The sequence below is a fragment of the Salinivibrio sp. IB643 genome, from assembly GCF_001996105.1.
Lineage (GTDB): Bacteria > Pseudomonadota > Gammaproteobacteria > Enterobacterales > Vibrionaceae > Salinivibrio > Salinivibrio costicola.
Genome location: NZ_MUFF01000006.1, coordinates 230,686 through 278,074 on the forward strand (window position 1 = coordinate 230,686; position 47,389 = coordinate 278,074).

The window sequence follows — 47,389 nt, forward strand, 5'->3', positions numbered from 1 at the left end:
GTAATGATCTGGCATTTGAGCGCGGCACATTCCGAGTTCGCGGTGAAGTGATTGATATTTTCCCCGCCGAATCAGACAAAGACGCGATCCGAGTTGAGCTTTTCGATGACGAAGTTGAAACCATTAGCGTTTTTGACCCATTGACCGGTCAAGTCAGCGTCAAAGATATGCCACGCTGTACCATTTACCCCAAAACGCATTATGTCACCCCGCGAGAGCGTATCTTGGAAGCGGTTGAGCAGATAAAAGTGGAGCTCGCTGATCGAAAAAAAACGCTGCTTGAAAATAACAAGTTGTTGGAAGAGCAGCGGATAACTCAGCGCACGCAGTTTGATATCGAGATGATGAATGAGCTGGGATATTGTTCCGGGATTGAAAACTATTCACGTTATTTGAGTGGCCGGGCTCAAGGCGAGCCGCCGCCGACACTATTTGATTATTTGCCGGCTGATGGCTTGCTGATTATCGACGAATCTCACGTGACTGTGTCTCAGATTGGTGCCATGTACAAAGGCGATCGATCACGTAAAGAAACACTGGTCGATTATGGGTTTCGCTTACCGTCGGCGTTGGATAACCGGCCACTTAAGTTTGATGAGTTTGAAGCACTCGCTCCACAGACAGTTTATGTCTCGGCGACACCAGGCAATTATGAGCAAGAGAAATCAGGGTCAGACATCATCGATCAAGTGGTGAGACCGACGGGGCTTACTGACCCTGAAATTGAAGTGCGCCCGGTCGCGACTCAGGTCGATGATTTACTCTCAGAAGTACGTGCCCGGCGTGAACGGAATGAACGGGTGCTTGTGACCACATTAACCAAGCGTATGGCCGAAGACCTAACCGAATATATGCAAGAGCACGATGTGCGCGTGCGCTATCTGCACTCTGACATTGATACGGTTGAACGCATGGAGATCATTCGCGATTTACGGCTTGGCGAGTTTGATGTCTTGGTGGGGATCAACCTGCTACGAGAGGGGCTAGATATGCCAGAAGTCTCTTTGGTTGCTATTTTGGATGCTGATAAAGAAGGTTTCTTGCGCTCTGAACGCTCGCTGATTCAAACCATAGGTCGTGCTGCGCGTAACCTGCGCGGTAAAGCCATTTTATATGGCGATCGGATCACTAAATCGATGAAGCGTGCGATTGATGAAACCGAGCGGCGTCGCGTCAAGCAAGTGGCTTACAATGAGGAGCATGGCATCACACCGCAGAAATTGAACAAAAAAGTGATGGATGTGATGGAAATCGGTACCGGTAAGCGAAGCAAGGCGAACAAATCGTCCGCGAAGTCGTTACGTGCTGTTGCCGAGCCAGATGCAGATTATGTACTGAAATCCCCGCAAGCGATTGATGCGGAAATTAAAAAGCTTGAAAGCCAAATGTTAGAAGCGGCACAAAACCTTGAGTTTGAAACGGCTGCACAATTGCGCGATCAGCTCCAGGGGCTGCGCGAGCAGTTTATTGCCAACAGTTAGATAAAAAGTTAGATAAAAAAAAGCCAACCTAAGAGTCAGGTTGGCTACAGTGTTTCAGTGAGTAATAACTCACAAACAACGTCAGTTGGCTAGGTGACCCCTAAGGGTCACACAATAGGATGCATTTGGCGTGCCAAAAATTAAAAAGGCGATTACATCGACAAAACGTGTGGTTTTAAGCCACGAGCAAAGATACAATGTGGGAAATTATTGCATAATGCAACGCATTTCGCATACGCTCGTGCAATTAAGCCAATGAATATTATAGGCTCTATGAAGACCACAGGCAGCGATATGATTCTTGGAGGATAAATGCCAGCACTGTCACCCAATAAACGAATATTGATGGTGGAAGATACAGCGTCGGTCGCGGCGTTATACAAATCGTATTTAAATCCCTTGGATGTCGATGTCACCATTGTGGGCAAAGGGCAGGATGCGTTGACTTTGTTTGAACAAGAAGGCGACCAACTCACGTTGATTATTCTGGATCTTCGTCTGCCCGATATGTCAGGGATTGATGTGCTGGCAAAAGTCCGTGCTGTCGCGCCAAGCTTGCCGGTGATCATTATGACCGCTCATGGGTCGATTGACGCGGCAGTCGACGCGATACGCCATGGCGCCAATGATTTCTTAATTAAGCCTTGTGAGGCGGATCAATTACGCGTCACGGTGAATAAGTCGCTCAAGCCTAAATCCAGCCATCAATCCAACACCAGCAGGCACGAAAGCGAATATCATGGCTTCATAGGCAGTAGCTTACCGATGCAAGCGGTTTACCGCGTGATTGAATCCGCCGCCCCCAGCAAAGCGACTGTTTTTATTACCGGTGAAAGTGGCACCGGGAAAGAAGTCTGTGCCGAGGCCATTCATGCGGCCAGCACCCGCAGTAATAAGCCTATTGTTGCATTAAATTGTGCCGCTATTCCCAAAGATCTGATTGAAAGTGAGCTGTTTGGCCATGTCAAAGGCGCGTTTACCGGTGCGGCGGCTGAGCGTGAAGGGGCGGCAGAAATGGCGCATGGCGGTACCCTCTTTTTAGATGAAATTTGCGAAATGGATATGGATTTGCAATCCAAATTACTACGTTTCATTCAAACGGGGAGTTTTCAAAAAGTCGGTTCTTCGCATGTTAAAAACGTGGATGTTCGATTTGTTTGTGCAACCAACCAAGATCCTTGGCTTCAGGTTCAGCAAGGAAAGTTTCGTGAAGACCTCTATTATCGTCTGCACGTGATCCCACTTGAACTGCCGCCTTTAAGTACACGCGGTGACGATGTGCTCGCGATTGCCAATGCCTTGCTCGCTGTATTTTCTGCAGAGGAGGGTAAAGATTTTTGTCGCTTCAGTGATGAGGTAGTCGATCTCCTGCTGCGTTATGACTGGCCGGGTAACGTTCGTCAATTGCAAAATGTAATTCGCAACATCGTCGTGCTGCATAATGGTGAAGAAGTCAGCAAAGAAATGCTTCCTTCTCCTGTGAATCGCATTTCTGGTGCCGAAATTGCATCACCGCAGCATAACGCGGGGTCTGAACTCACGACGAGTACTTTTTCGCCGAATCACCTGGTGGCGCAAGAATCACCAGATTTAACGCCATCGTCGTTGAGTAAAGCGGATGTCGAGCCTTTATGGAAAACCGAAAAGCGCGCCATTGAAGCGGCGATCGATGTGTGCAATGGCAATATCCCGCAAGCGGCCGGGTTACTCGAAGTTAGCCCTTCAACTTTGTACCGAAAACTGCAAGCCTGGCAAAAAACGGCGGCGAATGAATGATAGGAACCGATGTATGGCCACCACAGTAAATACCGAAACATTACGTCGATTGGCGTTAGAAGTGGGAGAGGATACGGTGACCGTTTTGCTCACTGTATTTAGTGATGAATTATCCCAGTATCACTCTCAACTGGTTGGCTCGCCATCAATTGAGCAAATCCGTGAAATCAGCCATGCGATTAAAAGCAGTGCCGCCAGTTTTGGTGCTGATGATTTAGCCGAAATGGCGCGCGAGTGCGAATCGCGTGTTAAGCAAGGCCAGCGCGAGTGGATGTCACATCACTTGGATGAGCTCACCGAAATGCTGCAAGGGACGGCGTCAACTTATCGGGAGATGGCAGTCGAGCAGGACTTCATCAATAGCTTGACGTAGCTTATCCCTGTCGTGACGCCAATGATGATTTGAAGAGGCCAGTTCGGCCTCTTTTTGTTGATAGTCTGGGTCAAGCTGTGTCGCGCTTTTCTCTCCGAGTATAACATCAACCTTTTTGCCTCCCATCGCACGTTCGCACCACGCCAACATGGTATCGAGAGACATCTCGCCCGCCGGACCGATTTCTTTGCCTAAATTACGGATAAAAACAATTTTTGCCTGCGTGTGCTTAAGCGCTCGTCCCAATTCGGGAACCAATAAAGGTGGCATGACACTGGTTAAAAAACTGCCGGGGCCGAGCAGTATCATGTCTGCCTGTGCAATTGCATCCATGGCTTCACGTGTGGCCGGTACGGTTGGTGAGAGAAATAAACGAGTGGGAGGCGTAGAGAGCTCATCAATGTGTGTTTCCCCCGCGACGGTTTCTTCATCGGCCGTTAATGCGGCTAATTCTGCAGGGTGTTCAGACATCGGCAGAAGATGCGGACGTACATCTAATAGATCGCGAATCAGCTGAATCGCTTCTAAGGGGCGAACGGATAAATTATCGAGCGCCGTCAGGATTAAATTGCCTAAATTATGCCCATTCAATTCGCCTTTGCCTTTAAATCGGTATTCGAACAGCATAGAGCCCACTGATGGTTCGGTAATTAATTGATTCAAGCAATTACGAATATCACCCCAGGCTATTCCTCCCTGGCAGGCGCGAATACGGCCCGTTGATCCACCGTTATCTGTCGTGGTGACAATGCCGGTCACGCGATTTCCATGCTCACTTAATGCAGATAATACTCGCCCTAAGCCATGCCCGCCGCCAAGGGCGACAATACGTGTTGAAGACGTCACGTTTGCTTGGTGAGACGATCTTTGCGCTGATCGATCTTGATCAGACACAGTTTGGTGGGAAATCGCTGGATCAGAAAGCGTTGGGTGGCGCATTGCCGAGAGACCTAAACAGACAGAAAAATTACGCTAATGTTACCTKAATCGTCCGAATTAAGAAGAAACGCTTGGTGAGAAAATGTGAGCAAGGGAAGAAAAGTACGATAAAAAGTGAAAAAACGGGATAACGCAGCGCATTATCCCTCACCCTAAAAAAGACAGAAAAATGGGCGCAATTGGCAAAGCAGCACAGAAAGCATCGTCCTCTATCTAGTGAGGATCCTGCATCATACTCAGCAGGTAATCGCGTGTCGCGACACAAGAGTTATTGGCCATTAATGCTTGTTTTTCATCAGTTGGCAGCGGTAACAGCTCTAACCAGCGTTGACATAACCAGGTTAAATTGGAGAACTCTGCCTCACGATGCATGCTTTGTAGCTCTGGGTGGCGCTCAAACATGGATTGTAAGCGCTCGACCAGTGGCTCGCTTTGCTTATCGACGTGACAGTCAGGCCAGCGCGGGAGAGGACTCACCGTGGCGAATAACATCTCATCATGCTGGTAGTTGAACGCTCGAATCGCAAAACGCGCAATGCCGCGGGCAGTGACAACTAAACATCCATCCTCTTGACTGCGGGTGTAATCTTCAATCTCGATAAAGGTACCAATATTAACCTGCTGATGCTGAGCCTGGCTTTCTGCCATACACACCCCCAAAGGCAGACCGTGTTTTAAGGCAAAGACCAGTGTTTGCAACGCTTCTCCGGTTGGGATCCGAAGAGGAATGCGTCCACCCGGTAATATATGGCGATCGTTGAACAGAATGGGTGTTGATTGTCCCATAGTGCACCCCCTGGTGAGCAATGGTTTGGTCTAATAATCTAGATACTGCAAAAGGGATGCCTACTTTTTAAAACTTAACTGTATCGGGGGGTTGGCACGTTTCTAGCGGCTTAAGCCATAACCAACGGTTGAACAAATCGCAATTTGCAATGCAAATCCGCTTCATGACCTGCATTGTGCAATCGCGTATTGTGCAATTAAAAAAATAGCCTCCAACATGGGAGGCTATTAGATTGACGCATCGTCACTTCAACACCGCGTTAGCGATTAACCTGAGGTTTTTTTCCTTTGTATGGATTGTAACCATGGCGAACGCGTGCGCACAGGGGGCGCGAGGTTGAACTTTGTGGTCTCATAGTCTTGCTTGTCACTCTTTTGTCGGAAGAAAAATAAGGTGGTGATAGGGAACGTCTCACCACTTGTACAAGGATGGGGGAGATAGCAATGAATAACAAGATAATCTGGTTAAAAAATGGTCGATATTGGTATTTCGTCTAAAAAGCGAATTATTATCAGTTAATCTTCTTAAATTTGGTTGATAAAACGCCGATAACCGCGTGGGCATTGAGATGACCATCATCAGGCTCGTGTCGATGCAATCGCTAACATGCCTATACAGAGAGAACGACACCGCAAATATCCTCCCGCAGCGATCACCTGAAATACCATCCATTTTGTGACCTTGATACCTGTCTGGCATCACACGTGCGCTTTTATGTTGAGTTTTTTGACAAATAGCGATTATTATCTTCGTTACAATTGATTAACATTGATGTGGTTTGCTAGTTAAAGCCACTAAGGTAAAAGCGTTCGGTAGAGGCTTGTGTGCTTACTAAACGGTAAGCCAGTGAAGTCTTAGCCTCAAAGTCCTCAGATTCAGTATAAACAGCAATTTGTACCGTTTTTTGTTACTGGTGATGAATAAAGCGCTAAATTTGCCTTGTCTTACCAGCTGAACGTTTTTTTTATGTGACTTAAGTGTAGTGAAAGATAAGTTTTTAATCTCATTTTATGGCAAAATACTTCAGTTTTATGGCAAAACATAGTATTGATTGGTATGTTTTGCCTTTAGTCGCGCAGCACGGTGTAGTACAGCTTCTTGAATTGTGCAAATGGATGCTCCCGCCGTCTGCGACGATTGTCACGGATGCAATAGCGATTGTTATGGAGTTACACGATGAAGTTAAACACGATCACCCGAACCCTTTTTATGGGCGCAGGCCTTTCTCTGGCTCTCGCAGGATGCAGTGAACCCGAGCAAAAACAGACCTCCCAAACAGCCCCCGAACAAAAAACTGAAACCGCTGCTGGCGAACCCCAACTTGCTGATGTACAAGAGCTCGTTCGTGGTAATGGGGCGGAAGTCGCTTCACTTGACCCGCACAAGACCCAAGGCACACCCGAATCTCACGTTATTCGTGACTTGCTCGAAGGCCTGGTTAACCAAGACGCCGACGGTAATGTGATTCCTGGTGTGGCTGAGCGCTGGGAAAACAAAGATAACAAAGTCTTTACCTTCTACCTGCGCGATGAAGCCAAGTGGTCAAACGGCGATCCCGTCACTGCACAAGATTTTGAATACAGCTTTAAACGTGTCGCTGACCCAATGACGGCGTCGCCTTACTCATGGTATCTGGGTTATACCCACATGGAGAATGCCAAAGCCATTATCAAAGGTGAAAAAGATAAAGACACCTTAGGGGTTAAAGCACTCGACGATCACACGTTACAGATCACGCTTGACTCAGCGGTTCCGTACTTGGTGAAAATGATGGGTCACACCACCATGAAGCCAGTCCATAAAGAGACTGTAGAAAAGTATGGTGATCAGTGGACCAAACCAGAAAACTTCGTTGGTAATGGCGCGTTTGTGGTCGATAACTGGGTAATCAACGAGCGTATCGAATTAACGCGTAATGAGCAGTACTGGGATAACGACAATACCACACTCGACAAAGTCACTTTCTTGCCGATTGAAAACCAAGTATCGGAAATGAACCGCTACTTGGCCGGCGAAATCGACATGACGTATGAGATCCCTAACGAGCATTTCCGTCGTCTTAAAAAGGAACATCCTGAGGATCTTTCAATCGTGGGTAACCTGTGTAGCTATTACTACATCTTCAATACCAAGCGTGAACCTTTTAATGACGTGCGTGTACGTAAGGCGCTGTCTTACGCGATTGACCGTAACGTGATCACTGATGCCTTGCTGGGTCAGGGCCAAAAACCGGCGTACTTCTTAACACCAGAGATCACTGCTGGATTTGAGCCTGAATTGCCAGAATACGCCAAAATGAGCCAAGAAGAGCGTGATGCGGAAGCGAAGCGTTTGCTTAAAGAGGCAGGATTTAGTGAAAATAATCCGCTTGATTTCTCACTGCTGTATAACACCAGTGAAAACCACAAAAAACTGGCCGTTGCGATTGGTCAAATGTGGAAAGACAAGCTCGGCGTGTCTGTCGATCTGAACAATCAAGAGTGGAAAACCTACCTAAGCACCAAAGACGAGGGTAACTTTGACGTGGCCCGTGCCGGCTGGTGTGGTGATTACAACGAGGCGTCGACCTTCTTAAGCTTGATGCGAAGCTCTAATTCAGCTGGTGGTGTGCACTACGATAGCCAAGCTTATGACGCTATCATGCAAAAAGCGATGACTACCACAGACGAGGCGGAACGTAGCAAACTATACCTTGATGCAGAAGCCCAAATGGCAAAAGACATGCCGCTTGCGCCTATTTATCAATATGTAAAAGCGCGTCTGCTTAGCCCCCAAGTCGGTGGCTTCCCTGCCAATAACGCGGAAGAGAAGATCTTCTCCAAAGATCTTTACATCAAAGCGGAGTAATCCCTGATTCACGGCTAAGTAAGGGAGTCGTTTATTACGACTCCCCTGATGGTTTCGCTGTTTGTGGAAATGCCCAAGGCAGCGTTTGCTGTGATGCTTAACTAACATGGAACAGCTCGTATTTATGCAAGAGCTAATGTTGACGGTAGAGCTATGTTGAAATTTATCGCGAAGCGAATATTGGAAGCGATTCCAACGCTGTTGGTCTTAATCACTATTTCCTTCTTCTTGATGCGGTTTGCGCCTGGCAACCCTTTTTCAAGTGAACGTCCATTACCCCCGGCGGTGATGGAAAATATTAATGCCAAATACGGCTTAGATAAGCCCGTGCTTGAGCAATACACCACCTATTTAGGCAATATCTTACAAGGGGATTTTGGTCCCTCGTTTAAATATATTGACTATAGCGTTAATGAATTGATTGCTGACTCTCTCCCTGTTTCGGCGCAAATCGGCGCGATAGCATTTGTGTTCACCCTACTGTTTGGGGTCACGATCGGTACTATTGCCGCGCTGAAACAAAACACCTGGATTGACTACACCATTATGTCGACCGCGATGCTCGGGGTGGTCATGCCATCGTTCGTGCTCGCGCCTGTGCTTATTTATATTTTCGCCATTAATTTGGGCTGGTTACCGGCGGGTGGCTGGCAAGGGGGAGGTTGGCACTTTATGGTGCTTCCCGTGATTGGCATGTCGTTACTCTACGTTGCCACGTTTGCGCGTGTGACCCGTGGCAGCATGATTGAAACCCTGAACAGTAATTTTATTCGTACTGCACGCGCCAAAGGGTTGAGTTACCCGACCATTATTGTCAAGCATGCGCTTAAGCCAGCGATGTTGCCGGTGGTGTCTTATATGGGGCCAGCCTTTGTTGGGATTATTACCGGCTCGGTGGTGATCGAGACTATCTTTGGCCTACCAGGCATCGGTAAGCTATTTGTTAACGCTGCGTTTAACCGTGACTACTCACTGGTACTGGGTTGTACGATTTTAATCGGGACGCTGACCATTCTTTTCAACGCCATTGTCGATATCCTACTTGCGTATATCGATCCTAAGATCCGTTACTAGGGGTGACATGATGCTGACGAAAAAAGAAAACATTGACGCCCTAGAAAACTTCGCAGAAGAAGTGGATGTAAAAGGGCGAAGCCTTTGGCAGGACGCAGCGATACGCTTTAAACGTAACCGAGCCGCGATGGCCAGCTTGGTGATCCTTGTCATTATAGGTTTGAGTGTTCTATTGGGGCCGTCCCTGAGTGCTTATGCTTATGATGCGACCGACTGGTACGCCATCCATGCGGCCCCGACATTGGGTCTTGATGGCCACTGGTTTGGCACTGACGCCCTTGGGCGTGATCTGTTTACGCGTACCATGATGGGCGGGCGTATATCGATCATGGTTGGTGTCATGGGGGCCTTTGTCGCCGTCCTGATTGGTACACTATATGGTGCAACTTCTGGCTTTATTGGTGGCCGTACCGATGCGGTGATGATGCGCTTGGTTGAGATCTTACAATCGATTCCATTCATGTTCTTCGTGATTGTGTTGGTGACCTTCTTTGGTCGGAATATCGTACTGATCTTTGTGGCGATTGGTTGTATTGCCTGGTTGGATATGGCCCGTATCGTTCGTGGTCAAACGCTCAGCTTACGCAGTAAAGAATTTGTTGAGGCGGCGCATGTTTCAGGGGTGAGCACACGTCATATTATTACCCGCCACATCGTGCCGAACGTATTAGGGATTGTCGCTGTGTATTCGACCTTGTTGGTGCCGAACATGATTTTGTTCGAGTCCTTCCTCAGTTTCTTGGGTCTGGGCGTGCAAGAGCCAATGACCAGCTGGGGTGCTTTGCTACAAGAAGGGGCTCAAACGATGGAAATAGCAATCTGGCAGCTGCTGTTCCCAGCGACCTTTATGGTGCTGACTCTATTCTGTTTTAACTATGTCGGTGATGGTTTGCGTGATGCGCTGGATCCAAAAGATAGATAATCGACAGCTTTTAGCGTCGTAAAAAACGTAATAAGAAAAAAGCGCAGGTTTGTTTCCTGCGCTTTTTTATCAATCATCGAGCGCGATTTTTTGCTAAAAATCGCGGTTATTCTGGCGCCTCGTCTAAAGGATACCAGTAGCCGCGATTGACCCACAGCGTGAGCATCGGCCAAAACAGGCTATTTTCAGCGGCTTCACCGAGCATTTCCCAATCGATAAAACGCTGATTGCACAGCTTAGGCGTCAGTGACTCACAGCCTTCCGGTAAGTCAAAGCTTTCACCGAGCATAAAAATCATCTCTGGCTGATCAGCATGATAAAAAGCACGTAAGCCACTGAGTTTTTCTAAACACAGACCCTCTTGCATGGCGGCTTTGAGGCTATCAGGCTGCCACTGCGGATCGGGGCTGAGCAAATCGAGTTCGTGTCGAGCCTGAGAGAGAAACTCGCCAACCCAGCGTTTTTTACGGGTTTCGTCCTGCATTAATGCCATCATCATCTCATCCATTTGGGCGAGATGTTGTGGGTTGAGTGCCGCTGGCGCATCGGGTTGCGCTGGCATAGCTGGCCAATGGAAATGGTTATCGCCCGCTTCATCAACAATCACTTGATCCGCGTAGCTACTGAGTAGCTCGCGCGCTTTTGGCGATCGATAACCAATCGAGTAACTGAGCGAAGGTTCTAGGGTATCGCCCTCGTGCGGGAAACCGGGTGGAATATAAAGAATATCGCCAGGGGCTAGCTCGACATCGATAATGGCATCAAAGCCAGTAATTTGCTTGAGACCGGTCTCGAGATTGGCATCTTGATAATCGCCTTTCGGCCCAACGCGCCAGCGACGACGCCCTTGACCTTGAACAATAAAAACATCGTATTGATCGATATGGGGTCCCACGCCACCTTGCGGTTGGGAATAGCACACCATAAGATCGTCGAATAACCACTGAGGCAGTGTCGAAAAGGCACTGGCTAACTCGCGGGCGCCTGGGTGCCAGTGGTTGGCTGCCTGAACAATCAGTTGCGCGTGAGTATCAGGAAAGTTGCTAAAATCCGCAAACGGTCCGTGGGCAACCTGCCATTGACCATTCGCGTGTGTCACCATGCGAGAATCAATATCGGCTTCCATCGCCAAGCCTGCGACTTCCTCTGGGTCGATGGGATCCTCGAAGTCTATAAAGCCTTGACGGATAACGGTAGGCGCTTGGTGCCAATAGGTGGACATAAAGTCGGCAATGGAAAATTGAAACTGATACATAGCATCACAGGTTAAGAAATTTGCGGCAGTATAACGCGCTGAGCGGGGCGGTGCGAGGGGGATAAAAAACGGCCCCCAATGGAGGCCGTGAGGTATGAGAACGTTTTGCTTAAAGTTTGTCAGTAAGCTTGACCGCATCACCAATGTAGTTAGCCGGTGTCATTTGCTTCAAGCGCGCTTTTTCATGCTCAGGTAAGTCGAGGCCATCAACAAAAGCACGCATGCCTTCACCATCTACCCGTTTACCGCGCGTGAGCTCTTTCAACTTCTCGTACGGCTTTTCAATGCCGTAGCGACGCATTACGGTTTGAATCGGTTCGGCAAGCACTTCCCAGTTCTTATCCAGCTCGGCTTCTAGCGCGGCTTGGTTGACTTCTAGCTTGCTGATCCCTTTAAGGGTCGAGGTATAAGCAATCAAGGTGTAGCCTACACCCACGCCCAAGTTACGCAGCACGGTGGAGTCGGTCAGATCACGCTGCCAACGAGAAATCGGTAGTTTTTGGCCCAGATGAGAGAAAATCGCGTTCGCCAACCCTAGGTTACCTTCCGAGTTTTCGAAATCAATCGGATTGACTTTATGTGGCATGGTCGACGAGCCAATTTCACCTTCAACCGTTTTTTGCTTGAAGTGACCCAGCGCGATATAGCCCCAGATATCACGATCAAAATCGATCAAAATGGTGTTAAAACGCGCCACGGCATCAAAGAGCTCAGCAATGTAGTCATGTGGCTCAATTTGAGTGGTGTACGGGTTCCAGTCGATACCGAGCGAGGTGACAAAGGCTTCGCTGTAGGCGTGCCAATCAATCTCTGGGTAGGCCGACAAATGGGCGTTGTAGTTACCCACTGCACCGTTGATTTTGCCGAGGATTTCAGTGCTTTCGACTTGCTTAATCTGACGCGCCATGCGGTAGGCAACGTTCGCCATTTCTTTACCCATGGTCGACGGCGAAGCCGGTTGGCCGTGGGTGCGAGAGAGCATCGGCACATCGCGGAATTGTTGTGACAAGTCTTTAACTGCATCGGCAAGCTGCTGCATTTCCGGTAAGATCACCGTATCACGCGCGTCTTTAAGCATCAGTGCGTGAGATAGGTTATTGATATCTTCCGAGGTACAGGCAAAGTGAATAAACTCGCTAACCGCATGAATCTCTGGGTGTTGAGCAATTTTTTCTTTTAAAAAGTACTCAACCGCTTTGACGTCGTGATTAGTGGTGCGCTCAATCTCTTTGATTCGGGCGGCGTCTTGCTCATCAAATTCAGCGGCAATCCGATCGAGGAGAGCGTTGGCGTCATCGCTAAATGCAGGCACTTCTTTGATGCTGTCAGTGGCTGCCAAGCTTTGCAGCCAGCGGATTTCAACGATGGTGCGATACTTTAGCAATCCAAATTCACTGAAAATCGATCGTAACGCAATCGTTTTCGTACCATATCGGCCATCGACCGGGGAAACAGCAGTCAGCGCTGACAGTTCCATTTTATGTCTCCTGAGTTCAATCTGATTAGCTACGGGCTAGAATAGTTTTGGCCTGCTCAACCATTTGTTTACGACCAAAAATGAGATGTCGGCGTTTACCGCCTACTTGGCGCCATAGTACGGTACTACGGATACCAGATAACAAGAGGGCACGCACACGATGCTGCACGCCGGTTTGTTGTAGGTGTTGCGGGTCGCCAGAAACCTGAATACGCGGGCCCAGTGGGCTGATGACGTCGAGATAAATACTGGCAAGATTACTGATCATTTGCTCATCAAGCAGATCAAAGTGGCTCGATTGGCGCTCGATGGTTTCGATCCGATCGCCCAATTGCGCCATGGCATCACGACGGCTGGCAAGCTTGCGCTCTAAGGCGAGCAAATTGATCAGATAACGCATTAGCTCGCTACCGTTGCTGCTATTATCCAGCTGGCTGATCAGCGCTTCCAAGCCTAAATGGAGCCCTGACTCACCGCCGCCAGTGACATTACCGACCTCACCGCGAAACACATCTAGCGTCGAGGACGGGTTCGTCATCACGATGCTGCTTAAGCTGGTACTGAGCGCGTCTTGGTCACAATAGCCCTGACGGGACACATCTTGCACCAGTTTCGCTGCCTGACAAATGCTCGCAAAAGCGAGGGTGCGATCATAAATCGTCTCTGCCACTGATCACGGCTCCTTAAATACGTTGCTCGATAATACCACCACCTAAGCACACGTCGCCGTCATAAAAAACGGCGGATTGGCCAGGGGTGACCGCAATTTGCGGCTCGTCGAATGTCACTTTTATGGTGTCATTATCAACAGGCGTGATAGTACATGATATATCGTGTTGACGATATCGGGTTTTGACTGTGCAACGGCGTGTCTCGGTCACATTCTCGCGATCGACCCAGTGTAATTGGGCAGCCATTAAGCCTGCAGAGAATAAGCGTGGATGATCATGGCCTTGACCTACAATCAGTACATTGCGTTCAACGTCTTTATCGACCACATACCAGGGCGCTTCGCTACCGTTACCGCCTTTTAATCCGCCAATCCCTAAGCCTTTACGTTGGCCCAGGGTATGATACATCAGGCCTTGGTGCTCACCGATGTTCTCGCCATCGGTCGTTTCGATGGGCCCCGGTTGCGCGGGTAAGTACTGCGATAAAAAGTCAGTAAATTTGCGCTCACCAATAAAGCAGATCCCAGTGGAGTCTTTTTTCTTTGCGGTCACCAAGCCTTGTTCTTCGGCAATTTGGCGCACTTGTGGCTTTTCGAGATCGCCAACTGGGAATAAGCTACGTGCGATCTGATCGTGGCTGAGTGTATATAAGAAGTAGCTTTGGTCTTTATTGCTATCAAGGCCACGCAGCATCTGTGCTTTTTCACCATTGTCGGGGAAAGATCGACGCACATAATGGCCCATAGCAATATAATCGGCGTCTAGCACTTCGTCAGCAAACTCGAGAAATGCCTTAAATTTAATTTCTTTATTGCACAGAATATCTGGATTCGGCGTACGGCCTGCTTTGTACTCGGTCAAAAAATGCTCGAACACATTGTCCCAATACTCAGCGGCAAAATTAATGGTATGTAGCTCAATGCCCAACTTATCGCAGACATCTTGCGCATCGGCCAAGTCTTCTGCAGCAGAGCAGTATTCTTCGTTGTCATCTTCTTCCCAGTTTTTCATAAACAGGCCTTCGACCTGATAACCCTGTTGTTTCAACAAGTAGGCAGAAACGGACGAATCAACACCGCCGGACATTCCGACAATCACTTTTTTGCTGCTGTTATCTGACATGGTGATCACAAATGCTGCTATCAATAAACGGACGCTGAGTTTAACAGAATCAAATCGCCGGATACAGATGTGATAGGGCTCACACGTTAACCGTTATCCAAAGTGAGTAGATGGGTGGGTAGAGGGTCGCGTGGCCTGTGACCGAGGCGGTATATGTTAATACTATTAATAGCAATGAGGGTTAATACTTGGGATTGGATGCAGCGCAAAGACCCTCCGCGCCATGGATGGCGCGGCGGAGCCTCCAGGGATGGATTCACGGCGTGTCTATGCGTGGTATCCAATCTCAGAGCGGTGACGACAATTGCTGTGAAGCTTGGCTTTATCGAGCCTTCTTCAACGGTGCGCGCTTGGACGATCGAGTGCGCCCACGCGGTGCTTTCCCTTTTGGCCCTTTGGGTTTAGGGGTGAACTGCTCAAAGCCTTTCGGCGGATCAACCTCACACCACTGGCCTGGCTGCAAATCATCCAGCTGCCAGGCGCCGAGTTGGGCGCGAATCAAGCGCAGCGTCGGGTGGCCAATATGGGCAGTCATCCGACGTACTTGTCGATTTCGCCCCTCGTGCAGCACCACCTTTAACCAGGTAGTGGGAATGTTGGCGCGATAGCGTACCGGAGGATGGCGTTCCCACACGGCGGGTGACGCCATTTTTGATACCTCAGCGGGTAGCGTTAGACCATCTTTTAGCTCCACACCGTCGCAAAGCGCTTGAATCGCTTCATCGCTGGGCTCACCTTCCACTTGGACCCAATAGGTTTTGGGAGATTTAGATGAAGGCTGGGTTAATCTGGCTTGTAAGGCACCGTTATTGGTGAGTACCAGTAAGCCTTCGCTGTCCTTGTCGAGTCGACCGGCCGGGTACACGTCTTTTACGGAGACGATGTCGGCTAATGTGCTGTCACCGGGCTCACCGCTAAACTGGGTCAACATGTTATAAGGTTTGTTAACAAGTATCACTTTAGTGGTCATCGCCGTCGCGCGTGAATCCTGTGCGTGTTGAGATGATTTGGCAGTGGTGTTTGAAACAGCCTTTGACGCTGGCTGAGAGCGGGATTTATATGGCATACGGGCTGTCAAATAGATTAAACGGCAAATGAGACTTTGGTATTATACACGTAATAATCTGTTTGGCGTGTTGTATGAATTCGAGTATCCTCGTTGCGCATCTTACACAAAGATAACAAATGGACGCTAGGAGATTAAAATGGAAAGTAAAGTAGTTGTACCGGCGGAAGGTGAAAAAATTACACTCGACGGCACAAAACTGGTAGTCCCTAACCACCCTGTGATCCCTTACATTGAAGGGGATGGCATCGGGATGGATGTTAGCCCTGCAATGATCAAAGTTGTTGATGCCGCAGTTGCTAAAGCCTACAACGGTGAGCGTAAGATTTCATGGATGGAAATCTACACCGGTGAAAAATCCACCAAGGTATACGGTGATGATCAATGGCTACCGGCTGAAACACTCGACTTTATTCGTGAATACAAAGTGGCGATTAAAGGCCCACTGACAACGCCTGTTGGCGGTGGTATTCGTTCTCTGAATGTGGCCCTTCGCCAAGAGCTCGATCTCTACATTTGTGCGCGTCCGGTACGTTACTTCACTGGCGTTCCTAGCCCTCTGAAAAAGCCAGAAGATACCGATATGGTGATCTTCCGTGAAAACTCAGAAGACATCTACGCGGGTGTCGAGTTTAAAGCGGGCACCGCAGAAGCCGATAAAGTGATTAAATTCCTGCGCGAAGAAATGGGTGCCAACAAAATCCGTTTCCCAGAGCAGTGTGGTATCGGTATCAAGCCGATTTCTGAAGAAGGTACCAAGCGTCTGGTTCGTGCGGCTATCGAGTACACCATCGATAACGATCGCGACTCACTGACTATCGTCCACAAAGGTAACATCATGAAGTTTACCGAAGGGGCGTTTAAAGATTGGGCATACGAAGTAGCCAATAAAGAGTTTGGTGCCGAGTTGCTTGATGGCGGTCCGTGGATGACGATGAAAAATCCAAAAACCGGTAAAGAAATCATTATTAAAGATTCCATCGCAGATGCTTTCTTGCAGCAAATCCTGTTGCGCCCTGCAGAGTATGATGTGATTGCCACCATGAACTTGAATGGTGATTACGTATCTGATGCTTTGGCAGCCCAGGTTGGTGGTATTGGTATCGCCCCAGGTGCCAACATTGGTGACGGTGTGGCACTGTTTGAAGCCACCCACGGCACGGCGCCAAAATACGCGGGCCAAGACAAGGTAAACCCAGGGTCGCTTATCCTGTCAGCAGAAATGATGCTGCGTCACATGGGCTGGTTTGAAGCCGCTGATCTGGTGATCAAATCAATGGAAAAAACCATCGCCAACAAAACTGTGACCTATGACTTTGAGCGTCAAATGGAAGGTGCGAGCCTACGTAAGTGCTCTGAGTTTGCAGACGATATGATCGCGCAAATGTAATAATAGTATTATCGCACGATGATAAAACCCGGCTCGCTAGCCGGGTTTTTTGTTTGTGGTCTTGGGAATAACAATAACCTACTCAGGCTATTAGTCTATATCTTCCCACGACAACGGAGTGCCTTTGGTTAACGCGCGTGTCGCGCGTTTTCCGATCACGACATCATAGTGTTTCGGCGCCAGCCCAAAGCCAGGACGAATACTGCGCACATTATCGGGCGTCAGTGGCTCACCGGGCGCGATATCCTCACAGACATACAAAGAGCGCCTAAATTGACGGTTGCTCGACTCGGCCTCTCGTGTGGTGAGGGCGCTTTGTCCTAACGCTCGCCACGCCGCGTGGGTCTGCTCACAAAGCGCACTGAGTGCAGGTGGCGTAAGCGAGAAAGCAGCATCCGGACCTCCCGAATTTTCAGAGAGCATCACATGTTTTTCAATCACGCACGCGCCGAGTGCCACAGCAGCGATCGCGGCGGTGTTGGTCAGCGAATGATCGGATAAGCCCGCCAAGGTTTGATAGCGGGTGGCTAAGGTTGGAATAGTTCGCAGATGGCTTTGCTCAATCGGCGCGGGGTAGGCGCTGATACAATGAAGCAACACCAGCTCACGACAGCCGTTATCACGGGCAGTCGCCACTGCCTCGTCAATCTCTGTCTCGTCAGCCATGCCGGTTGAGATGATCATCGGTTTACCGGTTTGCGCGGCATAGCGAATCAAGGGCAAATCAATCGCCTCGAACGAGGCAATTTTATAGGCGGGGGCGTTAAGATCTTCGAGCAAGTCAATCGCTGAGCAATCAAAAGGAGAAGAGAATAGGGTGATGCCTTCTTTTCTCGCGTGATCAAATAACGGCTTGTGCCACTCAAACGGGGTTTGTGCCCAGCGATATAGTTGGTGGAGACTATAACCATCCCACAGTCCGCCTTTGATCTGAAATTCATCGTGGTCGCAATCAAGGGTAATGGTATCGGCGGTATAGCTTTGCATTTTGACGGCATCGGCACCGCAGGCTTTGGCCATGGAGATAGTTTGCTTGGCAAGCTCAAGGCTACCATTATGGTTGGCCGACATTTCGGCAATGATATAGGGAGGATGCTGGGGGCCGATCAAACGGCCTGCAATTTTAATGTCGTTGTTCATAAACCGCATCGATATTCAGTTTGGTTTGAAGGGCGCTGGCGCCTTGCTGCCACTTATCAGCGGACAAAGACAGGCACACAATCTCGACTGTTTTTCCCTCAGGCAGGGAAAAGGTGCGTTGCCGACTTTGCGGCGTTTCACGAAAGCCAAAGCGTTGATGTAGCCGAACCACTCCCTGATTATGACTGAGCACTTCACAGTTCAACTGGGTCACGCCCAAGGTCTCAAACGCTAAGCTTAATGCGCCAAACTCCATGAGCGCGCCGCTCCCACGCGGTGCATCCGGCGCGGCATAAAAAGCCCAGGTCGCACTTTTACTATTATTGCTATCGAGGTCAAGATTGACCACGCCAAGTGGCTTGTCCGGTTGGCCGTCTACGCGCTTGTAGACGATATAGAAATAACGGTGCGTGCTGGCGAGCATATGGCTGAACCATGCCTTGTGCTCATCATGGCTAATTTCATGCTGAGTGTACATAAACTGGCGAACAGCGGGACGATTGCGCCAATGCCATAAGGTATCACTGTCCGCGTGACTCACCGCTTTAAAAATCAGTTGCATAAGTCATGCTCCAAGGCCGCGACCACGCGCTCTGCGCCTTTTCCATCGGTGATCGCTGGCAGAGTAGGAAGCTGATACCAGTTTGCCGCAAGGTGCTGCAGTGCAGACGCGTAATCTTGCCAGCGGGTGTGCTCACCGCGTCCTAAGTATTGATAGCCCGGTTGTCCGGCGAGATACTCGGCCATGGCGTGTTGGTTTTCCGCCACACACACCAAGGTGCTCGGGACCCCCAAGCAGCTGCGCTCAATGGCGGTCACACCGGCCGCCCCAAACGCATAGCGTGCCCGTGCCATGTGGGCATCAAAGTCCGACAGTGCTTCCACCACGCTAACCCCATCGGGGACAGGCTCTTTACACAATGCATCGCGGTCTGGGTTACGCCGGCCGGTGACAATTAATAGCGAGAAAGGCAATCTCTCGAGCTTTTGCTCTTCTTCTAGGTGTTGAACGGCTTCTAGGTGTTTGACCGCGTCCACGAGCTTGCGGCTTTCACCGGTCGGGTCCGTGCCGGAGAAAAAGGCGATTACCTTATCTTCCCGCGGCGGCGGAGACTGATGTAAGGCGGCAAATGCTGGACGCAATAGTGCATAGTCTGGCCCCAATAAGCATCGGGTCTGTGGATTTACAAGCTGTGATGCGTAGCGCGTGGTGAGATCAGGCCAAGGATTTTGATCGAGCAAAAACGCGCAATCGTGGGGCCGATTGGCTAAATCATCGACCACCATCACCGGACAGCACAATTGGATGTGAATTGATTGCTCCCAGCGGGCATCGAGGGCGTAATGATCCACCACCATCAAATCCACCGGCTGGTTAGCGACGTGTGCGGTTGTTTCTTCGGCATCTTGCCGCTGGCTCACACCAAGCCAATCGGTGTTGCTAAGCGAGTGTTTGGGGGCAGGCAACACCGCCACCGTTAAGCCTTGCTCTTGGCTGACCGCTATCAAATTGCCGGATAAATCGCGACAGACCAAGGTTACTTGATGACCCGACGCTTGTAGCATGCTGGCCAACACGTGCATGCGGCTGACGTGCCCGGTGCCTATTGCTTGGGAGGCATCGACTCGAATGGCAATATGGCTCATAGCAAGGCTTGTTGCTCCAACAGTTGATACATTAGCTCAGCGCGTAGCCAGTCATCCGGCTCATCAATGTCTTGCACGCGGTAATGAGGGATCAACACGGCTTTTGAGTGGGGGGCAAAAACCGGCTCCCGCGCCAAAAAAGCGCTCGGCGTGCCCCAGTAAAACATCCCCGCATCGTGGTACGCGGGTTGTAAGTCTTGTGAACGAGTGGTGAAGTGCTCGGGCCACAACATGCTGACGCTGCCATCGGCATCGACATGAATACTGCGCTGAATTGGAAAGGCGTAGCGGGTGGCGGCAAAACTGTATTTGACGGTGTCGCCGTTCAGTAACGCTAAGCCTTGGCGCAAGTCATCCGTGGTGACAAAGGGAGTGGTCGCATACAGGCAGCATACCGCGTGCAAAGGCGTTTGCTGTGGCGACTGGTTCAGCCACTGGATCGCATGCTCAAGCACATCCAAGGTCGTAGCGTGATCGCCGGCAATCTCGGCGGGACGCACAAAAGGCACTTCAGCCCCGGCATCGCGCGCCACACTGGCAATGTCGTCGCAATCGGTGGAAACCAAGACGCGATCGAATAGCCCACTTTGACGTGCTGTCGCAATAGCATAAGTGATAATGGGCGCACCGTTAAACAGTTTGAGGTTCTTGCCCGGAATGCGTTTGCTGCCACCACGGGCGGGAATAATACATACATTCATCGGTCACGCGTCCTCAATGACTTTTTGTAGCGCAGCAATCACTGTGTCTTGCTGTTGCTCGGTTAAATCGGGGTAAAGCGGCAAAGTGAGTGCGCCCGCGTAATACTGTTCGGCGAGCGGGAAGTCTCCGAGTTGGAAGCCCAGTGCCTGATAGTAAGGTTGCGTATGCACAGGAATATAGTGCACGTTCACGCCAATGCCTTGCGCACGCATTGCCTCAAAAACGGCGCGGCGTGTATCGGCGTGCTCAAGCTCAATCAAATACAAATGCCATGCCGACTCAGGATCTAAAACGGGCCGCTTGACGGGCAAATCCGCCAGCGCTTGATGGTAACGCTCGGCGAGTGCAAACCGTCTGGCGATAAAGGAACCAAGCTGGGTTAATTGTGAACGGCCAAGCGCGGCATGAATATCCGAGAGGCGATAGTTCATCCCCAATGCATGCTGCTCATAACCCCAAGGCGGCAAGGCTGCGTGGCTGTCTTCTGCGTCACGGGTGATCCCGTGGCTACGCAATTGACGCAGCGCTTTCGCCAATGTGGCATTTTGGGTAGTGGCAACCCCTGCCTCTCCCGCGGTGACCACTTTGACTGGATGAAAACTAAACACGCTAATATCGCTGTACTGGCATCCACCCACCGGCGCTTGTTGATAGTAGGCGCCCATCGCATGTGATGCATCCTCAATAATGGCTACCTGATAACGTTTGGCGAGCGCGGCAATCTCGGCCATTGGCGCACTGGCACCGGCCATATGCACCACCACCAGCACTTTGGGTAGGGTGTGAGTAGCGGCTGCTTGCGCCAGTTTTTTCGCGAGCTGCTGGGAGCATAGGTTACGTGTGTGCGGGTCGATATCGACAAAGTCCACCTCAGCACCACAGTATCGGCCACAATTGGCTGACGCGACAAAGGTGATGGGAGAGGTCCATAAACGATCGCCTGGGCCCAGTCCTAACGCCAGACAAGCCAGATGCAGGGCAGATGTGGCGCTATTAACGGCGACCGCATGCGCAGCCTCGGTGAGTTCGGCGACGGCGGCTTCAAAAGCCGGAACTTGCGGGCCTTGCGTCAGATAATCACTTTTTAGCACCTCAAGCACAGCGGCATAGTCTTGCTCGCTAAGATGCTGCTTTCCGTATGGGATCAACGCCATACTCCTTTACTGCTCGGTGTCGAGTTGCAAAATAGCCTCGACGGTTAACACATCCGGGTTAGTGCCTGATTGATACTCAAAGCCTTCTGGCACGGGCTGTCCTTTCTCACCCAACGCATTTTCTCGATAGTCATCATCGGCATCGTAGAACTTAATGGTGGGGCAAATCACGTAATGATCGGCAAATTCGAGCGTCAGATGCGCATCGTCAGCCGGACACATCACTTCATGCATTTTTTCACCGGGGCGAATGCCTATCACCTTGACGGGTGTGTTTGGGGCATAGGCGCTGGCGAGATCCGTCAGACGAACCGATGGGATCTTAGGAACAAATATTTCTCCGCCATACATGCGCGAAAAGTTTTTCAGCACAAAATCCACCCCTTGCTGCAAGGTAATCCAAAAGCGGGTCATTTCAGGATGGGTAATGGGCAAATGATCCGCGCCTTCCGCTGCCTTTTTCTTAAACAAAGGCACCACAGAGCCGCGCGAGCCGACCACATTGCCATAGCGCACCACCGAAAAACGTGTCTTTTGGCCCCCGGTCATATTGTTAGCGGCGACAAACAATTTATCTGAACACAGTTTGGTGGCGCCATAGAGATTATTGGGGCTGGCGGCTTTATCGGTCGAGAGCGCAATCACTTTTTCGACCCCGTTGGCAATCGCGGCTCGAATCACATTTTCTGCACCGTGAATGTTGGTTTTGATACACTCCATCGGGTTGTATTCGGCGGCAGGTACCTGCTTAAGTGCAGCGGCATGAATCACATAGTCAATGCCTTGCATCGCTTGCATTAAACGATCGCCATCACGCACATCGCCGATAAAATAGCGCATGCAAGGGGCGTTAAAGGTTTGCTGCATTTCATATTGCTTGAGTTCATCGCGAGAGAGCACCACGAGACGGCGTGGTTGATAGCGTTCAAGCAGGGTGCGGACGTACTTTTTACCAAAAGAACCAGTACCGCCGGTGATCAGAATGGATTTGCCGTTAAACATAGGACGCCTTGTCACTAACTGTCGGGAATACAGGCAGTTTAACTGATCTGAGCAGGATTTGGCGATCTGCTACGGCGTTCTGATGTGTGATTGGCAAAATCGAATTCCAAAAGAGTGGTACCAAACTAAGAGAATCGGAAAAGTCCTCTAAATAGCTATCTATAAACTTCACAGCCAGTTATATAGGTTAACAAGGTGACCCATTGCAATGTCGACAGCTTCTATACTTAGCAGGGCGACCACGCGAACGTTTTTGACCAAAACAGGTTCGGTTTGACGATCACCTCTGGCTGTTATCATATAGGCCGACTCTATAATAGTTCGAGATAGATACCGTGGATCGATACATTTAAACACTACTTCAGTGCCGTTGATGATAACCGTCAAAGTACCAAGATAATATATCCACTTTCGACCTTCTCTTTGCTTCATGTGCGCAGTCAAACATTACAAAAATGTATAGTTCGCGAAAAGTTGACGAAATCCCGATCGCTTAGAGTATCTACGTCGAGAGGGAAGTCCCTATCAAATCATACGAACAATGAGGATTACATCATGAAAAAAAATTTAGTGTTTTCGTCTACCGCCACTCTTACTGCTGTGCTGGGTCTAGGTGCTATGTTGGTTGTTGGTGCTGCCAACGCAGGTGAGAAGCCCAAGACTCTCCATAGCGATGCGGTAACATTGATCCAGGCAGTTGAGACAGCAAAGAAAACTGCTGACGGTATCGTGATAGAGGCTGAACGTGATGTGGTAATGAGCCAAGCGGTCTATGAGATTGAGATCATAAGCGATACGGGTGAAGAAATTAATACAGTAGTGAGCGCAGCAACAGGTGAAGTGATTCTAACTAATACTCATCGCAATCATGACAATGATGTTGAGGATGCTATCTGGTTAGCAGGTATTAGAAACGGAACGTTTCTTTCTCTTGAACAGGCATTGATGCAAGCAGAGACGCAAGTAGATGGAAAAGCGTGGCGAGTTGAACAGGATGATCATCTTGATCGGCCATACTACGAAGTAGACCTGCTAAATACTAGCGGCAATCATGTTGAAATTAAAATTGATGCGAGAGTATTAAAGTAAGACAGTAACAAACCAACCTGAATCGGATAATTTTATGGGCTAGTGCCCATGATTGGAGGTTTATATGAATGTAGAAAACAGAAACGCATCAAAATGGCAACGTAGAAAAGAACAGGTTAAAAGTCTTGTTCAAAAGGCTCCTATGGCAATTTTGGGCGTATTGAGCTTCTCACTGTTTTTCATGTTTGGGCTGGTTATACTTGGGATGAGTTTGATGGCGGGTATTGTCGCTATTATCATGGCGAAATACCAACAACGCCAAGTTGTTAAAGATATTCCTCATCCACAAAGTACGACAAATCAAGGTGAATCGGTTGTAACGGCAGCTGAAATACAACCTTAATGCCTAAATAGAGGGGTGCCCAAATGCGCGTACTGTTGGTGGAAGACGATAATAGCCTCAGTCGTTTCGTAGAAAAAGGCCTGCGAGAAGCAGGCCATCAAGTTGAGGTGATTGATAACGGCAAGCATGCCCTCACGCTTTGCATGACAGAAAGTTACGATGTGGCGATTGTCGATCGCATGTTACCGGGCCTAGATGGTCTTTCTCTCGTTAAGGCCCTTCGTGCTGCGCAAGTTGGTATTCCTATCCTGTTTCTTACCACGCTGGGTGGTGTGGACGATCGAGTGGAAGGTTTAGAAGCAGGCGGTGATGACTATCTTACCAAGCCGTTTGCTTTCTCTGAACTTTTGGCACGCATCACTGCGCTCTCCCGTCGTACAATGTTGAAGAAAACCGAATCCAGCCATGAACTTAGTTCTGGCGATTTAATACTGAATCTGTTTGCGCACTCAGCAACTCGCCAGGGCAAGGCATTGGATTTACAGCCAAAAGAATTTCGGATTCTTGAGCTTTTCTTACGCCATCCTGGACGCGTCATTACTCGGACCATGCTGCTTGAGCATGTGTGGGATATACACTTCGATCCGCAGACGAGTGTTGTAGAAACCCATATTAGTCGTCTTCGAAACAAGATCGAGAAACCCTTTGGCGATACACTCATTCATACGCTTCGTGGTGTTGGCTATAAGTTTGAACAGAAAAGCGGAAAACTAAAATGAGAGGGAGACTGGTGGACGTTATCCCTCGCTATTTTTCTAAGCGAAAATTGCTAGATATACTTCCTGCATGGATGAAAAGCTCTGCGACTCACCAAGGTTTAATGTTCGGTGGAGTGGCTCTAATCAGCTTAGTACTAATGGCCTTGGTAACCTTTTTCTATGTCGACCATGAACTGAAAGAACAAAACTACGATATCGTTAAAGCGTCCCTTGACCGCGCTAAGGGATTAGAAAGCGAACTCGATGACGAACCTATTGAAGACGAAGAAATTCTCGCTATGCTCGCGTCCGGCTTTGTGCTTGCGGGCATACTAGTGTCAGTGTTTTCAGTGGTACTAGTGACAGTAATGACTCGCATTAGCCAGAAGCGAATTAAACGGATTGAAACCGTCTTGAATGCAGTCGCCGAAGGAGATCTCTCAGCGCGAACCAATGTAAAATACACGTATAACGATCTGGCACGTATTTCGGTTTCACTTGATGATATGTTGTCACGGCTGGAAGGAACAGTAGCAGCAATGAGTGATATCTCCGTTAATATTGCTCATGAGCTTAAAACTCCAATCAGTCGTCTGCGCCATAATTTATTGGCATTGCGACAAGATGCTGTGAGTATTTCATCAACCCCCAATAACGCCTTTTTTGTTGAATTGGATAGAGCATTAGAAGATTCACAGCGGCTAGCGTCAATATTTGATGCTTTACTTCGTATTGCACAAATTGAATCCGGTGCGCGCCGAAGCCGCTTTGTGATGCTTGATCTGAATAACGTGGTCGATACAGTTTCGGAGATATACGCTGATGTCGCCGAAGATGCACAGATGTCATTGATATCAGAAAAGCACTTTTTGCCACTGATGATTCAGGGGGATCGTGAGCTTTTGATTCAGCAAGTGGCTAACTTGATAGAAAATGCGTTGCGTTATTGTCCGCCAGGTAGCCAGATTCATCTCCGTTGCGGAGAAAATCTGAAAACGTCTCAAGCCTGGTTAGAGGTTGAGGATACGGGGCTAGGTATTGCCGATGAACATAAAGAGCGAGTTTTTCAGCGGCTCTATCGGGTAGATAAGAGCCGAGCTGATGGGGGACTGGGTTTGGGGTTGTCGCTCGCTAAAGCCATTGCTGGCCTTCATTATGGCAGCATTACGTTGTCTGATGCGAATCCTGGCTTAAGAGTGGAAATTGCAATTCCGATATATCATTTATAACACCTCTTGTTATTGACGAAGAACCCTTGCTATCACTGAATACAAGCGCATATTATCAAAAAGCGCCGCAGTTGTGCGGCGCTTTGGAGAGAGCATGTATAGGTTAACGCGCTTCGCTGTTAGCCTTGGTGGCGAGAGGCGAGGACTTCGGTCACTTGATGGAGGCTAAGCTCTTGGTCTTGCAGCAACACCAACAAGTGATAAAGCAAGTCGGCACTTTCGTTTAATAGCTCGGCTTTATCGCCTGCCGTGGCAGCGAGGGCGACTTCGACGCCTTCTTCCCCCACTTTTTGCGCGATACGCTTGGTGCCTTTGGCAAATAAGCTCGCGGTGTAAGAGTCATCAGGCGCGGCGTCTTTGCGGCTGGCAAGCACTTGCTCTAGGCTCGATAAAAAGCCGGGTCCCGTGTGTGGCGGTTTATTATCACTGTCAAAGCAGGTGGTCGTGCCGAGGTGACAGGTGGGCCCATGCGGCGTGGCCGTGACCAATAAGGTATCTTGATCGCAATCGAGTGCAATGTGCTCAAGGCTTAACACATGACCGGAGCTTTCGCCTTTTACCCAAAGACGCGACTTGCTGCGCGACCAAAAGGTGACGCGACCGGTTTCGAGCGTCGCGTTCAGTGCATCGGCATTCATGTAGCCCAGCATCAACACTTGGCCGCTATCGCTGTGTTGGATAATCGCAGGCACCAAGCCGGCGTTTTTCTCCCAATCGATACGTTCTACCCACGCTGCCGTCATACTCTTACCTCGATCCCTTGTTGTTTTAATGTTTGTTTTAATTCGCTTATCGCGATGATTTGCTTGTGAAACACCGAGGCGGCCAGCGCGCCATCGACATTCGCTTGTAAAAAGGCGTCGGCGAAGTGCGACATGTCACCGGCACCGCCGGAGGCAATCAGGGGCACCTGACAGCGCTCTCTTACCATTTTTAGTTGGGTTAAGTCATAGCCTTGGCGCACGCCATCGCGGTTCATCATATTGAGCACGATTTCGCCTGCGCCCCGCTGTTGGACTTCCTCAACCCAGGCGGCCGTTTGCCAAGGCGTGGCCTGAGTGCGGCTTTCATCACCGGTAAATTGATAGACCTGATAGTGTCCGGTGGCTTCATCGAAGAAGGAATCAATTCCGACCACCACGCACTGCACGCCAAACTTATTGGCCAGCCGCGTGATCAAACTTGGGTCGGCCAAAGCCGGTGAATTAATCGATATCTTGTCCGCGCCGAATTCCAAGATTTGCTGGGCGTCGGCTTCGGATTTAATCCCACCGGCGACGCAAAAGGGGATATCAATTACTTCCGCGACGCGACTAACCCAGCTTTTATCGACCACCCGGCTGTCACTGGAGGCGGTGATGTCATAAAACACCAACTCGTCAGCGCCTTCTTCGGCGTAGCGTTTGGCGAGCGGGACGATATCGCCGATGATTTCGTGATTGCGAAATTGCACGCCTTTGACCACTTGTCCGTCGCGGACGTCCAAACAAGGAATTATCCGTTTTGCCAGCATGCGATCGCCTCCTCTGCGCTAAAGTTACCTTCCAGTAGGGCGCGGCCGACGATCACGCCTGCCACACCGGTGCCGCGCAAGGCGCGAATGTCTTCGAGACTGCCAATGCCGCCTGATGATTGAAACGCAATGCTCGGATAGCGCTGACACAAGTCGCGGTAAAGCGCCACATTGCTGCCTTGCAAGGTGCCATCGCGGGAGATATCGGTGCATAGCACATGCTTGAGCCCGACGGACAAATAATCGTCGAGGAGCGCTTCAATGGTGACGCCGGAGTCTTGTTGCCAGCCGGACACCGCCACGCGTCGCGTCCCGTCACTGTCAATGTGAATGTCGAGTGCCAATACAATCCGGTCAGGGCCGTAGGTTTGCATCCAGCCTTTGACCAAATCGGGGGATTTGACCGCGGTGGAGCCGATCACTACGCGCTGCGCGCCGGTGTTTAGCAGCTCAATCACGTCCATTTCGGTGCGCACGCCGCCGCCGATTTGGATATTGGCGGGCGTTGATTGCAAAATCTCGGTGATCAAATCGACCTGACGCGCGGTCGGATCTTTGGCACCGGTTAAATCCACGAGGTGCAACCAATCCGCGCCTGCTTGATGGTAACGTGCAAACTGCTCACGCGGGTCAAAACCGTAGTCGGTTTTTTGCTGATAATCCCCTTGATAAAGGCGCACCACTTGGCCATCTATCAAATCGAGTGCTGGTATAATCATCCTTGCTTACATCTCCAAAAAATTCTGAATCAAACGCGCGCCCACTTTGCCCGAGCGCTCGGGGTGAAACTGAACCCCGAAGTAGTTATCTTGATTGATGGCCGCACTGAACGCATGACCATAATGACATTGTGCCAAGGTGTAATCACCGACCGGCATCGCGTAACTGTGGACAAAATAGAAGTAGCTGCCAGCGGGAATGCCATCGAATAAGGGATGGTCATTGATAGTGGCGACCCGATTCCAACCCATATGAGGTAAAGGCTGGCCATCGGTATCCATTAGCTTGGTCGGCGCGGGGATGTGGCCAAGGCACTCAACCGGGCTATCGCCTTCATCGGAGCGTGTGCCTAGCATTTGCATGCCAAGACAAATTCCCAGTAGCGGTTGCTCAACCTGTTTAACTAAATCTACTAAGCCGCGCTCGGTGAGGTTTTTCATCGCTTCGCTGGCTGTGCCGACGCCGGGCAAAAAAAGCTTGTCTGCCCCCAGCACTACGTCGGGATCGCGGCTCAATGTGGCTTGATACCCCAAACGCTCAACAGCAAAGCGTACCGAGGACACATTGGCGCAGCCGGTATCGATAATGACGGTATGTTTGCGCATTATAAGACTCCTTTACTGCTTGGCAGCGCATCGCCTTCTACCTTAATGGCTTGACGCAAGGTGCGGCCAAAGGCTTTAAATAAGCTTTCCACCAAGTGGTGGGTGTTTTCGCCATCCACGGTCAGGTGCAGAGTACAGGCCAAGGTGTCGGTCAACGAGCGGAAGAAGTGTCCGACCATTTCGGTCGACATATCGCCCACTTGTGGCTGTGGGAAGCTGGCCTCAAATTTAAGAAACGGACGTCCGGATAAATCCAACGCACATTGCGCCAAGCACTCATCCATCGGCAGGCTAAATCCAAAACGGCCAATGCCGCGCTTATCACCCAGCGCCCGTTTAAGCGCGTCGCCCAAGGCGAGGGCGGTGTCTTCAATGGTGTGGTGGTCATCGATGTGCAAATCGCCTTTGACACCAACGCTCAGCTGAAAACCGCCGTGGGTGGCGATTTGATCCAACATGTGGTCAAAAAAGCCCAGTCCGGTTTCAATGCGGCTGCCGCCACTCTTATCCAGGTTAATAGCCACCTGAATGTCGGTTTCTTTGGTGGTGCGAGTCACCGATGCGATGCGCGGCTGCAAGGTCAGACGCTCGACAATCTGTGGCCAGCCCATCACCTCACGCTGATATTTGATCCCTTGTAGCGCCATATTGTTGGCTAAGGTGATATCGGTGTCGCGATCGCCAATCACCGCCGATTGGGCGAAATCAATTCGGCCTTGCTGCAGATAATCTTTTACCAAGCCTAATTTAGGCTTGCGGCAGCTACAGTCGTCACTATCAAAGTGCGGACAAATCAGCACGTCTTCAAAATGGATCCCTTGTGAGCGAAATAGCGCCATCATCATGTTGTGTGGTGCATCAAAGTCCGCTTGCGGGAAGCTATCGGTCCCTAAACCATCTTGATTGCTCACCATCACCAAGGTGTAGCCCGCCGCTTGCAGGCTAAGTAGTGCGGGGATCACGTCCGGCTCAAAGGCCAATTTATCCAGGCGATCCACTTGGTAGTCTTCAGGCGGCTCCACAATCAAGGTGCCATCACGGTCAATAAATAAAATCTTGTCTTTCACAGTGGTTGTCCTTATTCACTGAGCTGCTGGCGGATAAAAGCCAACACTTTTTCACATTCGTCACGGTTGCCAATACTGATGCGTAAGCTGTTCTCGACTGCGGTACGGCGCACAATAATCCCCGCATTACCCAAGTGCTTAAACACCGCATCGGTGTCGTCCAGGCCTATCAGCAGGTAGTTACCAAAGCCTGGATGCACCTTGATGCCGGGCAGCATACTGAGGCCGGCTTGCAAATAGGCACGGTTGGCGGTTAAGTCCAAAACCTGATACTTCATCCGCGCCAAGCCCGCTTCGGAGAGCGCTTGCTCGGCAATATCTGCCACGGGCACCGGCACCGGATACGGCGGGATCACCTTGAGCATCAAGTTAATAATAGCGGGATTGGCGAGGGTAAAACCGCAACGCAGTCCCGCCAGAGCGAACGCTTTGGATAGCGTGCGCAAAATGGCCAGATTATCAAAGCGTGCGAGCAAGTCGGTGCAGGTCGCTTCTGGACTAAATTCAATATAGGCTTCATCCAACACCACAATCGCGCGACCTTGGGTGCGGGTGAGTAGCGCTTCTATGTCGTCGCGGTTAATTAAATTACCGGTCGGATTATTAGGAGTACATACGAAGATAAGCTTGATGTTGGCATCTGCCTCCAAGGCGGAATCAATTCCTGCCATGTCCAGCTGCCAGTCGGCGGTGAGCGGCACTTGGGTGGTCGCAATCCCTTGGTTTTCGGCACTGACCGCATACATGCCATAGGTGGGGGGGCAAATCAGTACGCTATCTTGGTTTGGCTCGCAAAACGCGCGCAGCAATAAATCAATCCCTTCATCGGCGCCACGAGTGGTAATCACTTGGCCCGTGTCTACCCCCGCATAGTTGGCATAGGCATTAATCAATGATGCCGGCTGACAGCTGGAGTAGCGATTGAGTCCTTGGCCGCTCAGGGTATAAGCATTGTCAAAGGGGGATTCATTGGCATTGAGCCACACATCCCCGCTGCCACCGATACGGCGGGCTGACTGATAGGGCGTGAGCGCTTGTACTTGCTCACGGGCGAGTTTATCGATGCTCATACTAACGGGTCCTCTGAGGCTTGGGGTTGTTGTAGCTTATTTAGACGAATATCGACCGCTTGACGATGCGCATCCAAGCCCTCGGCTTCTGCGATTCGCATCACGGTCGGGCCCAGTGTTTGTAACCCAGTGTCGCTAAGCTCTTGCACCGTCATCCGCTTGGTAAAGTCGGCCAGTCCAAGGCTGCTGTAGGTGCGCGTGTAGCCATAAGTCGGCAACACATGGTTGGTGCCTGAGGCGTAATCACCCACGGATTCGGGCGAATAGGCGCCCAAGAAAATCGAGCCAGCGTTATCCAACAGCGGCAACAAATCTCGAGGCTGCTGAGTCTGCACAATCAAGTGCTCTGGCCCGTAGCGGTTAGAAATCGACACGCATTGGGTAAGGGTGTCGGCAATAATAATCACACTGCTGCCCAGCGCTTGCTTGGCAATTTCTGCACGACTGAGCGTGGTTAATTGCTGCTGCACCGCATCGGCGACTTTTTCTGCCATCTCGGGTGCCGGCGTCACCAGCACCACTTGCGAATCGGGGCCGTGCTCCGCTTGGCTGAGTAAATCCGCGGCAACAAAGTCGGGATCCGCGCCGGCATCAGCAATCACCAAGACTTCGGAAGGGCCGGCAGGCATGTCCATCGCCGCGCCATTGGCAGCAAGGCTCACCTGACGTTTGGCTTCGGTGACATAGGCATTGCCCGGACCAAAAATCTTATCCACCTTGGTCACACTTTGGGTGCCAAAGGCCATCGCCGCCACCGCTTGTGCGCCACCTAGGGTATAAATTTCGTCAATCTCACACAGTTTGGCGCAGTATAAAATTTCATCGGCCACCGGCGGCGGGGTACAGAGCACCACTTTACGGCAGCCGGCAATTTGTGCGGGGACGCCCAACATCAATACGGTAGAGGGCAAAGGCGCGCTACCGCCAGGAATATACAGCCCGACGCGGTTAATCGGGCGAGTGATGGATTCACATACCACCCCCGGCATGGTTTCGACTTTCAACGGCTGGGCTTTTTGTGCGCGGTGAAAGGTGCTGATGTTGTCGTAGGCTTGACGTAGAGCAAGTTTGATATCTTCCCCCAATCGCGCTTCGGCATCGGCCAAGATCGCTCTGTCGAGTTTGATGCTATCGAGCTCGACACCATCAAATTTTTTGGTCAGCGCCTTTAAACTCTCATCACCACGTTCTCTCACATCGGCGATAATCTCCGTGACACTGGCTTGGGTTTGTGCGCCGGTGGCGATGGCAGGGCGGCGCATCAAGCCCTCTTTTTGCGATTCTCCGAGTGATTTCCAAACTACTGTTCGCATGGTGACTTACTCCATCATCTTTTCAATCGGCAGGACCAAGATTGAGCTTGCGCCCAATTGTTTGAGCTTTTCCATGGTTTCCCAGAACAGATTTTCGGTACTGACAAGGTGCACCGCCACACGGCTTTTTTCGTGTGCGAGCGGCAAAATGGTCGGGTCTTCGGCACCCGGGAGTAGCTCAACAATTTTTTCTAGCGCCTCGCTCGGCGCGTGAAGCATGATGTATTTCGACTCTTTGGCTTGAATCACGCCTTGCATGCGAGTGAGCAAGCGTTCAATTAATGCGGTTTTCTCTTCGCTGAAGCTGCCTTCACGCTGAATTAACACTGCCTTGGAGCGAAAAATGACTTCGGCTTCTTTCAAGCCGTTGGCCTCTAAGGTGGCGCCCGTTGAGACCAAATCACAAATCGCATCGGCGAGCCCCGCACGTGGCGCCACTTCCACGGAGCCATTGAGCATACAGGTGCTGAAATTCACACCCTGCTTGTCCATGTAGGCTTTAAGAATATTGGGATAGGTGGTCGCAATCCGTTGCTCAGCGAGATCTTGTGGGCCGTTGTAATTTTGGTCTTTATCCAGCGCAATGGAAAGACGACAGCCACCAAAGTCGAGGCGACGAAGCAGCTGATACTGGCTCGGCTCACCCAACTTGATGCGCTCAAGGCGAACCTCTTCTAATTCGTTCTCACCAATCACACCTAAGTCAACCACGCCGTCCATGATAAGGCCAGGGATATCATCATCACGAACCAGTAGCAGATCGATGGGCATGTTTTCGGCGTGGACCACCAAGCGCTCGCCAGTGTAGTTAATTTTAACCCCGCAACGTTTGAGCAGCTCCTGGCACTCTTTGGCGAGACGGCCCTTTTTTTGGATGGCGATACGTAAGCGTTGTGTTTGCATGTGTGCTTCCTTGTCTAAAAATGAAAAGCTAAAAAAGAAAAAACCCTCGGAAGACGATGCTCCCGAGGGTCTGAATCTGTTAGCTTGCTAATGACCGACGGAAGCGCTTTTTACTCGTCTTCCAGTCGAAACCATTCCTCCCGAAAGACTAGTCAGGATGATGGTGGTGATGCATGGTCATTAGTGCTGAAATCATTGTTGGTCGTCCATTATCTAACAAAAGTGCGCTCTGTGATAAAAATAAGCTCCATACCAAAAAGCTTAACTATTTATGACCATATCAAAATCCGTTTGGATTGCAACCAGTCAAAGCGCGTTTTTTTCACGTGTCTTTATGCCAGGTCGTGCTAAGTAAGTGTCATGCTAAGTAAGCATCGCCATCGCCATGAACAGCGAGAGCGTCGACACCGAGGCTAGACATAAATATCGAGTTCACCGTCTTTTTTAGGTGTTTTTTCCTCGTGCTCTTGGTGCGGTTGCTGAGCGTGATCATTGAGATCGTCTAGCCGCCGCTCTTTACGCGCATCAATGTGTTCCGATTTGCGGATCGCCCATACTTTGGTGGGCGGTGTATGCGGCGTGCGATACACAGGACTCAAATTGCCAAGCCAGTTCATGATGGGTCCTCCTTTGGTCTTACTATTAGTATCGACCACGAAGCACCAAACTTGATGATTTTTTAACCAAGAGTTGTTTGGAATGGCGAGGCTAGGGGGCTAGCTGCAACACTTTTTAAACTTACGTCCGCTGCCACACGGGCAAGGGTCATTACGGCCGGCTTTGATATGGCCGGGGAAAACACCATCGATATATCGCCATTGAGGCTGTCCATTGATTGTTTCTTGGACAAACCGAGACCGCTCATGCAAACACTGAGGCTCACCGTCAGCAATAAAGTGGGCTTTGAAGGTCACAAACCCAAGCTCACCGTGGTTTAATACCTCGCTATCGAGCATCTCAAGTGATTGCCACTGATGATCGGTCATCATGGCAATATCATCCCGAAATGCCTCGGCGCCGCATTCGCGGTGATAGGTCGCGACAATAAAGTCCACCAAGCCTTTCGGATGTGCGCTGTAGCGGGCACGCATCAATTGCTCAGGGTGGGCAGCGTTGGCCGGATGTTGATGAACGGGCGCGCAGCATTCGGCGTAGGGTTTGTTACTACAACAAGGGCATAAATCAGTCTGCATAAAGATCTCTTAACGATGGGCTGAACAGCTTAGTGATGGGTAAAGTCGCGAGTTTGTAAGTCACAGCCTTGCGGGCCACACACTAATACCGACCCGTGTTGGTACCAATCGCCTAACACGATGCGCTGGTAATCGTGGCCTTGATCACACCATTGATGGACATGGGGGCGATGGGTATGGCCGTGAATCATGTTAACCACTCCTGCGTTATCTAACTGGCGCTGCACTTCTTGTGGCGTCACATCCATGATGGTGGACGACTTTTGCTGATTGGCATTGGCACTGCCCGCGCGCATTTTGGCCGCAATACGACGTCGCAACGCTAAGGGTAAGCATAAAAACACGTGTTGTAGCCAGCGCTGGTGGACTTTGCGGCGAAACGCTTGATAGTCAACATCCTCTAAACACAAGGTATCCCCGTGTAAGATCAGGGTAGGGGTGCCATATAAATCGATGCACTCGAGCTCGTTTAACAGGGTTACGCCGGTTTCCATAGCAAAGCGTTGACCAATCAAAAAATCACGATTGCCATGAATAAAGTACACAGGTATACCTTGCTGTGTGAGGGTCGCAAAGGCGGTTTTGATTTGCTGATGAAAGGGGCTGTGATCATCATCGCCAATCCAAGCCTCAAACAAATCTCCCAGCACATAGAGTGCATCAGCGTGGACCGCTTCCTCGGCCATAAATCGCAAAAAGCAATCAGTGATATCTTGCCGAGTAGGGCTGAGGTGTAAATCAGCAATAAAGAGGGTATGTGGCATGTATTGGCTTTTTATTGGCAAAACGAGCGGCTCACTCAAAAAGAAAGGGTAGCTTTAGCTACCCTTGTTGACGAGTGCGGCTTAGTCTTCGATAGTCACGCTATTGATTAATACTTCTTCAACAGGGACGTCTTGGTGGACATAACCCCAATTGCCGGTCGCAACGCCTTTGATCTTATTGACCACGTCCATGCCGTCGATGACTTCGGCAAACACACAGTAGCCCCAACCGTCTGGCGTCTTGGCTTTGTGATCCAGGAATAAGTTGTCATTCACGTTAATAAAGAATTGTGAACTGGCTGAATGCGGCTCCATGGTACGCGCCATGGATAAACGACCGGTAAGGTTACTTAAACCGTTATCCGCTTCGTTTTTGATCGGTGCACGCGTCGACTTTTCTTCCATGCCAGAGGCCATGCCACCGCCTTGGACCATAAAGCCGTCGATAACACGGTGGAACAGGGTTCCGTTATAAAAGCCGTCACGGCAATATTGTAAAAAGTTCTCGACCGTGGCCGGTGCTTCGTCTGCATACATGCGGAGTTTGATATCACCGAACGTGGTATGAAGAGTTACCATGATGTAATCCTGTCATTGGCTTGGCTAAAAAGGATCACAGATTTTAGCCTAACGAGCCGGGTGATCAAGCATGATCGCCCTGGATGTGGAATTAATCATCGCTAAGTGACCCCAAAGTACCGATTTGCAGGGGCGCATTGTCATTTTAATTCGTCGAGATCACTTTTATTTCTCAAGATCACTTTTATTCATCGAGATCATTCTGACGAGACAGGTTCAACATGCCCGAGCAACTTTTTGAGTAAATCAGCTAAGTTGGCTTGCTCACTAGTGGTGAGTCCAGCCAGGAGCTGATGCAAGTTATTGGTGTGATCGGTCACCGCCTTATCGATCAAATCCAGCCCTGCGTCGGTGAGTGATACATAGACCCCACGGCGATCGTTGGGATCGGGGCTGCGTGCCACCAAGCCTTTGTGCTCCAACCGATCAATACGGTTAGTCATGGCGCCGGAGGTGAGCATCAAAGCATCCAGCAGCTGATTTGGGGTTAACGTGTAGGGTTTGCCCGCACGCCGTAACGAGGCCATTACATCGAATTCCCCTGGGTTTAGATTGTATTGGCCGAAAACATGCTGCAGTTTGGGATTAATGTGGCCGTTGATACGTGCCAACCGGCCTGTAATCGCCATGGGGCTCGGATCAATATCAGGGCGTTCACGGTGCCACTGGCTCAGAATGAGATCAACCTTGTCAGTTTGTGATGGAGTAACACCTTGTTCTTGGCTTTTTGAAGCAGCCGTGGTTACTGGGTGCGTGCGCGTTGAATTTTTTGTCATAATGGTTATCGATAAAGATTCTTTATCGAAAAATAAATGATCACCCCGACCCAACTCAAGCACCGATTGGTCGGTTTTGGTTCAAATCGTGCTTTTTCTCTTAACTTGTGAACTCGGTCATCGCGCTTTATCGGGCCAGACACCGGGTCGATGCTTGCGTCACGCTAGCAGAAAAGGTGTAATAGCAGCTTCACTTTACTCATTGTCATTACTGTAACGAGTCATCTAATTATTATGTCGATGCAAACCCCCCCGTTAAAGATCTACAACTCACTGACGCGAGAGAAAGCCGTCTTTCAGCCTATCACGCCAGGAAAAATCGGTATGTATGTGTGTGGGGTGACGATTTACGATCTTTGTCATATCGGACATGGGCGCACCTTCGTTTCGTTTGACATGATTTCTCGTTACCTGCGTTATCTGGGCTTTGATCTGACCTTCGTGCGCAACATTACGGATATTGATGACAAGATCATCAAGCGTGCCGCTGAAAATGGCGAGACCTGCGATGCGTTAACAGAACGTTTGATTGGTGAAATGCATCAAGATTTTGATGCTTTAAACATGATGCGTCCTGATATCGAGCCGCGTGCGACCGATTATATTGACGAAATCATTACCTTGGTAGAAACGCTGATTGCGCGTGGTTTTGCCTATGTGGCCGATAACGGCGATGTAATGTTTGAAGTCGCTAAGTTTGATGAATACGGTAAGTTGTCTAAACAAGACTTGGATCAGCTCCAAGCTGGTGCCCGTGTGGATATTGAAACTGCGAAACGCAGCCCACTGGATTTTGTGGTGTGGAAAATGTCGAAACCCGGCGAGCCGACGTGGGAATCCCCTTGGGGCCCGGGCCGTCCAGGTTGGCACATTGAATGCTCAGCGATGAACTCAGCGCTTCTGGGTAAGCACTTTGATATTCATGGCGGCGGCTCAGACTTACAGTTCCCGCATCATGAAAACGAAATTGCTCAGTCGTGCTGTGCCCATGACACCCCGTATGTGAATACGTGGATGCACAGCGGCATGGTGATGGTCGATCGTGAGAAGATGTCTAAGTCACTTGGAAACTTCTTTACCATCCGTGACGTGCTGGTGCACTACGATGCAGAAACCGTGCGTTATTTCTTGCTGTCAGGCCATTATCGTAGCCAGCTTAATTATAGCGACGAAAATCTTAACCAAGCCCGCTCAGCATTAGAGCGCCTTTATACCGCATTGCGTGGTTTAGACACTCAGGCAACCCCGGCAGGTGGCGACGAGTACGTGGCGCGTTTTGAAGCGGCAATGAATGACGACTTCAATACGCCAGAAGCTTATTCAGTGTTGTTTGATATGGCCCGTGAGATTAACCGCTTACGCGGCGATGATATGGCAGCGGCATCCGCACTGGGCGCGCAAATGCGCAAATTGGCGTCTATTCTTGGTTTGCTCGAGCAAGACGCCGATAACTTCTTGCAAGGTGATGCTGGCGCGGATGATGAAGTTGCTGACATTGAAGCCTTAATTCAAACACGTAATGATGCTCGTAAAGCCAAAGACTTCGCGGCAGCCGATGCGGCGCGCGATGCACTGACCGCGATGGGCATTGTGTTGGAAGATGGCCCACAAGGCACCACCTGGCGCCGTAAGTAAGCAGATAAAGCGCCATCCGGCCAAGAATAATAGCAATCTAATGGAAACGGAGCCAAATAAGGCTCCGTTTGTTATTGTCGGTGTGATAACCGTGTGACACAGAAGGTCAAATGCGTGAAGGCACCGGCCTGGATTACCGTCCAGGCTTTACTTCACGCTTATCGGGCTCAGGCAGTTCACTACCACAATGTTTACAAAAGTCCGCATCAGACTCGTGCCCCCCTTTTGAACAGTTTGGGCATTTAACTAACTGGCGATGCAGTGTCATTTGTTGGCCTATTTCAGCAGTAATGATCCCGGTGGGGACAGCGATAATGGAATAGCCCATCAGCATAGTGAAAGAGGCTAGCGTCTTACCAATATCCGTTTGGGGGACCAAATCGCCATATCCGACAGTGGTAAGCGTTACTATCGCCCAATAAATGGCATAAGGAATACTGGTGAAACCATTCTCTGGTCCTTCTATCACATACATTAGAGCGCCGAATACTGTGACCAGAATCATGACCGTGGAAAAGAAAATCATCACCTTGCGTGATGACATGATCATCGAACGCATCAGAATATTGGAGTCTTCCAAAAAGCGCATGAGTCTCAGTATACGGAAAATACGTAATACACGGAGCAGACGCACCACCATCATATAAGTCGTGCCCGGAACAAATACGGCGATGTAAGTGGGGAGAATGGCAAGCAGGTCCACGACGCCATAAAAACTACGTGCATAGGCGGATGGGCGTGGGGAGCAATAGAGACGTAGCAAATACTCAATGGTAAAAATGCCAGTAAATCCCCACTCAATCCAATATAGCCATTGTGACCAGCGGGCGTGGACACTTGCGATCGACTCCAGCATCAATGCCACCATTGATGCCAAAATCATGACGATCAATGCCAGATCAAACACCTTACCGTGCTTGGTTTCCGTACCAAAAATTGTGGTATATAAGTAATGCTGCAATCGGCTTTGTGGTTTGTTCATGGGCTTTCCTTGCTCGAAAAACATGATGATTGAGCTGAAAAACCGACACTGCAACACATAACATGGCTACAAAGCTCAACGTGCCGGTTTTTGATATTTGTTTGCCGTGTAGCCTAAGGTCAATCTGCGACAGGATCAGTTAAGGCCTGGAAACAAAGCCCGCATGCCAGAGGCAATAAACTCGATCCCGAGAGAGCCGAGAATCAGACCCATGATTCGAGTGATCACGTTAATACCGGTTTGTCCCAAGAATTTTACCACCGCAGGTCCCACTTTAAATAACCCCCAAATGCCAGCGGCGAAGATCACCAGGGTTGAAATAAGCGTGACCGTACTCCATGTATCAGGGTATTGGGAACCGTAAACAATGGTCGAACTGATCGCGCCGGGGCCCGCAAGCAACGGCATGGCAAGCGGCACCACGCCCACTTGCTCACGGCTGATGGTTTCTGACTGCTCCTGCTTGTTTTGTTTACCTTCTCCTAACTTACCGTTCATCATCGTAAAAGCGATACTGAGCAGCAGCATACCGCCGGCGACACGGAAAGAGTCTAAAGAAATACTGAACAAGTCGAGCAACATCTGACCGGCAAGCAAGGACACAATCAAGATAATCGCCACCGCGATCGCTGCGGTATACGCAGTGCGGTTTCGTTCTTGCTTGTCAAGATGCACGGTGAGGGTCACAAAAACGGGCATGATACCGATAGGGTTCACGGCGGCAAAAAGCCCGACAAAAAACTGTACAAAAATCATGGTGTCAAAAACGGCCATGGCGAATCTCGTGATGCTGTGAGGAAGTCCAGTTTCTCTCGGGTTAAAAGGTGGGGCCAGTATAGCGACCTCAGCTTAAAAACCAACCGCTTAACCTTACATTTTCTGCAAGTCTTGATTGCGGTTTTAGTGAAATCATGGGAGGGAGCAAAAAAGTCCCTAAATGAGTGAGCAAGATTGTTAGCGCAGACTATACTGAGCCACTAAACGGTTTTTACTTACTAGAGGAAAAAGAGTCACATTGGTGGGCTTAGAAGAATAAAAGAAACAGCTTTATGGTAGACACTCACTTTTTGTTGAAAAAATAATACAAAATCAACGCTTTTGTTGGCCTCGCATGTAAAGCTCGTGTTACTTTGGTGAAAATATTAGACACGCGGACTGTGTGCTACATGATGAATAAGCCCAATGTTCATGGGGGTTAAGCAGTAAATTCGTCGTGATTGATTTGATAACAAATGATCGAGATCAAGTTGCTATCGCTGTGAAAATTTATACTCAGTTTTGAAAGTTATTTACTAAATGCGATGCCGTTAGGGTGAAGAAATCTCGGTTAGAGGGGTCAAACGCCAGGCAACCATCAAAAACCCAACCAAGCGGGTAGTCTGGTGGTCGCAAGCAGTTACTAAATGATTTTCAAATATGAACCAGGAGACAACTATGCCTGTTACTAATATTGCCGAACTCAACGCGATGGTTGAGCGTGTCAAAAAGGCACAACAAGAATTTGCTACCTATTCACAGGAGCAAGTAGACAAGATCTTCCGAGCTGCATCACTGGCAGCAAACAACGCGCGTATCCCGCTGGCTAAACAAGCCGTCGAAGAGTCAGGCATGGGTATCCTCGAAGACAAGGTTATCAAAAACCACTTCGCGTCTGAGTTCATCTACAACAAATACAAAGACGATAAAACCTGCGGCATTTTGGAAGAGAATGACGAATTCGGCACCATGACCATTGCCGAACCAGTGGGTCTTATCTGCGGCATCGTTCCAACCACGAACCCAACATCAACAGCGATCTTCAAATCTCTGATCTCACTGAAAACCCGTAACGGCATCATCTTCTCGCCACACCCACGTGCGAAAAACTCCACCAATGATGCCGCAAAACTGGTTCTCGACGCCGCGGTTGCCGCTGGTGCGCCTAAAGATATTATTGGCTGGATTGATCAACCGTCTGTTGAGCTTTCTAACGCACTGATGAAGCACGATGACATCAACCTGATTCTGGCCACGGGTGGCCCAGGCATGGTGAAAGCGGCTTACTCATCTGGTAAACCAGCTATCGGCGTGGGTGCGGGTAACGTACCTGTCGTGATTGACGAGACTGCAGACATTAAGCGTGCTGTAGCTTCTGTACTCATGTCTAAAACCTTCGATAACGGCGTGGTATGTGCGTCAGAGCAAGCGGTTATCGTGATGGACGAAGTGTATGACGAAGTCAAAGAACGTTTCGCTTCTCACAAAGGCCATGTATTGAGTAAAACCGACGCCGACAAAGTGCGTAAAGTGTTGCTTATTAACGGCAACCTGAACGCAGATATCGTCGGTCAATCAGCAACAAAAATTGCCGATATAGCAGGCGTAAGCGTCCCATCAGACACAAAAATACTGATTGGTGAAGGCCTGGAAATCAGCATTGAAGAAGAATTTGCACACGAGAAACTCTCACCAACCTTGGGTATGTTCCGTGCCAAGAGCTTTGAGCACGCTGTCGACATGGCTTGCAAAATGGTAGAAATGGGCGGTATCGGTCACACATCAGGCCTGTATACCAACCAAGACGTCAACCAAGACCGCATTAAATATTTCGGTGACCGCCTGAAAACAGCACGTATTCTGGTGAACATTCCAACGACGCACGGTGGTATCGGTGATTTGTACAACTTTAACGTTGCACCGTCACTCACTCTGGGTTGTGGCTCATGGGGGGGGAACTCAATCTCTGAGAACGTTGGGCCTAAACACCTGATGAACAAGAAAACTGTTGCGAAGCGAGCTGAGAACATGCTGTGGCACAAACTACCAAAATCTATCTACTTCCGTCGCGGCAGCTTGCCAATCGCACTGGGTGATTTGGAAGACAAGAAACGTGCGATGATCGTGACTGACCGCTTCCTATTTAACAACGGTTATTCAGAGCAAATTGAGTCACTGCTTAAAGCGCAAGGCATGGATGTAAACACTTTCTTCGAAGTGGAAGCGGATCCAACGCTAAGCGTGGTACGCAAAGGTGCTGAAGCGATGCAAAGCTTCCAGCCTGACGTGATTATCGCTCTTGGTGGTGGTTCACCGATGGACGCAGCGAAAATTATGTGGGTGATGTACGAGCATCCAGAAACCGCGTTCGAAGAACTCGCAATGCGCTTTATGGATATCCGTAAACGTATCTACAAATTCCCGAAAATGGGTAAAAAAGCCGAATTGGTTTGTGTAACAACCACTTCAGGTACTGGTTCAGAAGTCACGCCGTTTGCGGTTGTGACTGACGACGAAACCGGTGCGAAATACCCACTGGCTGACTACGAGCTGACACCACAAATGGCGATTGTTGATGCCAACCTGGTGATGAACATGCCGAAGTCGCTGACAGCCTTTGGTGGTTACGATGCGATTACTCACGCGATGGAAGCTTACGTGTCTATCCTGTCAAATGAGTACTCGGAAGGGCAAGCGTTGCAAGCGCTGAAACTGCTGAAAGACTATCTGCCAGCAAGCTACACGCACGGTGCTAACGACCCCATCGCACGTGAGAAAGTGCACAATGGTGCCACCATTGCCGGCATCGCGTTTGCCAACGCCTTCTTGGGTGTGTGTCACTCCATGGCGCATAAACTTGGTGCTGAGTTCCACCTGCCGCATGGCCTGGCGAACGCATTATTGATTTCAAACGTGGTACGTTTTAACGCCAATGACAACCCAACCAAGCAAACGGCATTCTCGCAGTACGACCGCCCACAAGCACGTCGTCGCTATGCAGAAATCGCTGACCACTTGGGTCTGGCCCAAGCCGGTGACCGTACCGCACAGAAAATTGAGCGTTTGTTAACCTGGCTTGAAGACATGAAGCTGAAACTAGACATCCCAACCTCTATCCAAGCGGCGGGTGTACCAGAAGCAGACTTCATGGCCAAACTGGACGAGCTGGCGGAAGAAGCGTTTGATGACCAATGCACCGGTGCAAACCCACGCTACCCACTCATCAAAGAGCTGAAAGAAGTGTTGGTTGCGTCCTACTATGGCAAGCCTTACGTTGAAGGTGAAACCTTTGAAGGCACCACGGTTATCAAAAAAAGAGATGACCAACCCGCTGCAGCGCCGACCAAAGCGGCTAAAGCTGACGCAAAAGCGAAAGCTGAGTAAAAGGACCAAAAAGCAGACGCCTAATGTAACCTAGGCAACCGCTTAACGAAAAAGACCCGCCACCGGCGGGTCTTTTTCGTTTTATCCGCGTGATTGCTTAATCTTACGATTGAACACAAGTCCCAGCGCTTATGCTGACCTACGTGATATTCAGGCTTTTTGAATACAGAGCGCTTCGCTTACGGAATACGGAAAAAGACGAGACGCTTCGCTTCTTGCTCGTTCCCACGCTCCTGCGTGGGAATGCATACAATGACAAAATTTATACATCGATGGTGCCATTGGCGACGATGACACAAGCCCCAGCACGATGATGGGTATGTGCACATTGTCAACGGGCGCCTGTCACGATCGAGGTTAATCGTTGGCCCCGGTGTCGGATGGCGCGCGGCCAACATCGTGATAATGATTGGCGTTGTGCTGGCGCTTATACCGACCTACGCCTGGTTTATATATCGATGGTGCCATTGGCGACGATGATACAAGCCCTGGCAAGATGTTGGATAAGTGCACATTGTCAACGGGCGCCTGTCACGTTTGGCGCCAAATTTAACACCGGCGCCAACTTTGACCTTAATGTCCGATGGCGCCGTGCAACGGGCGCCACGCCCTCCACGGAGGGATCCCTCCTGTTATCCGTTCTTGCACGCACTTCACACTTCAGCCAGTGCTAACCTAACGATGACAACAAACCTATCCAAAAATCTGGTCTGTTCAGTAGAATACATCGCCATGGTTCTTGATTGGTGGACAATGCGGTGGGATATAAACTCATTAGACTAACTGAACTTATGGCGTATGAGTTTGGGTAACCGTTCAGCACTTGCCGCTAGAGCTAATCAATCTGGCAGTGTGGCCGGCGGCGCTGGTGGTAGCAGTCACAGTGCGCATGCTGCAATCAATATCGAAGACACCTATGTACCCGAGCCGGTAAAACCTGACCGCTCAAATGAGCCGCCACCCCTTAAATACGAATACTGTTTTGAGGTTGCTAGCTCGGATAAGGTATTTAGCAAAACGGTGGGGTGTAAGTTTCAATTAGCCACAACACAGCAAGAAGGCGTGAAGGATGATTGGCAAACCGCGCGCACTGAGCATGGCACCAAGTACACCACTTATACCGCATTCAACGAGCCCAAAAAGCTTATCGCTAAAATTGCATCGGCTTCAATGGGCATCAGCGTGCCCGAGCCCGTGCAGGTAAAGTCGATTGGCTCAGGTATCATCCAAGAAGCCTTTATTCCTGTGACACCTTCTGTTCAACTCGGCGAGCGACTGGGCCTACCCACCGAAGGTTATTACTACCATTTTTACCAAAATCGCTTGGTGCAGGAGTACAAGCTGCTGGGTGATGGCAAATGGCAGTTTTTAGCCACGCGCTCTAGACATGACAGACTCAACCAGGCGCAAGGTTTTAATCGTTATCAAAGCGCCATTCTGGTGTACTGGAAGATTGGCGGGAAAGAAGTCGAAGACCAACATCTTGTCTATCTCAAAGAACCGATTACGCGTGACTTGCTTGATAACCTAGACGACGAATGGCTGGAAGAAAACGGCATTAAACTGTCTATCAATGAATTACTCGCCGCGCCCAAGCAAGCTATCGCCAAACGAGATGAACCTTCATCTGAAAAAGAGACCGATAAGCGTGATGAGTCAAAACAGCCGACAACCCACACGGTCAAAACCGATCCGGCTACCCGACAACGTGAATCATGGCCCGCCATTGCCGAACAACATGGCTTATCCGCCAAGCAGCTATTGGATTTGAACCCGCAGTATGACGCCGATCCAATGTCGTTAGCCGTGGGTGATAGCCTAACGGTCAGTCAGCCGGCGGCGAAAAAAGAAAAGCAATCAATAACGCGTAATTTACCACCAGAAAAACCACAGAAATATAACCTTGCTGCTAATACCCACTACACATTTGATGGCATTTTGCAGGGGACGTCGGTCAAACCAATAAATCATGACAAAATGCTGAGCGCTGAAATTTCAGTTGTCAATTTAACTCAGCTATCCCCTCAAGACGTTGATGATGTGTATCTTGTTTTTGCTGACAAACGAATGAGCATGGAGGGTTTTGCACTTGAAACATATTTATCAAATCAAGAACATATAATCGAGCATGTTCTTAATTCAAATCCTCATTTGAGACGTAGTTTTAGCCAGATTATTGAAGGAATGCCCCTTGTCGTGTCGCCTTGGTCTGAAGTCCATCCGGATGAAGAGTTTGCCATCAAACAGGCTAACGACTTAATGACTGAGTTCCTCACCCTTTCAAGTGAACAGAAAAAGTGGTTCGCAGAGCATCACGAAACAACAACGAATGCGCTACTTTTGAGTGCAACATCTGGCCTAGATATTCACCAGCAGGACGCAAACACATCTATGCTGGCCGAGCTAGATCTTAACCACCTTTTGGCTGGCTCTGGCGCTGTGATTGCCGGCGCTCAGGTCCAAGGTGACAAAATAAGCAAAAAAATGAAGTCCTTTGCTGACTACTCTCGTCACGTAGCTTCTCGAACGGAGGGGCTGTCAGGACCAAAGCTATACTCTCACCCTGACTACAAAGCATGGAGAAAAGAAGCCCGCACATTTCAGCAAGAGATGAAGTTAATACTGACGGAGATTGGAAAGCCAGGATATATTAGAAACATACAGACAAAGCGTATCAATAATTACCTAAATGTCGGTAAACGTCAACTTTACCGAGCAAGAGACTTTTCTAAAGCAATTTCTGGTATTGAAATGACCGCATTGTATAAACAGGCGATGTCATTTAGCCGCTCATTAGGTATCGCTAACGGTCTCGTAATTGGAGCCGGGTTATATGGAAACGCTACTGATGTGGTAACTACATGTAATAGTAGTGGCTGGTTTGAGGAAACCTGTAATCGTAACTTGGTGAATAACGTTGTTTCCGGTGCTGTAAATGTTGGTGCTGGTATTCGGATAGGTATAGCTTTAGCTGCCATTCATGTAACAGGAGGCTTATCGATAGCTTTAGTTACAGGAGGAACCTTCTTTTGGGGATCATATGGCGGTGACATATCTAATAAAGTGGGTAAGTTCGCAGAGGAAGTGATTTTTGATTGATAAAATACCTGAAGTAAGCTTATATATTTTTTTACTTACTTTTTTTCCATGGATAACGCTATTAATATACTTGTCCATTAAGCTTAGAAAGAACAAACATGCATTGATACACAGTATTTCAGACAGTGCTCCATCTCGATTCCGTGAACGTTCAAAAATGATGATGGAAAGTAATTTATCTTGGCTTGCTGCGAGTTGCTTTGCGTTTGAGATCTTTGGGTATGTGATGCTCAGGTATGCTTGGAGAATTTCTCAGTCAGATATATATCTTTGGAGAAAAAGTATTCAGTCTATATTGGGAAAGAATTTCCCTCTTTATTTTATCAAGACACGCTTAATGGATATCTGCCTGGCAAGCCTATTAATAGTATTGATAAGCATGTTGTTTCGCTAAAAATAATGCAATAGGACTTGCAAGGGCTCCTGATGCTGTGAGATGCGCTATTGACTATGGTTTAGCTTTAGCACCTGTGAGTCTGAGTAGGGAGATAGGTACACAAGCCCCGGCACTATGATTGTAGTGGCATAGTGAATTTGGCCACCTGATTAGAGGTGTTAAGATACGCCTCATAGCAYGACAGGTGAAACCATGACCAAACGCACAAGACGTACTTTCAGCGCTGAATTTAAACGTGAAGCCGCTGAGCTTGTTCTCGAACAAAACTACACGATTATCGAAGCAGCTACTGCCATGGGCGTGGGCAAATCCACCATGGACAAGTGGGTAAGACAACTGAGACAAGAGCAACAAGGCGTTACGCCTCATGCTTCCCCCATCACACAAGAGCAAATTGAAATTCGGGAGCTAAAGAAAAAGCTGGCGCGCCTTGAGGAGCATAATGACAT

The 47,389-nt window shown here is 49.6% G+C and carries 42 protein-coding genes, 1 pseudogene and 1 other annotated feature (1 of these 44 cut by a window edge); of the genes and pseudogenes, 15 read left to right on the forward strand and 28 right to left on the reverse strand.

The annotated features are described in order from the left end of the window. From uvrB to BZG77_RS04725, 3 genes are all read left to right on the forward strand, one after another. A protein-coding gene (uvrB, locus tag BZG77_RS04715) for an excinuclease ABC subunit UvrB (protein ID WP_077646391.1) crosses the window boundary here: on the forward strand, positions 1-1,481 show its 3' portion. 547 nt of this gene lie to the left of the window's left edge; only the last 1,481 of its 2,028 coding nucleotides appear in the window; the start codon falls outside the window, past its left edge; it ends in the stop codon at positions 1,479-1,481. Between the two features lie 312 nt (positions 1,482-1,793). Further along, a complete protein-coding gene (luxO, locus tag BZG77_RS04720; RefSeq protein ID WP_241844098.1) occupies positions 1,794-3,257 on the forward strand; it encodes a quorum-sensing sigma-54 dependent transcriptional regulator LuxO in 1,464 nt (487 codons plus the stop codon). Between the two features lie 13 nt (positions 3,258-3,270). Continuing rightward, positions 3,271-3,630 (forward strand): Hpt domain-containing protein, encoded by a 360-nt coding sequence (locus tag BZG77_RS04725; RefSeq protein ID WP_077646393.1) that lies wholly within the window; start codon positions 3,271-3,273, stop codon positions 3,628-3,630. Here BZG77_RS04725 and yvcK read toward each other — a convergent pair. Beyond that, entirely contained in the window at positions 3,577-4,569 is a 993-nt protein-coding gene (yvcK, locus tag BZG77_RS04730) for a uridine diphosphate-N-acetylglucosamine-binding protein YvcK (protein ID WP_077646394.1), read from the reverse strand. The two genes, BZG77_RS04725 and yvcK, sit on opposite strands and share 54 nt — an antisense overlap. 213 nt (positions 4,570-4,782) lie before the next feature. Further along, positions 4,783-5,355, reverse strand: a complete 573-nt coding sequence (locus tag BZG77_RS04735) for an LON peptidase substrate-binding domain-containing protein (RefSeq protein ID WP_077646395.1) — start codon at positions 5,353-5,355, stop codon at positions 4,783-4,785. 1,177 nt (positions 5,356-6,532) lie between these two features. Here BZG77_RS04735 and BZG77_RS04740 point away from each other — a divergent pair. The 3 genes from BZG77_RS04740 to oppC all read left to right on the forward strand — a co-directional run bounded on the left by BZG77_RS04740 (position 6,533) and on the right by oppC (position 10,199). Continuing rightward, positions 6,533-8,203 (forward strand): ABC transporter substrate-binding protein, encoded by a 1,671-nt coding sequence (locus BZG77_RS04740; RefSeq protein ID WP_077646396.1) that lies wholly within the window; start codon positions 6,533-6,535, stop codon positions 8,201-8,203. Between the two features lie 153 nt (positions 8,204-8,356). Then, positions 8,357-9,277, forward strand: coding sequence for an oligopeptide ABC transporter permease OppB (oppB, locus tag BZG77_RS04745; RefSeq protein WP_077646397.1), 921 nt, complete (start codon positions 8,357-8,359; stop codon positions 9,275-9,277). Between the two features lie 10 nt (positions 9,278-9,287). Then, positions 9,288-10,199 carry an oligopeptide ABC transporter permease OppC gene (gene oppC, locus BZG77_RS04750; RefSeq protein WP_077460389.1) on the forward strand — a complete coding sequence of 304 codons (912 nt, stop codon included), beginning with the start codon at positions 9,288-9,290 and terminating at the stop codon, positions 10,197-10,199. A 106-nt stretch (positions 10,200-10,305) separates the two neighbouring features. On the opposite strand, the gene BZG77_RS04755 is transcribed toward oppC, so the two are convergent. The 5 genes and pseudogenes from BZG77_RS04755 to BZG77_RS04775 all read right to left on the reverse strand — a co-directional run. Further along, entirely contained in the window at positions 10,306-11,454 is a 1,149-nt protein-coding gene (locus BZG77_RS04755; RefSeq protein WP_077646398.1) for a ribosomal protein uL16 3-hydroxylase, read from the reverse strand. Between the two features lie 109 nt (positions 11,455-11,563). Beyond that, positions 11,564-12,931, reverse strand: coding sequence for an adenylosuccinate lyase (gene purB, locus BZG77_RS04760; RefSeq protein ID WP_077646399.1), 1,368 nt, complete (start codon positions 12,929-12,931; stop codon positions 11,564-11,566). A 25-nt stretch (positions 12,932-12,956) separates the two neighbouring features. Further along, a complete protein-coding gene (gene hflD / locus BZG77_RS04765) occupies positions 12,957-13,601 on the reverse strand; it encodes a high frequency lysogenization protein HflD (protein ID WP_021022328.1) in 645 nt (214 codons plus the stop codon). Positions 13,602-13,614: 13 nt separating this feature from the next. Beyond that, positions 13,615-14,724 (reverse strand): tRNA 2-thiouridine(34) synthase MnmA, encoded by a 1,110-nt coding sequence (gene mnmA / locus BZG77_RS04770; protein WP_021022329.1) that lies wholly within the window; start codon positions 14,722-14,724, stop codon positions 13,615-13,617. A 430-nt stretch (positions 14,725-15,154) separates the two neighbouring features. Then, a pseudogene (locus BZG77_RS04775) lies at positions 15,155-15,790 on the reverse strand (pseudouridine synthase); the annotation flags it as partial. Between the two features lie 139 nt (positions 15,791-15,929). On the opposite strand from BZG77_RS04775, the gene icd reads away from it, so the two are divergent. Then, positions 15,930-17,180: an NADP-dependent isocitrate dehydrogenase gene (gene icd, locus BZG77_RS04780; protein WP_077576318.1), complete on the forward strand. Its 1,251-nt coding sequence runs from the start codon at positions 15,930-15,932 to the stop codon at positions 17,178-17,180. Between the two features lie 90 nt (positions 17,181-17,270). Here the strand turns inward: icd and pseI are convergent, their stop codons facing one another. The 6 genes from pseI to pseB are packed head-to-tail and all read right to left on the reverse strand — an operon-like array spanning position 17,271 to position 22,825. After that, positions 17,271-18,320 (reverse strand): pseudaminic acid synthase, encoded by a 1,050-nt coding sequence (gene pseI / locus BZG77_RS04785; RefSeq protein ID WP_077646401.1) that lies wholly within the window; start codon positions 18,318-18,320, stop codon positions 17,271-17,273. Then, positions 18,304-18,882 carry a UDP-4-amino-4,6-dideoxy-N-acetyl-beta-L-altrosamine N-acetyltransferase gene (gene pseH / locus BZG77_RS04790; RefSeq protein WP_077646402.1) on the reverse strand — a complete coding sequence of 193 codons (579 nt, stop codon included), beginning with the start codon at positions 18,880-18,882 and terminating at the stop codon, positions 18,304-18,306. The genes pseI and pseH overlap by 17 nt, the downstream gene beginning before the upstream one ends. Then, positions 18,873-19,967 carry a UDP-2,4-diacetamido-2,4,6-trideoxy-beta-L-altropyranose hydrolase gene (gene pseG, locus BZG77_RS04795; RefSeq protein ID WP_077646403.1) on the reverse strand — a complete coding sequence of 365 codons (1,095 nt, stop codon included), beginning with the start codon at positions 19,965-19,967 and terminating at the stop codon, positions 18,873-18,875. The genes pseH and pseG overlap by 10 nt, the downstream gene beginning before the upstream one ends. Continuing rightward, positions 19,964-20,668 carry a pseudaminic acid cytidylyltransferase gene (gene pseF / locus BZG77_RS04800; protein WP_077646404.1) on the reverse strand — a complete coding sequence of 235 codons (705 nt, stop codon included), beginning with the start codon at positions 20,666-20,668 and terminating at the stop codon, positions 19,964-19,966. The genes pseG and pseF overlap by 4 nt, the downstream gene beginning before the upstream one ends. Positions 20,669-20,671: 3 nt before the next feature. Beyond that, complete coding sequence (gene pseC / locus BZG77_RS04805; RefSeq protein ID WP_077646427.1) at positions 20,672-21,817, reverse strand: UDP-4-amino-4,6-dideoxy-N-acetyl-beta-L-altrosamine transaminase; 1,146 nt, start codon at positions 21,815-21,817, stop codon at positions 20,672-20,674. Between the two features lie 12 nt (positions 21,818-21,829). Further along, a complete protein-coding gene (gene pseB / locus BZG77_RS04810; RefSeq protein ID WP_025738853.1) occupies positions 21,830-22,825 on the reverse strand; it encodes a UDP-N-acetylglucosamine 4,6-dehydratase (inverting) in 996 nt (331 codons plus the stop codon). A 555-nt stretch (positions 22,826-23,380) separates the two neighbouring features. Between pseB and BZG77_RS04820 the strand changes: the two genes are divergently transcribed. The 4 genes from BZG77_RS04820 (at position 23,381) to BZG77_RS04835 (ending at position 26,184) form a co-directional block, all read left to right on the forward strand. Continuing rightward, positions 23,381-23,914 (forward strand): PepSY domain-containing protein, encoded by a 534-nt coding sequence (locus tag BZG77_RS04820; RefSeq protein WP_077460399.1) that lies wholly within the window; start codon positions 23,381-23,383, stop codon positions 23,912-23,914. A 64-nt stretch (positions 23,915-23,978) separates the two neighbouring features. Next, positions 23,979-24,257: a hypothetical protein gene (locus tag BZG77_RS04825; RefSeq protein WP_077646405.1), complete on the forward strand. Its 279-nt coding sequence runs from the start codon at positions 23,979-23,981 to the stop codon at positions 24,255-24,257. Positions 24,258-24,280: 23 nt separating this feature from the next. Beyond that, entirely contained in the window at positions 24,281-24,976 is a 696-nt protein-coding gene (locus BZG77_RS04830; RefSeq protein WP_077460401.1) for a response regulator transcription factor, read from the forward strand. 11 nt (positions 24,977-24,987) lie between these two features. Continuing rightward, positions 24,988-26,184, forward strand: coding sequence for a sensor histidine kinase (locus tag BZG77_RS04835; RefSeq protein ID WP_241844099.1), 1,197 nt, complete (start codon positions 24,988-24,990; stop codon positions 26,182-26,184). A 119-nt stretch (positions 26,185-26,303) separates the two neighbouring features. Here BZG77_RS04835 and hisIE read toward each other — a convergent pair whose 3' ends face one another. The 13 genes from hisIE to BZG77_RS04900 form a co-directional block, all read right to left on the reverse strand. Beyond that, entirely contained in the window at positions 26,304-26,927 is a 624-nt protein-coding gene (hisIE, locus tag BZG77_RS04840; RefSeq protein ID WP_021022340.1) for a bifunctional phosphoribosyl-AMP cyclohydrolase/phosphoribosyl-ATP diphosphatase HisIE, read from the reverse strand. After that, positions 26,924-27,697 (reverse strand): imidazole glycerol phosphate synthase subunit HisF, encoded by a 774-nt coding sequence (hisF, locus tag BZG77_RS04845; protein WP_077646407.1) that lies wholly within the window; start codon positions 27,695-27,697, stop codon positions 26,924-26,926. Before hisF ends, hisIE begins: the two co-directional genes overlap by 4 nt. Next, entirely contained in the window at positions 27,679-28,416 is a 738-nt protein-coding gene (hisA, locus tag BZG77_RS04850; RefSeq protein WP_077460405.1) for a 1-(5-phosphoribosyl)-5-[(5-phosphoribosylamino)methylideneamino]imidazole-4-carboxamide isomerase, read from the reverse strand. The genes hisF and hisA overlap by 19 nt, the downstream gene beginning before the upstream one ends. A gap of 6 nt (positions 28,417-28,422) precedes the next feature. Next, complete coding sequence (hisH, locus tag BZG77_RS04855; protein ID WP_077646408.1) at positions 28,423-29,022, reverse strand: imidazole glycerol phosphate synthase subunit HisH; 600 nt, start codon at positions 29,020-29,022, stop codon at positions 28,423-28,425. Continuing rightward, positions 29,022-30,089 (reverse strand): bifunctional histidinol-phosphatase/imidazoleglycerol-phosphate dehydratase HisB, encoded by a 1,068-nt coding sequence (gene hisB, locus BZG77_RS04860; protein ID WP_077646409.1) that lies wholly within the window; start codon positions 30,087-30,089, stop codon positions 29,022-29,024. The genes hisH and hisB overlap by 1 nt, the downstream gene beginning before the upstream one ends. Positions 30,090-30,100: 11 nt before the next feature. Further along, positions 30,101-31,153: a histidinol-phosphate transaminase gene (gene hisC / locus BZG77_RS04865; protein WP_108743947.1), complete on the reverse strand. Its 1,053-nt coding sequence runs from the start codon at positions 31,151-31,153 to the stop codon at positions 30,101-30,103. A gap of 2 nt (positions 31,154-31,155) precedes the next feature. Further along, positions 31,156-32,472 (reverse strand): histidinol dehydrogenase, encoded by a 1,317-nt coding sequence (hisD, locus tag BZG77_RS04870; protein ID WP_077646411.1) that lies wholly within the window; start codon positions 32,470-32,472, stop codon positions 31,156-31,158. Positions 32,473-32,478: 6 nt separating this feature from the next. Then, complete coding sequence (hisG, locus tag BZG77_RS04875; RefSeq protein ID WP_077460410.1) at positions 32,479-33,375, reverse strand: ATP phosphoribosyltransferase; 897 nt, start codon at positions 33,373-33,375, stop codon at positions 32,479-32,481. Between the two features lie 34 nt (positions 33,376-33,409). Beyond that, positions 33,410-33,548: a sequence feature (His leader region), on the reverse strand. Positions 33,549-33,788: 240 nt separating this feature from the next. Beyond that, entirely contained in the window at positions 33,789-33,992 is a 204-nt protein-coding gene (locus tag BZG77_RS04880; protein WP_077646412.1) for a hypothetical protein, read from the reverse strand. Between the two features lie 99 nt (positions 33,993-34,091). Then, positions 34,092-34,568 carry a YchJ family metal-binding protein gene (locus BZG77_RS04885; RefSeq protein WP_077646413.1) on the reverse strand — a complete coding sequence of 159 codons (477 nt, stop codon included), beginning with the start codon at positions 34,566-34,568 and terminating at the stop codon, positions 34,092-34,094. 29 nt (positions 34,569-34,597) lie between these two features. After that, positions 34,598-35,332, reverse strand: a complete 735-nt coding sequence (lpxH, locus tag BZG77_RS04890) for a UDP-2,3-diacylglucosamine diphosphatase (protein WP_077646414.1) — start codon at positions 35,330-35,332, stop codon at positions 34,598-34,600. An 81-nt stretch (positions 35,333-35,413) separates the two neighbouring features. Then, on the reverse strand, positions 35,414-35,911 hold the full coding sequence (locus tag BZG77_RS04895) for a peptidylprolyl isomerase (protein ID WP_077646415.1): 498 nt from the start codon (positions 35,909-35,911) through the stop codon (positions 35,414-35,416). Positions 35,912-36,108: 197 nt separating this feature from the next. Further along, positions 36,109-36,687, reverse strand: a complete 579-nt coding sequence (locus tag BZG77_RS04900; RefSeq protein ID WP_077646428.1) for a MarR family winged helix-turn-helix transcriptional regulator — start codon at positions 36,685-36,687, stop codon at positions 36,109-36,111. A gap of 240 nt (positions 36,688-36,927) precedes the next feature. Between BZG77_RS04900 and cysS the strand changes: the two genes are divergently transcribed. Further along, positions 36,928-38,322: a cysteine--tRNA ligase gene (gene cysS, locus BZG77_RS04905; RefSeq protein ID WP_108743948.1), complete on the forward strand. Its 1,395-nt coding sequence runs from the start codon at positions 36,928-36,930 to the stop codon at positions 38,320-38,322. Between the two features lie 133 nt (positions 38,323-38,455). Here the strand turns inward: cysS and BZG77_RS04910 are convergent, their stop codons facing one another. Together BZG77_RS04910 and BZG77_RS04915 are read right to left on the reverse strand one after the other, a co-directional pair. Continuing rightward, positions 38,456-39,304 (reverse strand): ion transporter, encoded by an 849-nt coding sequence (locus BZG77_RS04910; protein WP_077460414.1) that lies wholly within the window; start codon positions 39,302-39,304, stop codon positions 38,456-38,458. Positions 39,305-39,439: 135 nt separating this feature from the next. Beyond that, positions 39,440-40,078: a YchE family NAAT transporter gene (locus BZG77_RS04915; protein WP_077460415.1), complete on the reverse strand. Its 639-nt coding sequence runs from the start codon at positions 40,076-40,078 to the stop codon at positions 39,440-39,442. A gap of 642 nt (positions 40,079-40,720) precedes the next feature. Between BZG77_RS04915 and adhE the strand changes: the two genes are divergently transcribed. The 3 genes from adhE to BZG77_RS04940 all read left to right on the forward strand — a co-directional run. Beyond that, positions 40,721-43,444, forward strand: a complete 2,724-nt coding sequence (gene adhE / locus BZG77_RS04920; RefSeq protein ID WP_274532596.1) for a bifunctional acetaldehyde-CoA/alcohol dehydrogenase — start codon at positions 40,721-40,723, stop codon at positions 43,442-43,444. 804 nt (positions 43,445-44,248) lie between these two features. Beyond that, on the forward strand, positions 44,249-46,543 hold the full coding sequence (locus tag BZG77_RS04930; protein WP_131826133.1) for a LysM peptidoglycan-binding domain-containing protein: 2,295 nt from the start codon (positions 44,249-44,251) through the stop codon (positions 46,541-46,543). 589 nt (positions 46,544-47,132) lie between these two features. Then, positions 47,133-47,389, forward strand: a 257-nt coding sequence (locus BZG77_RS04940) for a transposase (protein WP_131826134.1), incomplete at its 3' end; no start/stop codon positions are given.

Bases quoted from the DNA above. Each gene is read 5' to 3' on its own strand.
- pseG (WP_077646403.1), bottom strand. From the start codon at position 19,967: ATGAGCCATATTGCCATTCGAGTCGATGCCTCCCAAGCAATAGGCACC.
- luxO (WP_241844098.1), top strand. From the start codon at position 1,794: ATGCCAGCACTGTCACCCAATAAACGAATATTGATGGTGGAAGATACA.
- oppB (WP_077646397.1), top strand. From the start codon at position 8,357: ATGTTGAAATTTATCGCGAAGCGAATATTGGAAGCGATTCCAACGCTG.
- BZG77_RS04725 (WP_077646393.1), top strand. From the start codon at position 3,271: ATGGCCACCACAGTAAATACCGAAACATTACGTCGATTGGCGTTAGAA.
- BZG77_RS04825 (WP_077646405.1), top strand. From the start codon at position 23,979: ATGAATGTAGAAAACAGAAACGCATCAAAATGGCAACGTAGAAAAGAA.
- BZG77_RS04900 (WP_077646428.1), bottom strand. From the start codon at position 36,687: ATGACAAAAAATTCAACGCGCACGCACCCAGTAACCACGGCTGCTTCA.
- BZG77_RS04820 (WP_077460399.1), top strand. From the start codon at position 23,381: ATGAAAAAAAATTTAGTGTTTTCGTCTACCGCCACTCTTACTGCTGTG.
- pseI (WP_077646401.1), bottom strand. From the start codon at position 18,320: ATGAACAACGACATTAAAATTGCAGGCCGTTTGATCGGCCCCCAGCAT.
- pseF (WP_077646404.1), bottom strand. From the start codon at position 20,668: ATGAATGTATGTATTATTCCCGCCCGTGGTGGCAGCAAACGCATTCCG.
- pseH (WP_077646402.1), bottom strand. From the start codon at position 18,882: ATGCAACTGATTTTTAAAGCGGTGAGTCACGCGGACAGTGATACCTTA.
- BZG77_RS04740 (WP_077646396.1), top strand. From the start codon at position 6,533: ATGAAGTTAAACACGATCACCCGAACCCTTTTTATGGGCGCAGGCCTT.
- mnmA (WP_021022329.1), bottom strand. From the start codon at position 14,724: ATGTCAGATAACAGCAGCAAAAAAGTGATTGTCGGAATGTCCGGCGGT.
- purB (WP_077646399.1), bottom strand. From the start codon at position 12,931: ATGGAACTGTCAGCGCTGACTGCTGTTTCCCCGGTCGATGGCCGATAT.
- BZG77_RS04830 (WP_077460401.1), top strand. From the start codon at position 24,281: ATGCGCGTACTGTTGGTGGAAGACGATAATAGCCTCAGTCGTTTCGTA.
- hisA (WP_077460405.1), bottom strand. From the start codon at position 28,416: ATGATTATACCAGCACTCGATTTGATAGATGGCCAAGTGGTGCGCCTT.
- BZG77_RS04895 (WP_077646415.1), bottom strand. From the start codon at position 35,911: ATGGTAACTCTTCATACCACGTTCGGTGATATCAAACTCCGCATGTAT.
- BZG77_RS04735 (WP_077646395.1), bottom strand. From the start codon at position 5,355: ATGGGACAATCAACACCCATTCTGTTCAACGATCGCCATATATTACCG.
- BZG77_RS04915 (WP_077460415.1), bottom strand. From the start codon at position 40,078: ATGGCCGTTTTTGACACCATGATTTTTGTACAGTTTTTTGTCGGGCTT.
- hisIE (WP_021022340.1), bottom strand. From the start codon at position 26,927: ATGACGGCAGCGTGGGTAGAACGTATCGATTGGGAGAAAAACGCCGGC.
- lpxH (WP_077646414.1), bottom strand. From the start codon at position 35,332: ATGCCACATACCCTCTTTATTGCTGATTTACACCTCAGCCCTACTCGG.
- icd (WP_077576318.1), top strand. From the start codon at position 15,930: ATGGAAAGTAAAGTAGTTGTACCGGCGGAAGGTGAAAAAATTACACTC.
- BZG77_RS04910 (WP_077460414.1), bottom strand. From the start codon at position 39,304: ATGAACAAACCACAAAGCCGATTGCAGCATTACTTATATACCACAATT.
- BZG77_RS04885 (WP_077646413.1), bottom strand. From the start codon at position 34,568: ATGCAGACTGATTTATGCCCTTGTTGTAGTAACAAACCCTACGCCGAA.
- BZG77_RS04755 (WP_077646398.1), bottom strand. From the start codon at position 11,454: ATGTATCAGTTTCAATTTTCCATTGCCGACTTTATGTCCACCTATTGG.
- yvcK (WP_077646394.1), bottom strand. From the start codon at position 4,569: ATGCGCCACCCAACGCTTTCTGATCCAGCGATTTCCCACCAAACTGTG.
- hisD (WP_077646411.1), bottom strand. From the start codon at position 32,472: ATGCGAACAGTAGTTTGGAAATCACTCGGAGAATCGCAAAAAGAGGGC.
- BZG77_RS04880 (WP_077646412.1), bottom strand. From the start codon at position 33,992: ATGAACTGGCTTGGCAATTTGAGTCCTGTGTATCGCACGCCGCATACA.
- oppC (WP_077460389.1), top strand. From the start codon at position 9,288: ATGCTGACGAAAAAAGAAAACATTGACGCCCTAGAAAACTTCGCAGAA.
- pseB (WP_025738853.1), bottom strand. From the start codon at position 22,825: ATGTTTAACGGCAAATCCATTCTGATCACCGGCGGTACTGGTTCTTTT.
- hisG (WP_077460410.1), bottom strand. From the start codon at position 33,375: ATGCAAACACAACGCTTACGTATCGCCATCCAAAAAAAGGGCCGTCTC.
- hisH (WP_077646408.1), bottom strand. From the start codon at position 29,022: ATGCGCAAACATACCGTCATTATCGATACCGGCTGCGCCAATGTGTCC.
- cysS (WP_108743948.1), top strand. From the start codon at position 36,928: ATGCAAACCCCCCCGTTAAAGATCTACAACTCACTGACGCGAGAGAAA.
- adhE (WP_274532596.1), top strand. From the start codon at position 40,721: ATGAACCAGGAGACAACTATGCCTGTTACTAATATTGCCGAACTCAAC.
- hisF (WP_077646407.1), bottom strand. From the start codon at position 27,697: ATGCTGGCAAAACGGATAATTCCTTGTTTGGACGTCCGCGACGGACAA.